The 54,111-nt window shown below is 47.3% G+C and carries 54 protein-coding genes and 6 tRNA genes (1 of these 60 cut by a window edge); 49 read left to right on the forward strand and 11 right to left on the reverse strand.

Annotated elements, in window-relative coordinates:
* A protein-coding gene (locus ACFPTP_RS02420) for a histidine kinase (protein WP_381441833.1) crosses the window boundary here: on the forward strand, positions 1-328 show its 3' end. It extends 347 nt beyond the left edge of the window; the window shows 328 of its 675 coding nt (coding positions 348-675); its start codon lies off the left edge, out of view; its stop codon occupies positions 326-328.
* A 69-nt stretch (positions 329-397) separates the two neighbouring features.
* Here ACFPTP_RS02420 and murB read toward each other — a convergent pair whose 3' ends face one another.
* A complete protein-coding gene (gene murB / locus ACFPTP_RS02425; RefSeq protein WP_381441835.1) occupies positions 398-1,309 on the reverse strand; it encodes a UDP-N-acetylmuramate dehydrogenase in 912 nt (303 codons plus the stop codon).
* Positions 1,310-1,528: 219 nt separating this feature from the next.
* On the opposite strand from murB, the gene ACFPTP_RS02430 reads away from it, so the two are divergent.
* Positions 1,529-3,886, forward strand: coding sequence for a penicillin acylase family protein (locus tag ACFPTP_RS02430; protein WP_381441933.1), 2,358 nt, complete (start codon positions 1,529-1,531; stop codon positions 3,884-3,886).
* Between the two features lie 222 nt (positions 3,887-4,108).
* Complete coding sequence (locus ACFPTP_RS02435; protein WP_381441836.1) at positions 4,109-4,636, forward strand: YceI family protein; 528 nt, start codon at positions 4,109-4,111, stop codon at positions 4,634-4,636.
* A 304-nt stretch (positions 4,637-4,940) separates the two neighbouring features.
* On the opposite strand, the gene ACFPTP_RS02440 is transcribed toward ACFPTP_RS02435, so the two are convergent.
* Positions 4,941-5,984, reverse strand: a complete 1,044-nt coding sequence (locus ACFPTP_RS02440; RefSeq protein WP_381441838.1) for a DmpA family aminopeptidase — start codon at positions 5,982-5,984, stop codon at positions 4,941-4,943.
* A 221-nt stretch (positions 5,985-6,205) separates the two neighbouring features.
* Between ACFPTP_RS02440 and ACFPTP_RS02445 the strand changes: the two genes are divergently transcribed.
* Genes ACFPTP_RS02445 through ACFPTP_RS02455 form a run of 3 tightly spaced genes read left to right on the forward strand, consistent with a single transcriptional unit; the run spans position 6,206 to position 9,801 of the window.
* Positions 6,206-6,577: an ArsR/SmtB family transcription factor gene (locus tag ACFPTP_RS02445; RefSeq protein WP_381441839.1), complete on the forward strand. Its 372-nt coding sequence runs from the start codon at positions 6,206-6,208 to the stop codon at positions 6,575-6,577.
* Positions 6,558-8,666, forward strand: a complete 2,109-nt coding sequence (locus ACFPTP_RS02450; RefSeq protein ID WP_381441840.1) for a heavy metal translocating P-type ATPase — start codon at positions 6,558-6,560, stop codon at positions 8,664-8,666. The genes ACFPTP_RS02445 and ACFPTP_RS02450 overlap by 20 nt, the downstream gene beginning before the upstream one ends.
* A 28-nt stretch (positions 8,667-8,694) precedes the next feature.
* Positions 8,695-9,801 carry a GNAT family N-acetyltransferase gene (locus ACFPTP_RS02455; protein WP_381441841.1) on the forward strand — a complete coding sequence of 369 codons (1,107 nt, stop codon included), beginning with the start codon at positions 8,695-8,697 and terminating at the stop codon, positions 9,799-9,801.
* A 30-nt stretch (positions 9,802-9,831) separates the two neighbouring features.
* Here ACFPTP_RS02455 and ACFPTP_RS02460 read toward each other — a convergent pair whose 3' ends face one another.
* Positions 9,832-9,987: a lmo0937 family membrane protein gene (locus tag ACFPTP_RS02460; RefSeq protein WP_153009923.1), complete on the reverse strand. Its 156-nt coding sequence runs from the start codon at positions 9,985-9,987 to the stop codon at positions 9,832-9,834.
* Between the two features lie 120 nt (positions 9,988-10,107).
* On the opposite strand from ACFPTP_RS02460, the gene mntR reads away from it, so the two are divergent.
* The 5 genes from mntR (at position 10,108) to ACFPTP_RS02485 (ending at position 13,550) form a co-directional block, all read left to right on the forward strand.
* The gene (mntR, locus tag ACFPTP_RS02465) at positions 10,108-10,518 is read left to right on the forward strand and encodes a transcriptional regulator MntR (RefSeq protein WP_381441843.1); all 411 of its coding nucleotides are present in this window, start codon (positions 10,108-10,110) and stop codon (positions 10,516-10,518) included.
* Positions 10,519-10,538: 20 nt separating this feature from the next.
* A complete protein-coding gene (locus tag ACFPTP_RS02470; RefSeq protein WP_381441845.1) occupies positions 10,539-11,402 on the forward strand; it encodes a CvfB family protein in 864 nt (287 codons plus the stop codon).
* Between the two features lie 58 nt (positions 11,403-11,460).
* Positions 11,461-12,348: a DUF1002 domain-containing protein gene (locus ACFPTP_RS02475; protein WP_381441846.1), complete on the forward strand. Its 888-nt coding sequence runs from the start codon at positions 11,461-11,463 to the stop codon at positions 12,346-12,348.
* Between the two features lie 46 nt (positions 12,349-12,394).
* A complete protein-coding gene (locus ACFPTP_RS02480; protein ID WP_381441848.1) occupies positions 12,395-12,676 on the forward strand; it encodes a GNAT family N-acetyltransferase in 282 nt (93 codons plus the stop codon).
* A 400-nt stretch (positions 12,677-13,076) separates the two neighbouring features.
* Complete coding sequence (locus ACFPTP_RS02485) at positions 13,077-13,550, forward strand: DUF4064 domain-containing protein (RefSeq protein ID WP_381441850.1); 474 nt, start codon at positions 13,077-13,079, stop codon at positions 13,548-13,550.
* A gap of 44 nt (positions 13,551-13,594) precedes the next feature.
* On the opposite strand, the gene ACFPTP_RS02490 is transcribed toward ACFPTP_RS02485, so the two are convergent.
* Positions 13,595-14,095: a GNAT family N-acetyltransferase gene (locus ACFPTP_RS02490; RefSeq protein ID WP_381441851.1), complete on the reverse strand. Its 501-nt coding sequence runs from the start codon at positions 14,093-14,095 to the stop codon at positions 13,595-13,597.
* A 287-nt stretch (positions 14,096-14,382) separates the two neighbouring features.
* Here ACFPTP_RS02490 and ACFPTP_RS02495 point away from each other — a divergent pair, with 287 nt between their 5' ends.
* The 3 genes from ACFPTP_RS02495 (at position 14,383) to ACFPTP_RS02505 (ending at position 15,983) form a co-directional block, all read left to right on the forward strand.
* Positions 14,383-14,727, forward strand: a complete 345-nt coding sequence (locus ACFPTP_RS02495) for a hypothetical protein (protein WP_381441853.1) — start codon at positions 14,383-14,385, stop codon at positions 14,725-14,727.
* Between the two features lie 137 nt (positions 14,728-14,864).
* Complete coding sequence (gene yidC / locus ACFPTP_RS02500) at positions 14,865-15,677, forward strand: membrane protein insertase YidC (RefSeq protein ID WP_381441854.1); 813 nt, start codon at positions 14,865-14,867, stop codon at positions 15,675-15,677.
* 57 nt (positions 15,678-15,734) lie between these two features.
* Entirely contained in the window at positions 15,735-15,983 is a 249-nt protein-coding gene (locus ACFPTP_RS02505; protein ID WP_381441856.1) for a hypothetical protein, read from the forward strand.
* A 34-nt stretch (positions 15,984-16,017) separates the two neighbouring features.
* Here ACFPTP_RS02505 and ACFPTP_RS02510 read toward each other — a convergent pair whose 3' ends face one another.
* Positions 16,018-17,172, reverse strand: coding sequence for an MFS transporter (locus ACFPTP_RS02510; RefSeq protein WP_381441857.1), 1,155 nt, complete (start codon positions 17,170-17,172; stop codon positions 16,018-16,020).
* Between the two features lie 140 nt (positions 17,173-17,312).
* Between ACFPTP_RS02510 and ACFPTP_RS02515 the strand changes: the two genes are divergently transcribed.
* On the forward strand, positions 17,313-18,281 hold the full coding sequence (locus ACFPTP_RS02515; protein ID WP_381441858.1) for a M15 family metallopeptidase: 969 nt from the start codon (positions 17,313-17,315) through the stop codon (positions 18,279-18,281).
* Between the two features lie 45 nt (positions 18,282-18,326).
* Here ACFPTP_RS02515 and cls read toward each other — a convergent pair whose 3' ends face one another.
* On the reverse strand, positions 18,327-19,778 hold the full coding sequence (cls, locus tag ACFPTP_RS02520; protein WP_381441860.1) for a cardiolipin synthase: 1,452 nt from the start codon (positions 19,776-19,778) through the stop codon (positions 18,327-18,329).
* 248 nt (positions 19,779-20,026) lie between these two features.
* Here cls and ACFPTP_RS02525 point away from each other — a divergent pair, with 248 nt between their 5' ends.
* The gene (locus ACFPTP_RS02525; RefSeq protein WP_381441934.1) at positions 20,027-21,355 is read left to right on the forward strand and encodes an L-cystine transporter; all 1,329 of its coding nucleotides are present in this window, start codon (positions 20,027-20,029) and stop codon (positions 21,353-21,355) included.
* A gap of 41 nt (positions 21,356-21,396) precedes the next feature.
* On the opposite strand, the gene ACFPTP_RS02530 is transcribed toward ACFPTP_RS02525, so the two are convergent.
* Positions 21,397-22,614: a helix-turn-helix domain-containing protein gene (locus ACFPTP_RS02530; protein WP_381441861.1), complete on the reverse strand. Its 1,218-nt coding sequence runs from the start codon at positions 22,612-22,614 to the stop codon at positions 21,397-21,399.
* 187 nt (positions 22,615-22,801) lie between these two features.
* On the opposite strand from ACFPTP_RS02530, the gene ACFPTP_RS02535 reads away from it, so the two are divergent.
* The 5 genes from ACFPTP_RS02535 to ACFPTP_RS02555 all read left to right on the forward strand — a co-directional run bounded on the left by ACFPTP_RS02535 (position 22,802) and on the right by ACFPTP_RS02555 (position 29,036).
* The gene (locus tag ACFPTP_RS02535) at positions 22,802-24,103 is read left to right on the forward strand and encodes an MFS transporter (RefSeq protein WP_381441863.1); all 1,302 of its coding nucleotides are present in this window, start codon (positions 22,802-22,804) and stop codon (positions 24,101-24,103) included.
* 84 nt (positions 24,104-24,187) lie between these two features.
* Positions 24,188-25,036, forward strand: coding sequence for a DUF2268 domain-containing putative Zn-dependent protease (locus ACFPTP_RS02540; protein ID WP_381441864.1), 849 nt, complete (start codon positions 24,188-24,190; stop codon positions 25,034-25,036).
* 150 nt (positions 25,037-25,186) lie between these two features.
* Complete coding sequence (locus ACFPTP_RS02545) at positions 25,187-26,197, forward strand: serine hydrolase domain-containing protein (protein WP_381441866.1); 1,011 nt, start codon at positions 25,187-25,189, stop codon at positions 26,195-26,197.
* A 91-nt stretch (positions 26,198-26,288) separates the two neighbouring features.
* A complete protein-coding gene (locus ACFPTP_RS02550; RefSeq protein ID WP_381441867.1) occupies positions 26,289-27,680 on the forward strand; it encodes a TldD/PmbA family protein in 1,392 nt (463 codons plus the stop codon).
* Positions 27,681-27,683: 3 nt separating this feature from the next.
* The gene (locus ACFPTP_RS02555) at positions 27,684-29,036 is read left to right on the forward strand and encodes a TldD/PmbA family protein (protein WP_381441868.1); all 1,353 of its coding nucleotides are present in this window, start codon (positions 27,684-27,686) and stop codon (positions 29,034-29,036) included.
* Between the two features lie 59 nt (positions 29,037-29,095).
* On the opposite strand, the gene ACFPTP_RS02560 is transcribed toward ACFPTP_RS02555, so the two are convergent.
* Positions 29,096-30,256 (reverse strand): MFS transporter, encoded by a 1,161-nt coding sequence (locus ACFPTP_RS02560; RefSeq protein ID WP_381441870.1) that lies wholly within the window; start codon positions 30,254-30,256, stop codon positions 29,096-29,098.
* Between the two features lie 275 nt (positions 30,257-30,531).
* Between ACFPTP_RS02560 and ACFPTP_RS02565 the strand changes: the two genes are divergently transcribed.
* The gene (locus tag ACFPTP_RS02565) at positions 30,532-30,672 is read left to right on the forward strand and encodes an Lmo0850 family protein (RefSeq protein WP_201024334.1); all 141 of its coding nucleotides are present in this window, start codon (positions 30,532-30,534) and stop codon (positions 30,670-30,672) included.
* 204 nt (positions 30,673-30,876) lie between these two features.
* Here ACFPTP_RS02565 and ACFPTP_RS02570 read toward each other — a convergent pair whose 3' ends face one another.
* On the reverse strand, positions 30,877-32,058 hold the full coding sequence (locus ACFPTP_RS02570) for an FtsW/RodA/SpoVE family cell cycle protein (RefSeq protein WP_381441871.1): 1,182 nt from the start codon (positions 32,056-32,058) through the stop codon (positions 30,877-30,879).
* A 225-nt stretch (positions 32,059-32,283) separates the two neighbouring features.
* Positions 32,284-33,471, reverse strand: a complete 1,188-nt coding sequence (locus tag ACFPTP_RS02575; protein ID WP_381441873.1) for an FtsW/RodA/SpoVE family cell cycle protein — start codon at positions 33,469-33,471, stop codon at positions 32,284-32,286.
* Positions 33,472-33,681: 210 nt separating this feature from the next.
* Between ACFPTP_RS02575 and ACFPTP_RS02580 the strand changes: the two genes are divergently transcribed.
* The 6 genes from ACFPTP_RS02580 to ACFPTP_RS02605 all read left to right on the forward strand — a co-directional run bounded on the left by ACFPTP_RS02580 (position 33,682) and on the right by ACFPTP_RS02605 (position 40,779).
* Complete coding sequence (locus tag ACFPTP_RS02580) at positions 33,682-34,746, forward strand: D-alanine--D-alanine ligase (RefSeq protein ID WP_381441874.1); 1,065 nt, start codon at positions 33,682-33,684, stop codon at positions 34,744-34,746.
* A gap of 12 nt (positions 34,747-34,758) precedes the next feature.
* Positions 34,759-36,132: a UDP-N-acetylmuramoyl-tripeptide--D-alanyl-D-alanine ligase gene (locus ACFPTP_RS02585; protein WP_381441876.1), complete on the forward strand. Its 1,374-nt coding sequence runs from the start codon at positions 34,759-34,761 to the stop codon at positions 36,130-36,132.
* Positions 36,129-36,833, forward strand: a complete 705-nt coding sequence (locus tag ACFPTP_RS02590; protein ID WP_381441878.1) for an alpha/beta hydrolase — start codon at positions 36,129-36,131, stop codon at positions 36,831-36,833. Before ACFPTP_RS02585 ends, ACFPTP_RS02590 begins: the two co-directional genes overlap by 4 nt.
* A gap of 357 nt (positions 36,834-37,190) precedes the next feature.
* Positions 37,191-38,675: a degradosome RNA helicase CshA gene (locus tag ACFPTP_RS02595; protein ID WP_381441879.1), complete on the forward strand. Its 1,485-nt coding sequence runs from the start codon at positions 37,191-37,193 to the stop codon at positions 38,673-38,675.
* A 117-nt stretch (positions 38,676-38,792) separates the two neighbouring features.
* Entirely contained in the window at positions 38,793-39,272 is a 480-nt protein-coding gene (locus tag ACFPTP_RS02600) for a PH domain-containing protein (RefSeq protein ID WP_381441937.1), read from the forward strand.
* On the forward strand, positions 39,265-40,779 hold the full coding sequence (locus tag ACFPTP_RS02605; RefSeq protein ID WP_381441881.1) for a PH domain-containing protein: 1,515 nt from the start codon (positions 39,265-39,267) through the stop codon (positions 40,777-40,779). The genes ACFPTP_RS02600 and ACFPTP_RS02605 overlap by 8 nt, the downstream gene beginning before the upstream one ends.
* A gap of 161 nt (positions 40,780-40,940) precedes the next feature.
* Here ACFPTP_RS02605 and ACFPTP_RS02610 read toward each other — a convergent pair whose 3' ends face one another.
* Entirely contained in the window at positions 40,941-41,543 is a 603-nt protein-coding gene (locus ACFPTP_RS02610; RefSeq protein WP_381441882.1) for a rhomboid family intramembrane serine protease, read from the reverse strand.
* A gap of 97 nt (positions 41,544-41,640) precedes the next feature.
* Here ACFPTP_RS02610 and acpS point away from each other — a divergent pair, with 97 nt between their 5' ends.
* The 21 genes from acpS to ACFPTP_RS02715 all read left to right on the forward strand — a co-directional run bounded on the left by acpS (position 41,641) and on the right by ACFPTP_RS02715 (position 53,858).
* Positions 41,641-41,991 (forward strand): holo-ACP synthase, encoded by a 351-nt coding sequence (gene acpS / locus ACFPTP_RS02615; RefSeq protein ID WP_381441884.1) that lies wholly within the window; start codon positions 41,641-41,643, stop codon positions 41,989-41,991.
* Positions 41,992-42,089: 98 nt separating this feature from the next.
* A complete protein-coding gene (locus tag ACFPTP_RS02620) occupies positions 42,090-43,085 on the forward strand; it encodes a LolA family protein (RefSeq protein ID WP_381441886.1) in 996 nt (331 codons plus the stop codon).
* Positions 43,086-43,157: 72 nt separating this feature from the next.
* Positions 43,158-44,264, forward strand: a complete 1,107-nt coding sequence (gene alr / locus ACFPTP_RS02625) for an alanine racemase (protein ID WP_381441887.1) — start codon at positions 43,158-43,160, stop codon at positions 44,262-44,264.
* Positions 44,265-44,426: 162 nt separating this feature from the next.
* Complete coding sequence (locus ACFPTP_RS02630) at positions 44,427-44,702, forward strand: transcriptional regulator (RefSeq protein WP_381441889.1); 276 nt, start codon at positions 44,427-44,429, stop codon at positions 44,700-44,702.
* 4 nt (positions 44,703-44,706) lie between these two features.
* Positions 44,707-45,057 carry a type II toxin-antitoxin system PemK/MazF family toxin gene (locus tag ACFPTP_RS02635; RefSeq protein ID WP_060205884.1) on the forward strand — a complete coding sequence of 117 codons (351 nt, stop codon included), beginning with the start codon at positions 44,707-44,709 and terminating at the stop codon, positions 45,055-45,057.
* A 157-nt stretch (positions 45,058-45,214) separates the two neighbouring features.
* Positions 45,215-46,045, forward strand: coding sequence for an RsbT co-antagonist protein RsbRA (locus ACFPTP_RS02640; protein ID WP_381441891.1), 831 nt, complete (start codon positions 45,215-45,217; stop codon positions 46,043-46,045).
* Positions 46,042-46,404: an STAS domain-containing protein gene (locus ACFPTP_RS02645; protein WP_252504524.1), complete on the forward strand. Its 363-nt coding sequence runs from the start codon at positions 46,042-46,044 to the stop codon at positions 46,402-46,404. Before ACFPTP_RS02640 ends, ACFPTP_RS02645 begins: the two co-directional genes overlap by 4 nt.
* Positions 46,405-46,406: 2 nt before the next feature.
* Positions 46,407-46,808: an anti-sigma regulatory factor gene (locus tag ACFPTP_RS02650; RefSeq protein WP_381441893.1), complete on the forward strand. Its 402-nt coding sequence runs from the start codon at positions 46,407-46,409 to the stop codon at positions 46,806-46,808.
* A 14-nt stretch (positions 46,809-46,822) separates the two neighbouring features.
* A complete protein-coding gene (locus ACFPTP_RS02655) occupies positions 46,823-47,833 on the forward strand; it encodes a PP2C family protein-serine/threonine phosphatase (protein ID WP_381441894.1) in 1,011 nt (336 codons plus the stop codon).
* Positions 47,834-47,905: 72 nt separating this feature from the next.
* A complete protein-coding gene (locus ACFPTP_RS02660; protein ID WP_381441896.1) occupies positions 47,906-48,247 on the forward strand; it encodes an anti-sigma factor antagonist in 342 nt (113 codons plus the stop codon).
* On the forward strand, positions 48,234-48,707 hold the full coding sequence (gene rsbW / locus ACFPTP_RS02665) for an anti-sigma B factor RsbW (protein WP_381441897.1): 474 nt from the start codon (positions 48,234-48,236) through the stop codon (positions 48,705-48,707). Before ACFPTP_RS02660 ends, rsbW begins: the two co-directional genes overlap by 14 nt.
* Positions 48,682-49,464 carry an RNA polymerase sigma factor SigB gene (gene sigB / locus ACFPTP_RS02670; protein WP_381441898.1) on the forward strand — a complete coding sequence of 261 codons (783 nt, stop codon included), beginning with the start codon at positions 48,682-48,684 and terminating at the stop codon, positions 49,462-49,464. Before rsbW ends, sigB begins: the two co-directional genes overlap by 26 nt.
* A 2-nt stretch (positions 49,465-49,466) precedes the next feature.
* Positions 49,467-50,063, forward strand: a complete 597-nt coding sequence (locus ACFPTP_RS02675; protein ID WP_381441899.1) for a PP2C family serine/threonine-protein phosphatase — start codon at positions 49,467-49,469, stop codon at positions 50,061-50,063.
* 87 nt (positions 50,064-50,150) lie between these two features.
* Complete coding sequence (locus tag ACFPTP_RS02680; protein WP_381441900.1) at positions 50,151-52,310, forward strand: Tex family protein; 2,160 nt, start codon at positions 50,151-50,153, stop codon at positions 52,308-52,310.
* A 20-nt stretch (positions 52,311-52,330) separates the two neighbouring features.
* Positions 52,331-52,786, forward strand: coding sequence for a SprT family protein (locus tag ACFPTP_RS02685; protein ID WP_381441939.1), 456 nt, complete (start codon positions 52,331-52,333; stop codon positions 52,784-52,786).
* 167 nt (positions 52,787-52,953) lie between these two features.
* A tRNA-Glu gene (locus ACFPTP_RS02690) sits at positions 52,954-53,028 on the forward strand.
* A 97-nt stretch (positions 53,029-53,125) separates the two neighbouring features.
* Positions 53,126-53,200, forward strand: a tRNA-Gln gene (locus ACFPTP_RS02695).
* A gap of 249 nt (positions 53,201-53,449) precedes the next feature.
* Positions 53,450-53,525 (forward strand) — tRNA-Lys (locus ACFPTP_RS02700).
* A gap of 65 nt (positions 53,526-53,590) precedes the next feature.
* Positions 53,591-53,677: transfer RNA gene (locus tag ACFPTP_RS02705), tRNA-Leu, on the forward strand.
* A 20-nt stretch (positions 53,678-53,697) separates the two neighbouring features.
* Positions 53,698-53,774: transfer RNA gene (locus tag ACFPTP_RS02710), tRNA-Arg, on the forward strand.
* A gap of 10 nt (positions 53,775-53,784) precedes the next feature.
* Positions 53,785-53,858 (forward strand) — tRNA-Gly (locus tag ACFPTP_RS02715).
* The last annotated feature ends 253 nt before the right edge of the window (positions 53,859-54,111 follow it).

The following is a 54,111-nucleotide window of genomic DNA, read 5'->3' on the forward strand; positions in this document are numbered from 1 at the left end:
AAAAGGTTCGTTCATGAACGTGTTGTTGCGGGAAATCACTTTTGTTGATTTTCACGTCGTTTCTGTCGACCGTGCCATCAAGGACGAAATCGAAGGCATGTTTGAAAAAGGCGTGCGTGCTTATTTAGTCGAAGAAGGGGACGGCTTCCGGATCAGCTTCACCCTTTCGAAAGAGGCGCGTTTCGAAGGCATCTTCTTTAAGGAGATCGGAACGGATTTCAACAACGGGATCTTTAAATTCATGAACAATAATAAAATGTGTCAAGTGCAGATAACGGATGACAAAGTCACCGAAGCGACTCAATTCGTCTGCAAAATAGACCAGTAAAAACTGAACTTAAATAGAAGCGGATGGCCGGTTGAGGGTCATCCGCTTTTTGTTTGTAATCAAATAAAATTATTCTTCACCAACTATTTTTACTTCCAATTCCAAGTCGACGTCGAATTTCTTTTTCACTTCAGCCTTCACCATATTGATCGTTTCGATATAATCGGACGCAGTCGCTCCGTTTTTATTCACAATGAAACCGGCGTGCTTCGTCGACACTTCCGCGCCGCCATGGCCTTTCCCTTGCAACCCGCAATCTTGGATCAATTTCCCTGCGAAATAGCCCGGCGGCCGTTTGAATACACTTCCCGCAGAAGGGTATTCGAGCGGCTGCTTGGATTCCCGCTGGAACGTCAAATCCGCCACTTTCGCATCAATCGCTTCCTGGTCACCCTCAGCCAACTCGAAATCAGCGGACAAGACGTAATACCCTTCAGACGCAATGATGCTCTTCCGATAGCCAAGCTCCAGTTCGTCCTTCGATAAAACAAGGCGTTCGCCCGATTTCGTCAGTACGGTGCATTGCACGATAATATCTTTGATTTCCCCGCCGTATGCGCCTGCATTCATCGCCATTGCACCTCCGATGGAGCCGGGGATGCCGCACGCAAATTCAAGGCCGGTCAACGATTCTGCAGCTGCCTTCCTTGAAACATCGATGATGAGCGCTCCTGCTTCTGCATGAACCTTTGTACCGTCCACTGTAATCGTATCCAGCTTCGACAGATGGAGGACGATGCCACGCACTCCGCCATCCCTGACAACCATATTCGACCCATTTCCTAATAATAAAAGCGGAATCCCATTTTCATATGCATACCGTACCGTCGCTTCCGTTTCCTCGATTGTTCCCGGAATGACGAGTAGATCTGCAGCTCCGCCAAGTTTTGTCATCGTATATTTGTTTAATGGTTCATCTATCCGTAGTATGCCTTCTGTAATAATTCCACGTAAATCTTCTAACCACTGATGCTTCGACATCAACATCCAGTCCCTTCAATTCTAATGCGATGAAATCCTTCCTTTTTGCTGAATCAAAAAGAAGGCTTCACTTTTATAAGTATGCTGGCTATCCGGGATTTTGACAAGAAAATATAACCGGGTTTTCGGATGTTGAAAAATTCCATTTGAAAATAGAGGGGATGAATGGCCATTCATAGAATTGAATAGCAGGGGGGATGCACTGTGAGAAAAAGGAAAATGGGGAAGTGGACAAAGGTATTGGCATCCGTCTTTGGCGGATTGCTTGCAATACTCGTTGTCGGGCTGATTGCCATCAATGTGTACATAGGTAAATCGAAGCCGCTTATCGAAGGGGAGGTAAGCGTGGACTTCTTGGATGCCGACGTGGAAATCATGTGGGATGTGAACGGCGTGCCGCATATTACCGCCAGTAGCGATGCCGACTTGTATCGTGCCCAAGGCTTTGTGCAGGCACAGGATCGTTTATTTCAAATGGATCTGGCTAGGAGGCAGGCGAGCGGCCGGCTGGCTGAAGTGGTCGGTGCCGCTGCTGTCGATACGGATAAGACATTCCGGACGTTCAGCTTGCGCAATGCGGCGGAAGCTTCCTATGACGGATATGGCGAAGAGGCTAAGAAGGTGCTCGACTGGTTCGCGGAAGGCGTCAATGCTTTCATGGAGCAGGCGAAAAACGACGGGAAACTACCTTATGAATTCAAGCTCCTTGGCTATGAACCTGAGGCGTGGACGCCGATTGATTCGCTCACAATCGGCAAGTATATGGCCTACGACTTAGGGGGCAACTGGGACAGCCTAGCTGTCAGGCATTGGGCGCTGAACAATTTCCCTGAGGAGCAGGCACGGGAATTATTCGTCAGCTATCCGGACAATGCCCCTTCAATCATCGAAGCGAATTTGAAGACGCCGGTTGAAGTGGCGGGCCGATTCAATCCGGATCTAGTGCCGCATGAGTTCAACGGCAGCAATAACTGGGTTGTTTCCGGAGAGAAGACTGCGTCCGGAAAGCCGCTTCTCGCGGATGATCCTCATCTAGGATTGAATACGCCTTCAATTTGGTATCAAATGCATTTGCAATCGCCTGAGCAAAATGTCGGGGGAGTTATTTTTGCAGGCGTTCCAGGCATCATCCTTGGCCATAATGAAAGAATCGCATGGGGTGTCACGAATGTCGGGCCGGATGTGCAGGATTTGTATATCGAAATCCCGAATCCGAACGACCCGACCCAATTCCGCTATGACGGGAAGTGGGAACAGGCTGAAGTGCGTGACGAAACGATTTCGGTAAAAGGGGAGGAAGATGTTCCATTCGAAGTGATTGTTACGAGGCACGGGCCGATCATGTCGGAGATTCTTTATAAATCCCAGGATCCAGGCGCGTTGTTCTCCATGCAATGGACGGCTTTGGAACCGACGAAAGAACTCGAAGCAATCATGAGAATGAACAAAGCGGGGGATTGGGAGACGTTCGAAGCCGCATTGGAGGATTTCCATGCGCCGGCGCAGAACTTCGTGTTTGCTGCAGTGGACGGGACAATCGCCTATAAAGCGAACGGAAGGATTCCGATCCGCAAACAAGGGGACGCCCAGCTGCCGGTGCCAGGTGATACATCCGAATACGGCTGGAGCGGATATGTGCCTTATGACGAACTTCCGAAAGTCGTTAACCCGTCCGAAGGTTTCATCGCAACTGCGAACAATGAAGTCGTCGATGATTCGTACCCTTATCATATTACGAAATTCTGGGCACAGCCCTATCGTTATATGCGAATTGCCGAAGTGCTGCGGGCCGGCGACAGTTTCACAGCGGAAGAAATGATGGACTTGCAGATGGATCAGGCGAATTTATATGCCCGGGAGTTTTTGCCGGACTTGATCGGCTCATTGAAGGCTGCGGATAGCGAAGGAAAGTATTCCGGGATTATCAGTATGCTGGGACAATGGGACCAGGTGGACTCCCCGGAAGCGGGTGCGCCGCTCGTCTTCCATAAGTTAATGAAGCAATTGCCGAAAACGATGTTCAGTAATGAAATGCCTGAAGATGTATATAAGCTCATGCCGGGCAAAGGGCAGATCACCGACCAAATGCTGAGGGATGCTTACAGCGGCAAGCCGGGCGTATGGGTGTCCAACTATGGTGGCGTCGACAAATGGGTCTATGATTCATTCAAAACGTCCATTGCGGAAATTGAAGAGCAGTTCGGGAATAATTTGTCAAAATGGAAGTGGGGAGATTTCCACCAATTGGCCTTCCCGCATTCATTAGCGGCTGCGTCTCCGATTTTCGCCTATTTCCTCAACCCGGAAAAACAGGCGATCGGCGGCTCAAACGTCACTGTGCAGGCGGCTGCATTCAAAGACGATGGAACCGTAAATCACGGTGCATCATGGCGTTTCGTCGCGGATCTGTCCGATTTGTCAGCGGCGCACCACATCGTCGGCCCCGGTCAGAGCGGGCATATGAAATCGAGATGGTTCCACGACCAAGCCGAAGATTGGGCGAAAGGCATCTACCACGAAACCGTCCTCGATGGGGAAGTGAAAGATGGTTATACGTTGAAATTAAAAGCGAAATGATAAAAGGAACGCTCTTGCTAAAGGGCGTTCTTTTTTAGATTGAGGATACGGAACTTTTATTTTTGAACATTATATCTTGACTTCAAGACATATTAGGTATACCATATGAATATATCTTGGAATGAAGATATTTTCGCCAAGCGGGAATGTCTTTCGGGAAACAGGGTATAAGGAAAAGGGTATCAAACAAAAAAATGGTAAAAAACGAAAGGGGATAGAACAATGACAACTTGGAAAGTGGACGCGTCACACACAAGTGTTGGTTTTTCAGTAAAGCATATGATGGTTTCAAAAGTTAAAGGAAGCTTCGCAGGAGTGGAAGGGACGATCGAGGGGAACCCAGAAGACCTGACAAATGCGAAAATCAATTTCACAATCGATGCAAACTCAATTAATACAAATAGCGGGGACCGCGACAATCATCTTCGTTCAGGCGATTTCTTCGATACTGAAAAATTCCCTCAACTGACATTCGTCTCCACAGACATCGTGAAAAAAGGCGATGATGAGTACGACGTGACAGGCGATTTGACAATCAAGGACGTAACGAAAAAAGTTACATTTGAAGCAGAATTCGAAGGCACAGGAACAAACCCATGGGGCGTTCAAGTTGCTGCATTCGAAGTCGAAGGGAAAATCTCCCGTAAAGAGTTCGGTCTTACATGGAACCAGGCACTTGAAGCAGGCGGCGTGCTCGTAGGCGACGACATCAAGATTTCAATCGACCTGCAGGCAAATCCGGCACAATAAATATAGATATAGAACGGCACGCATGAGCAGTGAATTCATGCGTGCCGTTTTTTATATTGCCGGGCTCTTGCTCCGCGCTCATAACCGCCGCTCCTGCGCTCATAAATCGTATTCCGCGCTCATAACCGCCGCTCCTGCGCTCATAAATCGTATTCCGCGCTCATAACCGCCGCTCCTGCGCTCATAAATCGTATTCCGCGCTCATAACTGCCGCTCCTGCGCTCATAAATCGCATTTCGCGCTCATAATCGTCGCACGTGCGCTCATAAATCGCGTTTCGCGCTCATAATCGCCACTCCCGCGCTCACTCCCCAACAAGCGGCCATCTCTCGACCGTACGCCCATGTCTCCCAGTCGTCGTCTCCGCATGCATCAATGATTGATAAACCGCTTCCTCCGTCGCCTCGATGACCGCCTGGAAAAGCCCGTTCATCACCTTGGCATCATCGCGCAGCAACGTATAACTCACCGTATCGCTTCCTTCACCCGAATGCGGAATCGTAAAAGCATTCGAGAAGGCGATGATGATGTCGCCGCTGCCGTTATGGATATGGGAACCGGTACGCCCAAGGCCGATTGCGGCACGCTTAGCAAGTCGCTTCAATTGTCGGCTATCGACCGGCGCATCCGTTGCGACGATGATCATGACGGATCCGTCCGGTTTTTCGCTTTTCATTTCGCTGGATGGCTTTAAGTCGTTCTTCGCCGTCTTCATCTTCAGTCCATTCCGCGCAAGCCATTCATCAATCAAGCATTCTTCCGCATTGCCGAAATTCGTCAATGTCAGAACGCCAATTGTGAATGAATTCTCCCCATGAGGGACAACCCTTGAAGAAGACCCGATCCCGCCTTTCCTTCCAAAGCAGATCATCCCTTTTCCTGCACCGATATCACCTTGTTCAATCGGACCACCATCCGCCTTGCGAATTGCTTCAATGGCATGTTCCGGCCGTACTTTCATCGACCGCATCGCATTCAGGTAACTGTCGTTGCATTCCCCGACGACAATGTTCAATGAACTCGTGGAATCCCCGATTGCTGCATTCTCCCCAAGCATATGTTGCAGCGTCCCTTCGAGCACCGCCCCGACGCTGAATGTATTCGTAAGCATGATCGGAGACTCGATGACACCGAGTTCTTCCACTTGAATGAGTCCTGCCGATTTGCCGAAGCCATTCAAAACGAAGCTCGCTGCCGGCACTTTCTGTTCAAAACAATTTCCGCCGTGTGGCAAGATTGCCGTTACTCCTGTACAGGCTCTTTCCGGGCCTGCTTCCTCCAGCAACGTCACATGGCCGACCTTCACACCCGGCACATCCGAAATGGCGTTCCATTTTCCTTTTTGCATACTTCCACACTCCCGTTTCACTTGATGATCAATACTGGCGACGCGATCCATTTCGCAACGCAACATTATAGGAATCATTATCCCATTCCATACTGATGACAAAAACCCTTTATTTTGAAATGAAATAAACAATCAAATAGTTGTTTGATTGTACTTGCATTGGGAAAAGGCTGAACATATACTGGATTATAATCAAATGAACATTTGAATGAGGTGTCGAAATGAAAGTGAAAGATATATGCGAAGTGACGGTTGTCCATGAGGAAGTAGTCGAGAAAGTTCAGAAGGGGTTGCCGGATGTCGGCGGCATGGTTCGAATCTTCAAGGCGCTTGCAGATGAAACGAGGTTGAAGATCGCCTACTCGCTCACATTGGAGGAGCAGATGTGCGTCTGCGATGTGGCGGCGGTCATCGGCGCTTCTACCGCGACGGCTTCCCATCATTTGCGTTACTTGCGTGAGCAAGCCCTCGCAAAGTCGGAGCGCAAAGGGAAAATGGTTTATTACTCCTTGGCGGATCACCATGTTTCTGACCTTGTAAAAATTGCGCACGATCACGCTGCGGAAAGGGAGGATGAGCCGGATGACAACTAAGACGGAGTATAGACTCGAGAATTTGTCTTGTGCCAATTGCGCGATGAAATTCGAAAACAATGTAAGAAGCATCCCTTCCGTAGCGGAAGCGACCGTCAATTTCGGCGCTTCGAAGCTCTCTTTCATAGGGGACGCGACAATCGAAGAGCTACAGGCAGCAGGTGCGTTTGATGGCATTCAAGTCGTTCCTTTGACGAAAAGGGAACCTGATCCGAAAATCCCGTTTTTCCGTAGGAAGGAAAATATCGTCACCATCCTGTCTCTCCTCTTCGTCATTGCGGGAATGATTTTCACTCACCGGGACATCCCGCACCCGACCGTAGCGACAGGCCTGTTTGCAGCCGCCATCCTAGTCGGCGGAACAGGGATGTTCATTACAGGAATAAAGAACCTCGTACGATTCGATTTCGACATGAAGACATTGATGACAATTGCGATTATCGGAGCGGCGATTATCGGTGAATGGCAGGAAGCGGCTGTCGTCGTCTTTTTATTCGCGGTGAGTGAAGCACTTGAAGCATATTCCATGAACAAAGCGCGGCAATCGATCCGCCAGCTCATGGACATCGCTCCGCCTTCCGCTATCGTACGCCGAAATGGCAAAGACCTAGAGCTCCCGACGGAAGACATACGGGTCGGCGATATCCTTCTCGTAAAGCCGGGGCAGAAAATCGCGATGGACGGCGTCGTGCTCAGCGGGCGGTCGACTGTCAATCAGGCAGCCATCACGGGGGAGTCTGTTCCAGTACTGAAACAAGTCGACGATGAAGTGTTTGCGGGGACGTTGAATGAAGAAGGCGCGCTCGAAGTGACCGTGACGAAGCTCGTGGGGGATACGACAATCGCGAAAATCATCCATTTAGTCGAGGACGCTCAAGCGGAAAAGGCGCCTTCTCAAAAGTTCGTCGATCGATTCGCGAAATATTATACGCCAATCATTATCGGCGTAGCGATTTTAGTCGCTATCGTCCCGCCTCTTTTCGGAGGGGATTGGCATACATGGGTTTACCAAGGGCTCGCGGTGCTTGTCGTCGGCTGTCCATGCGCACTTGTCGTATCCACGCCAGTCGCCATCGTGACGGCAATCGGGAATGCAGCGCGCCAAGGCGTTCTCATTAAAGGAGGCGTCTATTTAGAGGAGATGGGCCGCATTCATGCAGTCGCCTTCGATAAGACGGGCACGTTGACAAAAGGGTATCCGGAAGTGACGGATTTCATATCAATGGACGGAGAGAAGCGAAATATCCTGCAAGCGGTCGCTGCAGTTGAATCGATGTCCCAGCATCCATTGGCACGTGCGATCGTCGACTATGCGGAGGATCAAGGCGCAGGATTGGCAGACATCCGGAACTTCCAGTCGGTCACCGGGAAAGGGGCCTTCGGGGAAGTGGATGGAAATCTCGTCCATGTCGGCAGCATGAAGTGGGCGTCCGAGCTCGCGGAATTGCCTGCGGACATGAGAAAACGTGCGGAGGAATTGCAACAGGTAGGGAAATCTGTCATGGCGGTTCTCTTCGATCATAAATTCCAAGCATTGATTGCAGTGACGGATCCATTGCGGCCGGAAAGTGCGCATGTGTTACGTCAGTTGAAAGGTGCGGGCATCCACCATACGGTCATGCTCACAGGGGATGACGAGCGCACGGCTGAATCAATTGCGAAAGTTGCCGGCGTGACCGATGTGCGAGCAGGGCTCATGCCGGAAGACAAATTGACAGCCGTGAAAGGATTGATCGGTCAATACGGCAGAGTTGCGATGGTCGGCGACGGCATCAATGACGCACCTGCGCTCGCCGCTTCTTCGATCGGAATCGCAATGGGCGGGGCAGGGACGGACGCCGCGCTTGAAACGGCGGATATCGCCTTGATGGCGGATGATCTCCGTCAATTGCCATATACGATGAAATTAAGCCGAAAAACGTTGCAGATTATTAAAGAAAATATTATGTTTGCATTAGGCTTGAAAATTGTAGCGCTGCTTTTGATCATCCCAGGATGGTTGACCTTATGGATTGCAATCTTTGCGGATATGGGTGCGACATTGCTAGTCGTCCTGAATTCATTGAGATTGATGCGGATCCATAAGTGAAGTACGCAGCCCGAACGGGGGAATTGGAATGAAATTGCGGGAATGGACGATGGAAGAACAGGAACAGCTCATCCATTTTTTAACGACGAATACATGGCCGTTTCATGGAAATGCACATCCGGAACGCGAGCTGATCGAGAAGACAATTGAAGATGGCGGGTATGAATCGGATGAAGTGAAAACGTTCTGGGTACAAAACGATGAAGATGTCATCGTCGGAATCGTGAAAATCCATGATTTGCAGGATGAAATACCGCTTTTCGATTTACGGATTGCGGACCGCTACAGAGGATTCGGGTACGGACCGAAAGCGCTCCGCCTCATTACAGAATTCGTGTTCGGCATGCCGGAAGAGAAAATCCGATTGGAAGGACACACCCGCCAAGACAATTTGGCGATGCGGAAGACATTCGAACGCGCCGGGTTTGTGAAGGAAGCCCATTTGCGCAAAGCCTGGTTTTCACCGAAAGAGAATTCCTATTATGATGCCGTCACATACGGAATGACGCGAGAAGACTTTTTGGCGGGAACGACGACGCCTGTCATGTGGGAAGATGCGGGTTTTGGAGAAAAAACGAAAAAACGCATTCCGAATGTTCCGGCTGAATTCGAGTCCGAGCGTCTCATCATCCGGATGCCTGAAGTGGAAGATGCTCTTGACGTATGGAATGCAATGCGGAATTCGCAGCCAGCCTTAAAGGAATGGATGCCATTTGCGCAGAAAGCACCCGAGCTCCATGCGACAGAAGAGAATCTGCGCCAGGCAATCGCAGATTTCATTACACGGAAAGACTTGCGGCTCCATATGTTTTCGAAAGAGACGGGTGAGTTCGTCGGATCGACTGGACTCCACCGCATCGATTGGGCAATCCCGAAATTCGAAATCGGTTATTGGCTCGACACGAAGTTCGAGGGGCAAGGGCTTATGACCGAGGCGGTTGAGCGATTGGCGGGCTTTGCATTCGAAGAGCTGAACGCACGAAGGGTAGAAATCAGATGTGATGAGAAAAATGTGAAAAGCCGTTCCGTCGCTGAACGGGCAGGGTTTGAGCTGGAAGGGACGTTGAAATGCGATTCGCTTTCAGTGGATGGCAAACAGTTACGGAATACGTGCATCTATGCAAAAATAAAATAAGAAAGGGTGCCAACTGATGGCACCCTTTCTTTAAACCGATCGCCTTCCGGTCAATAACTGGATGACGAATATGATTCCTGCGATGACTAATAAAAGGTGGATAAGTCCTCCTCCGACCTTCATGACAAATCCGAGCAGCCAGAAGGCGATTAGTGCTACGATAATGATCCAAAGTATTTTACCCATTTTTTTCACTCCTTCGAAGTGGTATAGTGAATTTACCCGTAAGTTCGAAATTGTAAACTGCCTTTCATGCATGATTTTTCATCAAATGGGCAGGGAATGTACATACTGGAGGTGGAACGGTTGGCAACACCAAGTATGGAAGATTATATTGAACAGATTTATTTGCAGCTGGAGGCGAGGGGAGAGGCCCGCGTCTCTGATGTAGCTGAAGCGCTGTCGGTATTGCCTTCTTCGGTCACGAAAATGGCGCAGCGGCTTGACCGTGAAGGGTATGTCGTCTATGAGCGCTATAGAGGACTGGAACTGACAGAAAAAGGATTGGTGTTTGGAAAGAAACTTGTCAGGAGACATGAACTTCTTGAACAGTTTTTACGGATCATTGGAGTTGAAGAGAAGAACATCTATCAGGATGTTGAGGGGATCGAGCACCACTTGAGCTGGAATGCGATGGACCGGATTACGGACCTCGTGGAAGCGATGAAAGAGGATGAAGGATTCGTGGAAAAATTGAAAGAACGGCAAAGCTTCTAAATGGAAGAGGTAGATTTAAAATGACAGAATACAAACCGGGGTTTATAGCCCAGCTATCCGTAATTGGACAAGAAGGATCCAGATGGATTTTGGACGGCGGCGATCAGGAACAGGGGATTATGATCAATGCATCGGAATTCGATGCTCCGATCGAAGAGGGAGATAAAGTAGAAGTCTTCCTGTATGTGAACAGGCGCGGCGAATTGACGGCGACTGCCCACATCCCGAGAATGACGTGCGAATCGTTCGGCTGGGGGAGGGTCATCCGGCTCGACGATAAGGAAGGTGCTTACGTTGACATCGGTTCGTCCTTCGAAGTGCTCGTGAATAAAGCGGACTTGCCAAGAGTGAAAGCGCTGTGGCCGAAGACGGACGACGAGCTGTTCATGACATTGCGCACCGATCTGGGCGGCAATATCTTCGGGCGACTCGCGACGGAGGAAAGAGTGCTTGAATTGATTGCGGAAGCGCCGGAAACGGTTTTCAATCAAAATTTGAAGGCGCGGGCATATCGCTTGCTGCCGGTAGGATCGTTCTTTTTGAGCATTCCGGAAAACTACCGGATTTTCGTCCACAATACGGAGCGCGAGCATGAGCCGCGTCTTGGCGAGGAAGTGGACATTCGGATTATCGACGTGCGAGATGACGGTACACTGAATGGCTCACTGCTTCCAAGAAAAGAAGAACGCCTCGGCGATGATGCGGAAACTGTGTATCGGTACTTGACGGATGTAGGCGGTAAAATGCCGTTTTCGGATAAGTCGACTCCTGATGAGATTAGCGAAATGTTCGGCATGAGCAAGGCCGCGTTCAAACGCGCGCTTGGCAAACTGATGAAGGAAGGGAAAGTTTCGCAAAGTGAAGGTTGGACGACCTTGAAATGAAGCTGGAACTTTTTTGATTGCACGTCGTACTACTTCATAGTACAGGAGGGGAATACTTATGAAGAGAATATTGATGGTGGCAGGAGCATTGCTGCTAATCGTCGGGGGAATGCTGCCGGCGAATGCGAAAGCCGATACGACTATTGATGAAAAATTAGGTGTGCCTATTGTTGTAATGGGAGCAAACTTGACAGATGCGGAAAAGGAAAGCGTTAAAAAGAGCTTGAAAGTCGAAGAGAATGCCGAAGTCGAAGAGATTACGGTCGACGGAAATGATCTTGTGAAATATATTAAAGGCGGCAACAGCCAAGCGAGAATGTATTCATCCGCTAAAATTACAAGGCAGGATGAAGGGAAAGGACTCGTCATCAACATCGTCACGCCTGACAATATTACACAAGTGACGAACGAGATGTATGCGACAGCGATGATGACTGCTGGAATTGTAGACGCAGTCGTTGAAGTGGCAGCGCCGAAGCCGGTGACGGGCCATTCCGCACTGGTAGGGATTTATAAGGCGTATGAAGTGTCCGGAGAAACGCTCGACACCGAGCGGACGGATGTCGCCAATGACGAGTTGAATCTAGCAACGAAGTTTGCGAAGGATTCGGGCATCGATCAGGACAAGGTTGCGGAGCTTCTGACGGAAATCAAGAAGGAGATCGCCGATAACAAGCCTGCGACAAAGGAAGAAGTCGAGAAAATCGTCAATGACCAATTGAAGAAACTGAATATCGAACTGAGCGAGGATGACCGGCAATTGCTGATCGACCTCATGGACCGGATCCGTAACTTGGACATCGATTTCGGGAAATTGTCCGAGCAATTGTCGGACATGGCAACGACGATCAAAGAGAAGTTCGGCGAAATCGATCCCGGTTTTTGGGATAAAGTGAAACAGTTCTTTGCGGATCTTTTTGACTCGATCAAGTCTTGGTTCAAGTGATAACCCTGCACAATATGATAGAATATTGGAAAAGGAGTGAGACACAATGGAATTTGAATTTGTCGAGCTTGGCGGTGACGCATTCGCGTTTCGTCACGAAAAGGACGGAAAGATGCTAGCCGAAATCACATGGACGCTTCTCGCGGATGTCATGGTCATGGATCACACATATGTGTCACAAGAACTGCGCGGCGGAGGCGTAGCGAAGCAACTGCTTGACCGTGCTGCGGAGTATGCCCGTGAAAAAGGATACAAGATGGAAGCGGTATGCTCCTATGTAGTCACTGCGTTTGAACGCTATAAAGAATACGACGATATTAAAGCGTAAAACAAAAGCGAAAGCCGTCACGGAGAACGGCTTTTGCGAGCACAAGCGTAGCGTTGCGAGCACAAAAAAGGCAATCCTTCAACGAATAAAGGATTGCCTTTTATTTATACATAAAATGAATTAAAGTCCCCATGCCATTGTGACGAAATAGACGATGCTTGTAAGTACAGTTGCGCCTGCGACGGTATAAAACATATCCGTTGAGTTGAACATGACCTTGTTCCTCATATTTCATGCTCTCCTTTCGCTTCATGATGTTTTCTTCATTAGGATGATAGTACCCGTAATTGATGAACCCAAAACTTACCTTGTGAAAAAATGGAGTGAAAACGAAACTTATTGTTTAATCTCTCGTATACTTGTTATGATAGAAAAAATGTAAAAGGAAAGGGTGCTTCACTTGAATCGCACAGCGGAAAAGGTATTATCCATCATTGCGGTCATTATGACTGCAGTTGGGGTTATTTTAGGTTTCATTGGAATGGCTATTTTAAATGTCGCGAAAAATGACCCGGCATTTATGCGGGAAATTGAAATGGAATTGATGGCTGACCCATCGTTGACACCAGCTGACGTAGACGCCGTATTCACGTTTTTTAATCTTCTCGGAGGCTTTGTCTGGTTCATCATTTTCGCAATGATCATAAGCGTCGTATTGAATATTATCGGTATCGTCAACATCTGGAGAAACAAGAATGCCAAACTTGCAGGAATCATGTTCATCATTGCAGGAGTGTTGGGCGGGATCCTTTCGTTGCCTTCCATCCTGCTATACGTCGCAGCGATTCTTTGCTTCACAAAAAAGCCGCCGTTACAGGATGAACTTCAATTTTCGGATCAATCGTATGACAGCGATGGAATGAGACCATTGTAAAATTAAAGAGACGCTTCCCCGTCATTGGGGAAGCGTCTTTTGCCTTAATAGGCTAACACCGGTTTATGAATATAGTAGACATACTGAACTGTTTCAACAGGGTATCCTTCGAAATATTCTTCGAATACCTCCAGTAATTCAAATCCTTGTTTTTCGTAAAATGCCCGTCCGGCTGTATTCCGGCTATCCACGTAAACGTAAAGTTGTTTGGCGTTGCCGAGCATGCCGATCGTAAAGTCGAAAAGTTTTTTGCCATAGCCTGAATGCTGATGGGACGGCAGAATATACATGTCAGTCAATTCCGAGTCGCCATCTTCGTCTTCCCTCGTGAAATTGAGGAAGCCGATCGGGGTTCCTTGTTCACATTCGGCGACAAGCACATGCGTCTTTTCCATCCGTTTCACCATCATTGCATTGGAATAGGAGCGATTGATAAATGCTGTCTGAATGTTTTCAGGAATGATCCCCGCATATGTATCATTCCACGTGATGTGGGCAATGTGTTGAATATAGCCAATATCATCGGCAGTCATCGGTCTAATCATGTCGCAGTCACCTCCGCAATCCTTTTTGTTATCATAACAAAAAAAGGAACAAGAAACTATGCTTGTAATCATAATGAAATATAAAAAAGTAAATTATCTAAAAAGTTTGTCGGATTCATAGGTAATCAACTGAATTATTTGAAATGACTCCAATGATATGAGATGCTGATACTAGGAAAGTTCCCCTGCTTGCCGAAACTGAGAATGACAAGTGGAAGTTTTCAAAATCGGGATAAGGGTATACTACGTATAATACGATTTCTTAAATTAATGGAGGAATGATAGTTATGGCACGTAAACGCGGAAATGGATTGCTTCTTGCCACGTTGGCTGCAGGTGCATACGCATATTTCAGCAAAAAGGAAAACCGTGACAAGGCGATGGTTGCAGTGAATAATATGAAAACAAAGGTCGATTCATTTATACAATCGCAAAAATTGAACCGTTCCGATGATACGAAAGCCGGTCATTCGGATCCATACGATTTGCAGGACAATAAAATGGTGAGTGAAGGCGCGCAAACAAGCGTACATTACTACAACCAAGAAGTTGAAGACAAATCCAAGGAATCAAAAGAGGACGGCCTCTACAGCAAGAAAGTTGACACGAGCCAAGCTCCTCAAAATCAATAATCAATTCGCTTCCAATATGGAGGCGTTTTTTTATGTCCATTTTTCGATAAATACTCGTAAACGACGAACATTAATTGTAATTGCACCGTGAATTGATGTATACTTTTCAGTAGTTTGAAATAGTGAAGGTGAATTTATTGAAAAAGAAAATTGGTTTATTATCGATATTGATAACCACAGCCGTTTTCCTCAGTGGTTGTTCCGGAGTCCAGAACAAAGAAGGGACGTTCTATAATATTTTCGTCAAGCCGATGGAATGGCTTCTTCATTATCTTGGTGAGACATTCAATGGAAGCTATGGATTGGCGATCATCGTCATTACCGTTGCCATCCGTTTGGTCCTCATGCCGCTTATGTTGAAAAACTACAAGTCGCAGCAAGAAATGAAAGTCAAAATGGACGCCCTACGTCCGGAAATGGAAGACATCCAAAAACGCATCAAACAAGCGAAAGAAAAGGAAGACAAGGAAGAGCAGATGAAGCTTCAACAGGAAATGATGGGCTTGTACTCCAAGCATGGCGTCAATCCGCTGAACATGGGCTGCCTGCCGTTGATCATCCAGATGCCGATCATCATGGGCCTCTATTTTGCAATCCTTTACGCTCCGCCGGAAGTGAAAGAGCATCAATTCCTTTGGTTCAACTTAGGCGAGCCGGACAAGATCATGATGCTTGTTGCGGGTGCGGTTTATTTCGTACAAGCACGCGTCTCATTGTGGACAATGCCTGAACAGCAAAAGCAGCAGATGAAGCTGTTCATCTATATGTCGCCAATTATGATCATGTTCATTTCATTCACGGTGATGGCGGCGCTTCCGCTCTATTGGGCAGTCGGTGGTCTATTGCTCATTTTCCAAACATATTTGGGTCGGAAGTTTTACTATAAGGAAGTGCAACAACCGCTTCCGGAGACAAAGAAAGAAACAGGGAAAGAAACAAAGAAAGATTGAACAAAGGCATATGGGAGGCTGGAGAGCAATCTCCGGCCTTTTTTGGAGGGAATTAACGTGACTCAAAAGAAAGCAGGCGTCATCGGGATTGTTTTGTTAGGGGCCGTGACATTGTTTTTCGTCATCAGAGGTCAACTGGACTTTGCAATCCTGACGATGATGGCGCTCTTCACGTTGACGAACGCTTCGAGGGCTAAATCGTTCAAGGAGCAAGGGTATGACAGGGAATCCAGATGGATGCGCTATTTATCGATCCTTTTTGCGGTTTCATTCGTCATTGTATTAGCGCTTATCATTTTTAAATAAAAAATGTTCTCCGGGGACGGAGAACATGGAACAATCAATAAGCTAACCGTTTGCGTGTAGCAAGTACGATGAAGATTGCAGGGATGGAGCAGATCGTCATTCCTAAAAATGCGGTTCCAGGCGAGATTTCATATAGGTATCCTGCTGGAAACGTCAGGATGGCGGTGCTTAAGCTCATTGCGAATGCGGCATAAAACCCTTGGGCCGCGGCAATCTGCGAATCTGGGAGCTTTTTCGAAATGTATTGGATGAACGCGTAATGGGCGATTCCGAACGAAGCGGCATGCAAAACTTGCGTCGTGATAAAAACAACCGCGGTTGGAAATAGGAAGACGAGCACCCATCGTATCGTCGACCCGATTGCAGCAATGAGGAACATCGTCGATATCCGCATGTCGGAAAGTAACCGATCTGCTTTTGTGAAAAAGAGGATTTCGAATAGGACAGCGATGTTTAAAATGATGCCGATATAAAATCCGTTCACATCCAAATCATCGAGGAACAGGAATCCGTAGTTGTAGTATGATGCATGGGCGCCTTGCAAAAGGACGGCAAGCACCATGATGATCGGAAAGCCTTTTGTCGCAAACAACTTCTTCAATCCGGTTTTCCGGTTGCGCGGATCCTTCCTGTCCGGAATGCTTTGCAACACGGCTGGTGCAGGCTGGGAATAAAAAATGACAGCAACCGCGAGGCCGGCAATCATCATATAAAGGATGGCCTGTTCATTCCAGATGGCTGTCGCAGCACCGACAAGCAATAGTGCAATCGTATAACCGATCGAACCGAACGAGCGGCTCTTGCCGTAATGGACATGCTCTTTTTGCATGAGGACGGATGCACCGCTTTCAACAGCGGGCAAAATGATCGGATATACTGAACTGAACAGCACCGTAATGATGAACAATGCGATGAACGGGGACTGGGGAATGTAAAGGACTGCCAGAAGCAGCGACAGCACCGTCATCCATTTCATGACACGGATATACGATGTTCTTGCCGTCAAATATGGGAAGACAAGAAATGTGGAAAACGACCGGGCGATCATTCCAGCGCCCATGACGATACTGGCGTCCTTCACGGACAACCCTTTTTCAATCGTCAGCCAGCCTGTCCAGTAGGGGAGAAAGACGCCCCACGTAAAGAAGAAAGTTAAGAAGCTTATCGAAAGCCAACGTTGATTATTCATAAGTGATCCTCGCAATCATTCATTTAACACATGTGAAATAAATGATAGCATACACGGACTTGAAAGAACATCGTCATATGGGCGATTTATTCATATTTAAAAATGAGAGATACCTAGAGTAGAAGGAAGGCCAACAAAAGATGAACCGTAAACGAAAATATAAAAGCGGCAAGAAATCCAACAAGACATTGACAATTACACTGCTTTTGACGAGTTTACTCATGACAGCGATCGTTGTCTGGATCGGCATGAATGATTGGGATGTAAATAAAACATTAAGGCAAGTAGGCATCGGTGAAACGGCAGCGCCGCCTATGGAAGAGCAGGAAGCGGATGACATGGAAGAGCAGGGAACGGTAGAGGAAGAACCTGAAGCGCCGGAAGAGGAAACGCCGGCTGTCGAAGAGGAACCAGCTGTTGAAGAAGAGCCGCCGGCAGAAGTCAAAAAACCGGAAACGAAGGAGCCTGAGAAAAACGCCACTCCTGCAAAGCCTGCACCAAAAGTAGAAGAGAAGCCGAAAGTGACGCCGAAACCGCCGGCGACTCCGAACAAAAGCGGTTATATCGAAGGTCAGAAGCTGCCGGATAAACCGACAATCATTAACGGCATCCTCATCGCGAATAAGAAACATCCTTTGCCAAGCACTTACGCTCCGGGCGAAAGCAAAGAAGCGAGGGCGGCATTCGATGAGATGGCGGCCGAGGCAATGCTTTCAGGCTTCAATCTGACCCCATTCAGTACGTACCGCTCGTATGAATACCAAGTTTCGTTGTACGACCGGTACGTCAAAAAGGACGGCGTGGAAGCTGCGGACCGCTATAGCGCGCGCCCCGGCTATTCCGAGCACCAAACTGGCCTCGCGTTCGATATTGGGGAAGTGAACTTCGAAAAATATTGGGCTTCTTCCAAATTCGGGGAAACGGAAGCGGGTAAATGGGTAGCGGCAAACGCACACCGTTACGGTTTCATCCTCCGGTACCCGAAAGGCAAGGAACATATTACCGGCTACATGCATGAATCATGGCATTTCCGCTATGTCGGAAAAGAGATTGCCAAAGAAGTCTTTGAGCGTAACACCACGTTAGAAGAATATCTTGGTTTACAATGATAAAACCTCCTGCGTCCGGTAAAAAGGATGCAGGAGGTTTTTCGATTATAGGATCGGCGACAGTAATCTTGAAACCGATTCTTTGATTTTGATCCATCGTGTCCGTTTCAAATACATGTCGTACGTCAGCTCCGTCGACAATTGCATATCCTGTTCGAACAGTTCGGCAAGCTCGTGGGACTTCTCGCGATCATAAATAAATGCATTGATTTCGAAATTCAGCTTGAAGCTCCGCACATCGATGTTCGCCGTACCGACTGTCGACAATTCGTCATCGACGACAATCTGCTTCGAATGGATGAAGCCATTTTCATAAATATACACTTTCGCGCCGGCCCTTAACAGCTTTCCGACATTGGAATACGTCGCCCAGTACACAAACATATGGTCAGGCTTATTCGGAATCATGATGCGAACGTCCACCCCTGATAGACATGCGATACGTAAGGCATCAAGGAAACTGACATCCGGGATGAAGTACGGCGTCTGGATATAAATGTACTCCTTTGCGAGGAAAATCATCTTTAAATAGCCGTCCTTGATCTGTTCCCACTCGGCGTCCGGGCCGCTCGATACGATTTGCAGCCCGACCGACCCTTTCCGCGGAATCGCCGGGAAATAGCGCTCCGCGTATTCGATGTCTTCCATCTCGGTCGCTTGGTTCCAGTCGAGGATGAACCTTGTTTGGAGCGGATGAAGTGCGCTCCCTTCTATACGGAGGTGCGTGTCGCGCCAATAGCCGAACCGTTTGTCCAGCCCTAAATATTCGTCTCCTACGTTGAAGCCTCCGACATACCCGATACGACCGTCGATGACGACGATTTTCCGGTGATTCCGGTAGTTGAGGCGGGGGTTGATCAAAGGAAGGATGGCTGGGAAGAATGCCGCCACTTCACCTCCGCTATCGATCAATTCCTTCAAATGTTTAATGCGGAGTCCCCGAGAACCGATGTCGTCAAACAGGACGCGCACTTTCACGCCTTGCTTCGCTTTTTTGATGAGGACGTCAAGAATGCGGGTGCCCAATGAATCCAACCGTAAAATATAATATTGAAAATGGATATGGTCTTTGGCGTTTTCAAGATCATTCAGCAAGGCATCGAATTTTGCGACGCCGTCATTAAAAACCTGAACATCATTATCTTGCGTCAAAACAGCATGGTTATTGCGAAGATGGAGGTAAATCATGTCTTGGTAATGCGCTGTGTCATCCAGCCTGAAATCGAATGTCCCTTTCTCGATCGATTCAATTTGGTAATCAATCAACGTTTCAATGCCGATCCGATTTTTCCCTTCCCATCTGAACAAGTGCTTCTTCCGTAACTTCCTTCCGAATAATAAATAGATGATAAAGCCGAATAAAGGTACGAAGAATAGGACAAGAAGCCATGCCCATGTTGCGGTGGGGTCTCTTCTTTCGAGGAAAATCAGCGCAATCGCAAGGAAGATGTTCAATATGAAAATGGAAGTTACCGTAATCGTTATCAAACTGGCCATAAATGCCCTCCTTATGTGACTGCTTACTATTAGTATACCGAAAACCTACCGAAAAAGAAGGGAATATCATCCACGTGTACCATTCATGTGGAATAAAAATAAATTAATCCTACTTGACTGATATGGTTTAAGGGTATATAGTCTTTTTATAGTTTTTATTTATTCCTGAAGGGGGAACAGAAGTGGATACATTTTTACTGCTTGTAAATATAGTAGCGTTGTTACTTTTAATAGGACTTCTATATACTATGCATCGGAAAAAGGTTTCGTTTTCTAAAAGGGTTTTCACAGGTCTTGGCCTTGGAATCCTATTGGGTTTCATCCTGAATATCGCTTACGGTGCCGACTCAGAAGTGCTGGCGAAATCGGTCAGCTGGTTTAATATCGTAGGGACTGGCTACGTCAAACTTCTACAGATGATCGTCGTCCCTCTCGTGTTCATCTCGATTCTTGGGGCATTCACGAAAGTGACGATCGGCAAGAACTTTGGAAAAATGGCAGGGATGATTTTAGGGATTCTTGTCGGTACGACTGCCATTGCTGCAGTCATCGGTATTTCGGCGTCGTTGCTGTTCGGCCTGGACGCATCTGAAATTGTTCATGGCGAGGCGGAAACGGCACGTGGCGTCTCCATCGAGGAACGTTCCGCTGAAATGGCTGGCAAGGCATTGCCGGACCAGATTTTGGATCTATTGCCTGCGAACCCGTTTCTGGATTTCACAGGAGCACGTCCGACATCGACGATCGGTGTTGTCATCTTTGCTGCATTCCTCGGTTTTGCTTATCTTGCATTGACGAGACGGGATGAAGAGAACGCGAATTTGGTGAAGAAGGGGATTGATGCCCTTTATTCATTGATCATGGGTGTTGTGCGGATCGTATTGCGCTTGACGCCATATGGAATTTTGGCGATCATCGCAAGGACGGTTGCCACATCGGATTTTGCGGCGATCTATAGCTTAGGGAAATTCGTCCTTGCTTCGTATGTTGCATTGCTCGTCATGTTCCTGATCCATTTGATTATCATTACGATTTCCGGATTGAATCCAATTACGTATGTGAAGAAGACGGCGGAAGCTTTGCTGTTTGCATTCTCTTCAAGATCGAGTGCGGGTACTTTACCACTTAACATCAAAACACAAACCGATCGTCTCGGAGTTCCTGATGGAATTGCGAACTTTGCCGGCTCATTCGGATTGTCGATCGGACAGAATGGCTGTGCAGGTGTGTATCCGGCGATGCTCGCTGTCATGATAGCACCAACTGTCGGTCAAAATCCATTGGAGCCGACATTCTTGATCACATTAATTGCGATTGTAGCGATCAGTTCGTTTGGAGTTGCCGGAGTCGGTGGCGGAGCTACATTCGCGGCGATTCTCGTTTTATCCGCTTTAAATCTACCGGTCGCGTTAGCAGGTCTATTGATTTCGGTTGAACCGCTGATTGATATGGGACGTACAGCGTTGAACGTAAGCGGTTCTATGACTGCGGGCGTGACGACTGCTCGGGTAAGCGGCGAATTAGATAAGGAAATTTACAATGATTCATTGGAGCATCAGTCGATTGAAGGTGCTTGATGAAAAAATGCCGGGGATGCATATCGCTTCCCCGGCATTTTTTATTCTTTGTGAATCAATTCATACGTCTCCATAATAAAATCCTTATACGGCGTTCGTGGCATATCGGAAATATTGCTAACCGCAATGTCGATTGAACGGAGCGCTTCGGTTTTATTCCCTAAAGCCAAGTGGCAAAGCGCCGCATACGCATCTTTTTCGTAGAAGATGGATAAATCGAATGGATGGTGGATGTAATCTGCAATCGTCACTTGTCCGAACCAGGATAATGCCTCTTCGTATTTCCCTAAACCATACGACACCTTGCCTTTCTCCATGAGGATATATGATGTGTCCGAATTGTTGGCATCGTAATCGGATAGATACTCATCGAGAAGATCCGACGCCTCCGAGTACGCATGTTGATAGGTCGTTAAATAATGGATTTTCCCATACTTAGTAAAAAAAACAACTTCTTCGTCATCCGCAAACTCTCCATAGAGCAAAAGCTTGCGCTCATAATATTCCATGGACTCAACGTCTTCATTCATCATGGCGTGAAAAGTCGCCAAACGGTATAAGTGATCGATGTGATAAAATACTTTCTTTTCCTTGGAAAATTCAATTCCTTCATTCATGATACGAATCGCGTCCTCCGCATTTCCGACCGCATAGTGAAGGATCGCTTCATAGTAATCAAAATCAAGACGGGTGAGGGGATCAAAAAATCCGTTTCGCGCTTCGATTTCGGACCGGTTTTCCAATAAAATTGAAAGGGAATTCTTGTAGTCATGCTCATTGAACTCTACCATCGCAAGGAAAATCCCGACAGTTGCAAGGCGACGAGTAATATTCATTTGGTCGTAAATGTCCGCAGCCTTTTCTAAGTATGTCCTCCAACCATCTTTTTTCTCGTAGTAAAGGGAACGACCGTAAATATCATATATCCTGGCAGCTTCATAACTTGCCGTCAATTTCTCAACGTACGGCCCAAGTAATGCTAAGACCTGTTCATGTTCATCTGTCAGTACTTCAAAATCCACAGTTAAAAGTTGCTCTGCAGTTTTCAACACTTCCTGCAATTCCTGCCGGTTCGTCTCTTCCAATAGCTCGGATGTTTCCACACCAAGCCGCTCCGCAATATACGATAAACTCTCCATCGATGGATTCGCTTTATTGTTCTCGATTAAGCTAAGCATTCCTTTTGTCAGCTGGTCTCCCGCCAATGCTTCCAATGTCATCTTCCGCTGTTTTCGCAGCGTCCTGATCCGTTCGCCCAATGTATTCAGCAGGAACACCTCCAATTATGTTCAATAAATCAATTGTCCCCGTTTCAAATCGAGAACAACCGTCATACACTAATTCTGTGCATCTTGTTTAATTATATTAAACTTCTTCTTGCAATGGAAGTGGGAGCGTGATATTATTTGTTTAACCAAATTAAACTTATTGAATGGAGTGACTATTTTGAGTGAAGCGATAAAGTTGAAACGAGCCACTTATCATCTGTGGACGTTCACCATAAGTAAGCTAATCTCGTCGTTCGGTGCGCAAGTATATTCGTTTGCAATTAGTTTTTACATCTTACAATTGACGGGTTCTGCAACAAGCTTTGCGACAAACCTGATTTGCAGCATTTTGCCAAGAACACTTATGGCCCCGTTCGCTGGTTATGTTGCGGATAAATATTCGAGGAAGACGATTGTCATAACAGCGCAGATTGCAACTACGCTTGCGATTGGCGGCCTGTTAACCGTAAGCCTTGTTTCAGGCTTGTCGCTCATTGCGATTTATACGACAACGGTTATTTTATCCATCACATCGACTTTTTCCGGCGTCACATTTACGTCCTCGATTACTGGACTTGTCGATGAAAAACGTATCCAGAAGGCAATGTCGATGAACCAGATGTCGATTTCATTCGCCGCAATCGCGAGCCCTGCAGCGGGTGGATTGCTGTATGGCACTGTGACAATGCCAGTATTCCTAATCATCTACATGATTGCATCCTCTACTGCGGTCTTATTGGAATCAACGATGAACTTTACATTGTTTGCGAAACGTAAGGAAGTTGTGGAAGGGGAACCGAAAGAATCGATGCTTCAAAGTATGAAAGCAGGACTCTCCTATTTACGACTGCAGTCGCTCATCATGACGATCATTTGGATTTCGCTCGTCATTAACTTCCTGTTTGGGGCATTCCAAGTTGGGTATTCCTTCATCCTCATTGAGAAGATGAAAATGGAGTCTACACACTTCGGTATTACGGAAGGTGCCTTCGCCGTAGGAATGTTACTCATGTCGATCTATATGTCTGTGAGAAAGGAATTTAAATATCCTTTATTGATTGGTAAATGGGGGATTGTATCGATGGGGTTCGTGATGGGAGCGGTGGCTTTGCCTTTGCTCGTAACTTTCCAGTATAACGGGATGTTCGCTTTTTACGCTGTCCTAATGTTCAGCTTTGGCATCCTGATGATATTTATCAACACTCCGATCCAAGTGATGATGCAAAAAATGATAGACGACGATTACAAAGGCCGCGTATTCTCCATTTTGGAAACGATGGCAATGGCACTAATGCCGCTCGGTATGGTACTGTTCGGATTCTTGTACGACGTCTTGCCTGCCCAGTGGATCCTCATTGCGTCTAGTGCAGTCCTTATCATCGTCGTATTCATTATGGCAAGGCCATCCGTCGTTCGCAAAGCCCATCCAGAGTTGGATAAAACAAAAGTCGTTAAACCGGAAATTGTGCATGAACAATAGAAAAGCGCATGGGGGAAAGAAGGCCTTTGCTCTCTAAATCACGAAACAGTATCATGATGAACTGATGAAAAGGGGGATGGGGTAATGAATGACATTGAAGTAGTGAACATGGTGCCAAAGTTTTTATCCTTTTATGAGAAGGCGGAGGCATCGGACGGCACGATGGATTCCATTTTTGCATTATGGGAGGAGCACTACAATTTCGCTGCAGTTCCTCCGGGGGATGAAGGACGGCAAATGGCACGCGAGATGGTCGAGGGGTCATGGAAGCAATATGGGGAAGTCATTCCGGTATTAAAGTCATGGAAACTGGATGAACAGCGGATCGAAGAGGTGCTTCAGAAGGTGAAGGCCACTTTAGGCTATGAAGACGCTGTTTCAATTTCTGTCATTTATTTTGTAGGTGCTTTTGATGAAAATCCATTCGTCGCTCCAATTGGTGATGGCAGGTTGGCGCTATGCCTACCTGTGGAAACGGGTACATCGGACATTGTTTTGGCACATGAAATGACGCATATCGTCCATGCGAAGACTGCGAATCTAGCAATGGCGTGGGAACGATCCATCGCCACAACGATCCTACAAGAAGGATTGGCAATGCGGGTCAGTCAGGCACTCGTGCCAGGCCATGCGAATGAGGACTACGCTGAGCATAAGGAAGGTTGGCTGAAAGCGGCGAGCGTAAAGGAGGTTGAAATCTTGCAAGGCATCCTCCCGCACGTCAATGATTCCTCATCAGAGGCAGTGATAAAATTCACTTTTGGCCATGGTGAGGCGGGACTTGAACGGGAAGCGTACTACGTCGGATGGGTACTTGTAGATTCCTTGTTGAAGAATGGGGTTTCATTCAAGGAAATCGCGGCCATTCCGGAAGAGCATATGCCGGAATTTGTGAGGGGGAAAATTGAGGGGATGTTAGTTGCTTCCCAGTAATGAACTCTTATATGGATACCTAGATTGGGGGAGAATACTTTTGTCTTCCCCTTTATATGTTGGTAATGAAGTTTGAAGCCGCTGTTAGCTTTCCTTTCAGAGGCTTTAGCTGAATAACTTAATTCTGATCAATAGGGGAGAGCAAGTAGCATGGTTGAATTCAGCGATAAAACATTGCGGCAAATTAAAAAGACTTGCAGAGGAAAAAAGCATTTAAAATTAACCGTTGGATACGTAACAGACAATCATTCTGTCATAAAAATCTTTAATGAGAACGGAGAACTTGATCCATCAATCAAGTGTTCCTATGAAATCGGGTCTATCACAAAGACGTTCACTGCTTCCTTACTATCAAAATATGTGTATGAAAACAGGCTATCATTAAACGATTCAATACAAAAATATATAGAAGAACTTGAAGAGGATAGGTATTATCCGTCTTTGCTCCGTCTTGCTACTCATAGATCCGGTTATTCGGCTACATTGCCGATAAACAAACGTGAATATGCAAAGCTTATATTAGGCTTGATACGTGGCGGCAGCGACATGAATAAGAACAATCCGTTAAACGCTGACTTTAACAAAATGAAAACGCTAATTGAAACAACAAAATTAAAGGACGCGGATTATTCATGGAAATACTCGAATTTCGGCATGTCGATTATTGGATATGTGCTGGGGATTGTATCAGGAAACGGTTATTGGGACACGATGAATGACTATATTCATGGAGAACTCGGACTCACTGACACATATTTAGGAACCGACAAGAATAATCTACATGGTTATGACAGGAAGAATAATGATTGCGGGAACTGGGAATGGACCAAGGAAAATCTTATATCGCCTGCTGGTGCGTTAAGTTCAACGGCTGAAGATTTACTTGAATATGCGAAGATAAACATGTACGAAGTAAAACCTTACTTCCCGAGTTGTCATGAAAAACATAAAAAAGGAATAAATAAGCATGATATGGGCCTTGGCTGGATGTGCTTAAAGAAAAATAATAATATTATTTTTCATGGAGGAGCCACAGGAAGCTTTAGTAGCTTTTTAGCGATGGACAAAGAGAAAAAGGCCGCTTCCGTCGTTTTAGCTAATTATCGGTTAGGGATGAATAATGAAGAGAAAATCGGATTTTCTTTAGTAGACAGTTTATAGGGGAATCGCAAATTCAAAATGAAACTATTTTCATAGGGAGTCGTATATCTATACATGCAGTTAACAGAAAAATAGGAAGTGGGGGAAAATTATGCTGAGCAAAGCGCTTATTGAAGATGTGTTGCAAGCTGCACTTGAAACAGGCGGCGATTTTTCGGAAGTGTTTGTTGAAGATCGGTACACGAATCGGATGGTTCTCCAAAATTCCCGATTGGAGAAAAACTTATCCGGGCGGGATTTCGGAGTGGGAATCCGTGTGTTCCACGGGTTGCAGAGCGTATACGCTTATACGAATGATTCCTCAAGAGAAGGGCTGCTGAAAGCTGCCCGTACGGCTGCGAAAGCCATTCAAGGGAAAAAGGATGGGAAAACGACAGTGATCCCGCTTCTAAAAGAATCGGTTATGACGCTTCATCCGATAAAAATCATGCCCAATGAAGCAGCAAAATCCCGAAAGCTTGCCGTCATGCGAAATGCGAATGATATCATCAGAAACTATGATCCGGAAATCGTGCAAGCGATCATCAACTTGATTGACGAGGAGCAAAATGTGCTCATTGCCAACTCGGAAGGGAAATTTGTGGAGGACAAACGGGTAAGGAGCCGGATGTCTATGGTATCCATCGCTTCAGATGGCGCGGATATGCAGACGGGCTTTTATGGTCCGGGAGCATACCAAGGTTTTGAGTTCATTGAAAACCTCGATCTCAACCATTATGCGAAGGAATCAGCCCGGATTGCCAAAACGATGCTCCATGCGGATCCGGCGCCGAGCGGGAAGTTCCCTGTCATTATCGACAATGAATTCGGTGGCGTCATTTTCCACGAAGCTTGCGGACACAGCCTGGAAGCGACAGCGGTGGCGAAAAATGCTTCGGTATTTGCGAATAAAGTAGGGGAAAAAGTGGCGTCAGATCTCGTTACATACATCGACGACGGGACGCTTGAAAACGAGTGGGGTTCGCTCAATATCGATGACGAAGGGGAAAAGTCCCGCAAAAATGTGCTTATTGAAGACGGCATTCTGAAAGGCTACATGATCGATAAATTGAACGGCAGACGGATGGGAATGGAGTCCACAGGCTCAAGCCGCAGGCAATCGTACAGATTTGCTCCGACATCCCGGATGACGAATACGTATATCGCTCCTGGAAAATCCACGCCTGAAGAAATCATAGCGGATACGGAATATGGGATTTACGCGAAGTACATGGGCGGCGGTTCCGTTAATCCCGGGACGGGGGATTTCAACTTCGCCGTCAATGAGGCGTACTTGGTCAAGAACGGAAAAATTGAGAGGCCGATCCGTGGGGCGACGTTGATTGGAAACGGTGCGAAAACGATTCTGGATATCGATCGCGTCGCCAATAATTTAGGCCATGGTGCAGGCATGTGCGGCGCATCAAGCGGCAGTTTGCCGGTGAATGTCGGGCAGCCGATGGTGCGTGTCAGTGAAATTACAGTCGGCGGAAAGGAGGCGTAAACGATGAGCATTGAACAATTGAAGGAGCAACTGTTTACTGAAGGGGAAAAGATGGGTTTCACAGATCTTGAACTCTATTATGAGAAAAAAGAGAGCCTCACCATCGGGCTATTCGAAGGGGAAGTGGATGAATACGACTTTTCCGATGTTCAAGGTGCGGCGGTACGAGGGCTGTTTGATGGGAAAACAGGCTATGCTTATACGGAAAGTTTTGATGAGAACTCGGTTTCATTCTTGCTGAAAAACGCGGCAGAGAATGCGGGATTGGTTGAAAATGAACCGGAAGAATTATTCACTGAACAAGCGCAGTATGAAGAAGTTCAGTTCTACAGTCCGGAACTGGATGCAGTCAAACCGGAGGATATGATTCAATTCTTGCAGGAAGTGGAGAAGAAAATCCTGTCGCATGACCAACGGGTAACGAAGATCACCGCATCCCAAATGCGGACACAGAAATCGGAAAAGGGCATTTACCACGATAAAGGGTTGGAACTTAAGGAAGCGAATAACTTTTTACTCTTTTACGTCTCAATTCTTGTCCAAGAAAATGAAGAATTGAAATCCGGCTTTGTTTTTAGGATCACGAAGGATTTTAATGAACTGGACGCAGAGAAAGTTGCAAGAGAGGTCGTAGAACAGGGCTTAAGCAAGTTGGGAGAAAGAAATTATCCGAATAAAAAATACCCTGTCGTATTGAAAAATGATGCAGCGGCTTCCCTTTTGTCTACATTCACATCCTCTTTCTCGGCACAGGCTGTACAGGATAACCAGTCCCGCCTGAAAGGAAAATTAGGCGACAAGATTGCGGCGGATCATGTGAATCTGATTGACAACCCGTTTCTTCCAGCCGGGATTCAAAGTGCAACGTTCGATTCGGAGGGGGTTCCGACGCGAAAGCTTAACATCGTAGAGGATGGGAACTTACAAACCTACTTCCACAACTTGAAAACGGCGAAAAAAGATGGCGTGGAGACAACTGGCCATGGACATCGCAGTTCCTATCAAGGCTCTGTTGAAGTAAGCCCGTCCAATTTCTATATCGAGCCTGCGAACCAAACGTACGAGCAGCTTTATGCGGGAATTGAGAAAGGCATCATCATTACTGATTTAGCTGGATTGCACTCCGGAGCAGATCCGATTTCAGGCGACTTCTCATTGGCGGCAGACGGTTACTTTGTAAAGGACGGGAAGATTGTCGGCGCGACGAAGCAGATGACTGTAGCGGGAAACTTTTTTGAAGTGCTCCGAGATATTGAGGAGATCGGCAGTGACCTGCAATTCTCACCGTTCAGTTTCAGCGGGTATATCGGTTCTCCTTCCCTGAAAGTGAAGGGCTTGGCCATTACGATTGATTAAGTAAGTAATAAAAGGCACAGCATATTTGCGCGATGCATATGCTGTGCCTTTTATTTTATTTATGCGGAACGCAATGTCTTCGAAGACTTGTGATACATGAAAATGAAGACGATCGAAATGACCGCAAGTGCAGCGGAAATATAGTAGATCTCGCCCGTCATCCTCGTGAAGAGCCATGTGAATACAAGGGGTCCGATGATGCGTCCCATATTGTCCATCGAATACGTCATGCCGGCAGCCGTCCCATACTTCCCGCCGGATTCCTTCGATGTCAATGAAACGAGGACCGTCCGCGCAAGCGCGTTGCCTGCCGTAAAGACGCTGAGCGCAACACCCGCCCAGAAAAGGCTGCCCGAGAACGGGATCAAAATGAGTCCGATGGCGGTAACGATTTGGCCGCCTAAAATCCATTTCGTCTCCGACCCGTTCTTCACGCGTCGTACGACACCGCCCTGAATGGCCGCGTCAACGAATCCGCTTGCCATGAATAAATAACCGATTTGCTTCGGGGTGATTTCAATCGCTGAAATCTGGAACAATTGGAATGTGGATTCGATTCCTGCAAGAATCAACGTCACCATGAAGGATATCAGGAATAAGTTCCGGATGCGGTATTGCCAAAGCATCGCGCCGCCTTTCGGGAGAAGTGCGCGTTTATTCGCCTCGCCGAGACGCTCGGGCTCTTTCAGGATCGAGCTTGCGTAGAAGACTAGTAACAACGTCAAAACGCCTGAAGCGATGAACGGCAGCTGCAAGCTGTAGTGGCCAAGTACCCCGCCGATTGCGGGGCCGAAAATGAATCCAAGCCCAATCGACATGCCGAGCAAGCCCATATATTTATTACGATTCTCCTCCGTCGTCATATCCCCGACAAATCCGGTAACCGCCGTATACAATGCCCCGGAGAAAATCCCTCCGACGACCCGCGAAAGGTACAGCAATGTCAGATTGTGAATAAAGAAGGCGAACAGGAAGAAGCTCAGACTGAAGCCAATGAGGCCGATGATGATCAGTTTCTTTCGTCCCGTCCGATCGGATAATGAACCCCAGAGCGGAGCGGTGAAGAAGGATGCAAGTGAATAGACCGTCAGCAATCCGCCTACATGAATTTCGGAAAGATCCTGCTGCACAATCACTTCAGGCAAAACGGGAATGATGATGCCGAATCCGAGATATACGAAAAATTGAACGGACATTAAGAGTAAAATTGATTTTTTCATGTATGTACCTGCTTTCAGTAAACATCAATATGACCATTTTACTCTCCCTGTCGCTTAGTGACAAAGGAAAAGGTGTTTGTACGGAATCTTTTATTTTCCTTCATGTATAAAGCTTTTACAAAAGGCGAACAATTTGTAACAGAATTGAAAGATTTAAAAGTAGACAGGAGTGGTATGATGTGTATAGAAGAAAATTGGCATGATTTTCATTTCAATGATGAAACTTTCCAATGTATGATACGTCAACAACATATAGAAAGGTCGAGGTGGAAAAGATGGCGAAAGAAAAAGTTGATTTGAAAAAAATCATCTCCAACTTGGCGAAGTTGGGTGTTTCGGCAACAGCAACGAAATCCCGTATGGAAATGCTGAAAGCCCTCGCGCCACCTGCAAATGACCCGCAAATACAGTCATAATGAAAAACCTCCCGCAAATTGCTTGCGGGAGATTTTTTTGTCCTTTTTCGTTATTGTCTAGCTCCAACGACCAGGTCCTCGGGTCATAAGCTAAAGTTGCTGTGTTGCAGTAACCATTGCTCCTAACGCTTCGCTTTTACTCGCAAAAGCCGTTCTTCGTTACGGCTTTGCCTGTCGGACCTAACCGGTCGTTTCCGCTTTTCGTTATTCTTCATCCTCCGAACTAAACATGTACGTCCGATGGTGGAATTTCATGCTGAAGACGAGGCCGATGGCGAGCATGTTGCCCATTAATGAACTGCCCCCGTAACTGATGAACGGCAACGGTATACCTGTGATTGGCAGCAGCTGGGTTGTCATGCCGATGTTTTCGAACACATGGAATGTGAGCATGGCGATGATGCCCGCACAAAGGTATGTGCTGAATGGATCCTTCAGTTCTAGCGTGATTTTCGTCATGTGATAGATCAGGAAGAAATAGAGACAGATGACGAGGCTTGCGCCGATGAATCCCCAGTCTTCGCCAATGACGCTGAAAATGAAATCGGTATGGCTTTCGGCGACATACACTTCACGCCCTTTGAACCCCTTCCCAAAAATCTCCCCTGAACCGATGGCGTTCAACGATGTGATGAGATGGCGCCCTTCATTCGACGCATAGGAATACGGATCGAGCCATGAGTAAATCCGTTCGAAGTGATACGGCTTGAAACCGAATTTCGCCAAAAACTCCTGCGCATAAAGCGCCATCCAAAGAAGTGTTCCTCCTAAGGCGGCAGTGCCGATAAAAATCGGAAGGATGATCCGCCAAGTGATGCCTGCCACAATGATCAACGCAACAGTGATGGCGATGAAGACAAGTCCTGTTCCTAAATCGGGCTGTAACATGATGAATAGGAAGGGAAGCGCAAAAACTGCAGCGATTTTGCCAAGCAGCAGAAAATCTGTCTTCAACGTCTTTTCCAAATAGCGTTCATGGTGCTTCGTAATTGTGCGGGCCATTCCGATAATGAAAAATGTTTTCATGAATTCAGCCGGCTGGATGCTGCCTAGTCCTGGCAGGTGGAACCAGCTTTTCGCCCCGTTTCTGCGGGCGACAAGTTCCATGCTTTCGGGCAAAATGAAGAGCATTGCCAAAATGAATATACCGCCGCCGTAGATGATCCAGGCGGCTTTCTTGTATTGCTCCGGCTCCAAGTACATCGTGACGGCGATGATGACTGCCCCGACGGCGTACCATTGGATTTGCGACGGGATGAAGTTGATGCTATATTGCCCTGTCGTCTGAGCGGATGCGATGGCGATGATGCTGATCACGCCGAAAAGAAGCAAGATGAATGCAAGCGGCCAATCAAATCGATCTACAGGTTTTTTATCTATATTCATATATTCACCTTATCAGTTAGTTGGATTGGCGTGGAAACCACCTATTATTATAACGGAAAACGGTGGACTTGTACTTACTTTTATATAAGTCAATTATTAAATTATTCACAGGCTAGCTCCATGTGGCAGCTGTTCGGGTCATAAGCCGGTCCTGCTGTACGGCAAAAAGCGCCGTTTCGCAGTTCCGTCTTATGCCTGTCGCAGCTGGACGCCACATTCCGCTTTCTATTCTTCCTCTGATTCGAACATGTACGTCCGATGATGGAATTTCATGCTAAAAATCAGGCCGATGGCGAGCATGTTGCTGAAGAGCGAGCTGCCTCCGTAGCTGACGAACGGCAATGGAATTCCGGTGATCGGCAGCAGTTGGATGTTCATGCCGATGTTTTCAAAGACGTGAAAAGCGATCATCGCAATAACGCCCGTGCATACATATACACTAAAAGGATCTTTCAGCTCAAGGGCCACTTTCGTCAAATGGAAAATCAGTATGAAATAAAGAAAAATGACGATGCATGAGCCGATGAAACCGTACTCCTCACCGATGACGCTGAAGATGAAGTCGGTATGGTTTTCTGGAATATACACTTCCCGGCCGTGGAACCCTTTGCCGGACAGTTCGCCCGAGCCGATTGCCGTCATCGCCTGAATCAGGTTATATCCCTCGTCGGAAGGGTATGAGTAAGGGTCGAGCCATGAATAGACGCGACGGAATTGATAACGGTCGAAACCGAGTACGTTTTCCATGAAATCTTGGGCATACACCGCCATCCAAAGCAAACTTGCGCCAAGTGCCGCGCCGCCCGCAAAAAGAGGGACGATGATCTTCCAGGAAATGCCTGCCACGAGAATAACCGCAACCGTAACCGCGATGAATACCAACGACGTGCCAAGGTCGGGTTGCTCTGCGATAAAGAACAGCGGGACGATCAATGTGAGGCCGATTTTTCCTAATAAGAGAAAGTCCGTTTTCATCGTTTTATTCAAATGGATCTCTTGGTGCTTGCTGACGAGCCGCGCCATCCCTAAAATGAAAAATGTCTTAATGAATTCGGAAGGCTGGATTCTGCCGATGACGGGAAGGTTCAGCCATCTTTTGGCGCCCATCCGGATTTCAGCGATTTGTCCGGCGCCTCCTGGGGCGACCATGAGGAACAACAACAAAAGGATGCCGAATCCGTAAAGGGGCCAGGCAAGTTTCTTATATTGTTCCGGCTCCAAGTAAATGGTGGCGGCGATGATGAGCGAGCCGACGACATACCACCTGACTTGAAGGAGTGCGAAATTGATCGGCCCGTATTGTTCCGCGGTCTGGGCGGATGCAATCGCAAATATCCCGACGATTGCGAGCAAAGCTAATATGAAGGCAAGCGTCCAGTCGAAACGGTCGGACGGCTTCTTTTGGAGATTCAACAACATTCACCTTTTCTACTGAACTTGTAATTAGTATGTAAAGTATAACGCAATTTGCGTGTGTAATCATGCCTTTCAAAGAGACGTTTGGCTTGCCGGGAAGTTGCCGGATGGAAAAAGGGTCCTTCCGAATCATGCGATTTTACGAACGGGCCGGCTGTTTCGTGGTAAACTAAAGGAACGAAATCTAACGGTAAGTGAGGGAATTTGATGAAAAAGAAACTGGGTTTAGTGTACGGCGGGAAATCCGCGGAGCACGAAGTATCCCTATCAACTGCCACGGCGGTAACAAATGCGATTGACTTTGATAAATATGAAGTGATTCCTGTCTATATAACATATGAAGGCGAATGGAGGAAAGGGGAGCCGCTAGCCGCGCCAGCGGAGTCGATTGAACAATTGCGTCTCGCGCGCGAAGGCGGGAAACCGGACTGCATCCAAGACTTTCTGAATGGAAACGGGACGCCTGACATTATCCTGCCGCTATTGCACGGAACGAACGGGGAAGATGGAACGGTTCAAGGCTTGTTCGAGGTGATGAACATTCCGTATGCAGGAAATGGCGTGCTATCTTCTTCCGCGGGGATGGATAAAGTGATTATGAAGCAGCTTTTCGCCCAAGTCGGGCTGAAGCAAGTCCCTTACGTCCATTTCATCCGCAACCAATGGAATAAGGACCAAAACTATTGGATTGAAAAGATGGAGAAGGAATTGACGTTCCCGATGTTCGTGAAGCCGGCAAATTTAGGCTCAAGTGTCGGCATCAGCAAAGCGACAGATCATGACAGCCTTATCAAAGCTGTCGAATTCGCACTGAAGTTCGACCGGAAAATCATTGTTGAGCAAGGGGTCACTGCGCGTGAAGTCGAAGTCGGCATCCTTGGCAATGACGATCCTAAATGCTCCGTCCTCGGGGAAATCAAACCTGTGGCGGCGTTTTATGATTATGAAGCGAAATACCAGGATGGCAATACAGAATTGCTCATCCCTGCGCCGGTGACGGACAAAGTGGAAGCGACATTGAAAGACATGGCGATCCGCGCATTCAAAGTGCTCGATTGCGCTGGCTTAGTGCGGGCGGACTTCTTTGTGACAGCTCAGGATGAAGTGCTCATCAATGAGATCAATACGATGCCAGGCTTCACGCCGACGAGCATGTATCCGTTGCTTTGGCAAAACACAGGCTTATCTTACCCGGAATTGATCGACAAGCTGATTGAACTGGCACTCGAACGTCATGAAGAAAAGAAAAAGATACAATATACAATGGATTGAGTGTGATAGATTGTGAAACGATTATTGACTGAACTTGCAGGATGGCTGCAGTCGGAAGGGCAATTAATGGACGGTGTGCTTGTAAGCGGAGTGTCTTTCGATACGCGCACATTGAAAGAAGGCGATCTGTTCATCCCGTTCCGCGGTGAACAGGTGAATGGCCACCAATTCGTTCAACAAGCGATTGATAAAGGGGCGGCGGCGTCCCTTTGGATGAAAGATGAACCGGACGCGCCAGCAAATATCCCTCTTATCTTCATCGATGACCCGGAACTCGCGATGCAGCAACTGGCGCGCTCCTATCGGGAAAAGCTTGCATGCAAATTTATCGGCATCACCGGCTCGAACGGCAAGACGTCGACGAAGGATTTGGTTGCAAGCGTTCTTTCTCCGTATTTCAATGTGCGTAAGACGGAAGGCAATTTCAATAATGAATTAGGGTTGCCGTGGACGATTCTTTCATTGGAAGAAGATACAGAAGTCGCCGTCCTTGAAATGGGGATGAGCGGGTTTGGTGAAATCTCCTTCTTATCGGATCTTGCGAAGCCGCATTACACCGTCATTACGAATATCGGCGAAGCGCATATGCAGGATCTCGGTTCCCGGGAAGGGATCGCAATCGCTAAATTTGAAATCATTGATGGACTGCAGGAAGATGGGAAGCTTTTCTATGATGGCGACGAAGTGCTATTGCAGGCGCTCGTATCCGCCCATCCGAAGCTTGACGCGGTTTCGTTTGGACATAGCGAAAATGCGGGTCTTTCTCTTGGCGTAATGGAATCGGGAGATGAAGGAAGCCGTTTTACTGTCAAAGGAAAGATCGATGGCAGTTTTACAATTCCCGTTTTCGGTTCTCATCAAGTGAAAAATTCACTTGCGGCGATTTTGATTGCGCATGAACTCGGACTAAGCAATGAGCAGATCGATTCGGCACTCCGTCAGGTGAAGCTCACGGATATGAGAATGCAGCCGGTCGTTGCCGAGAACGGAGCGCTTTTCATCAATGACGCATACAATGCAGCGCCGACATCTATGGAGGCGGCTCTCACTTTCTTGCAGGAAACGAAGCTTAGAAGTGAAAAATGGGCTGTTTTGGGAGATATGCTGGAACTTGGTGAAAATGAACGGCATTACCATGAATCAATCGCCCGGCAGCTTGGCACTATAAGCTTGCAGGGAATCCTATTATTTGGCCCGCGAATGAAATGGCTTTATGACGAGCTTCAGAAAAATGGGAATGAAACAAATGTCATCTGGTCGGAAAACGACTATGATCCGTTGATTGCGACGCTACTTTCTTCCATTGACGAAAATTCAATCGTCTTGTTGAAAGGATCGAGAGGAATGGAGCTTGAAAAGGTCATGGATGGTGTATTGAAAGCATGAAAACAGGTGTGCTGTTCCTCCATGGATTTACCGGAGGAACCTTTGAGGTCAGTCCTTTCATTCGATATGTGGAGGAAAGGACGGACTGGATCACTTCCGTGCCGATTTTGCCGGGGCATGACTTTCCGGTCGATTTAAGCAAGGTTACTGCGGAAAATTGGATGATGGAAGCGGAGCTCGCCCTCAACCGGTTGAGGAAGGAAACCGACCGCATCATCATCGTCGGTTTTTCGATGGGAGGCATCATTGCGCTTTACTTGGCTTTGCGCTACAACATCGAAAAGCTTGTCTTGCTCAGTGCGGCGGCAAAGTATATCAGTCCGCGCTACCTTCTTGAAGACGCTGCTGTCATGCTGTCTGAATCCGTAACGAAAAATTACCCGCCGAACACGTTCTATCATTTGTACGACTATAAATTACGGCATACGCCGCTTCATGCCGCGAAGGAATTTGTCCGGGTCGTCAAAATGGTGGAACCGTACTACGGAAAGATCACTGCGCCTGTCTGCATCGTGCAGGGGAAGAAGGACGGCATCGTTCCGTTTTCAACAGGGGAGCATCTATTGCGTTCGCTCGGTTCCGCCCAGAAGCAGCTGATCGTATCGGAAAACGGAAAGCATCATATTTGCTACAGTGACGATCGGCTCGAATGGTTCCCGAAGGTGTATGAATTCATGAAGAAAGACTACGGCGAATTCTGATTATTTCTTTTAAAGCGGATTGATTGCGGATGACCGGCAGGCGTGATAAACTACTATGAGTATTGGATACATTTACACAAGACTCTTCCGGTGGCGAAGAGTACTTTTTTTTGAATAAAACGGTTTAGTGTCTCCCGGAGCACCACCCCGGAGCAAAACCCGATCGGCAAAGACCAGCTTTCCTTTTCACTATAGCCTCTGAAATTCATGAAGTTCAGCCCTTTGAACTTTTGCCCACTCCAGAGAATACAAAATATCGGAAACGTTCCCATAGAAGTTTAAGGCTCGAATTTGCCGTGCTTTCATTTGCAAATGTAACCAATTGCTAAATGAAGAAATCAAAGGAGATTGAGAAGTTTGACGAAATTTTCAGAACTAAATATTAGCGAATCCACACAAAACGCACTAATGCGTATGGGATTTGAAGAAGCGACACCGATCCAGGAAGGCACAATCACATTCGGCATGGAAGGCCGCGATGTAATTGGCCAAGCACAGACAGGTACGGGTAAGACTGCTGCTTTCGGTATTCCGATCATTGAAAAAGTCGATGTGAATAATCCTGCAGTACAAGCTTTGGTTATTGCACCTACACGTGAATTGGCGATCCAAGTATCCGAAGAAATCTATAAAATCGGATATGGCAAACGCGCACGTGTGTTGACTGTGTATGGCGGCCAGGAAATCGGGCGACAAATTCGAGCATTGCGCAATAATCCACAAATTATTGTCGGAACTCCGGGACGTATCCTTGACCATATTAACCGTAAAACGTTGAAATTGAGCAATGTAAATACGCTTGTCCTTGACGAAGCGGATGAAATGCTTAACATGGGCTTTATCGAAGACATTAACACGATTTTGGCAAGTGTTCCAGATACTCGCCAAACACTTCTATTCTCGGCGACAATGCCTCCTGCAATCCGTAAAATTGCTGAGACATTCATGAAAGAGCCGGAAGTTGTTAAAATCAAGTCCAAAGAGATGACTGTTGAAAACATCGACCAATACTTCGTCAAAGCACAGGAAAGAGAGAAGTTCGACGTTCTTTCACGTTTGTTGAACGTCCACCAACCTGAGCTTGCCATCGTCTTCGGACGTACGAAGCGCCGTGTCGATGAGTTGGCGCACGCATTGAGCATCCGGGGCTACTTGGCGGAAGGAATTCATGGCGACTTGACGCAAGCGAAGCGGATGTCAGTCCTTCGCCAGTTCAAAGATAATAAAATCGATGTCCTTGTCGCGACAGACGTAGCGGCACGTGGATTGGACATTTCGGGTGTTACACACGTTTACAACTTCGACATTCCACAAGATCCAGAAAGCTATGTTCACCGTATCGGCCGTACAGGTCGTGCAGGTAAAAGCGGTATGGCGGTTACATTTGTAACGCCGCGTGAAATGGGTTACCTCCGCGTTGTTGAAGAAACAACGAAGAAACGGATGACTCCACTTCAGCCGCCGACAGAAGACGAGGCATTGATCGGCCAGCAACGTCTTGCGATGGAGCAGCTAACCGAGATCATTGAGAAAAACGAATTGAACGATTACCGCACATTAGCGGCAGAGCTTCTTGAAAAATATGAAGCGAAGGATATCGTCGCGGCTGCAATCAGATCGTTGACGAAAGAGCCGGATGATACACCTGTCAAAATTACGGAAGAGCGCCCATTGCCTTCACGCAAAACTTCTTCCCGTGATCGTGGCGGTTTCAAAGGAAGCCGTGGCGGCGGACGTTCTTACGGCGGTGGACGCGGTTATGGCGGAGGCGGCGGTTCACGTCGCGGAAACCGTGACGGCGGCGGACGCAGAGACCGTTCAAGAGGCAGATCGGAAAGATAATATTCAACCCCGGAGAGATGAAACTTCATCCCCGGGGTTTTTTATTTTGCGTCCAGCGAAACATTTTCATTATTGCATCGTATACAATGGAAGGATAGAAAGAGGTGTGTTGTGGAAATGAGAACTCAACCGGCAAACAGGATTTCAAAGAAAGGCTTGAAAGTATGGAGATTATACGGCTGGATCCAAACAATCATTCTCACGCTTGCAGCGATTGGCGGCGGAGTGCTCGTATACATATTCGATTGGCCGAAGTGGATCTATTCGCTTGAAGCCGTGGTACTCCTTCTGTTCGCTTACTTCATCATTATTTTATTCCCGAAGGTGAGATGGATGAGGTGGCGCTATGAAGTAAGAGAGTCGGAAATTGAATTGCAGCATGGCCTTTTCATCGTGAAACGGACGCTGATCCCGATGGTGCGTGTCCAGCACGTCGATACTTCCCAAGGGCCGATCCTCCGGAAATACGGGTTGGCTGAAATCTCAATTTCAACAGCCGCTACGGTACATACGATTCCCGCACTGATCATGTCGGAGGCGGATGAGCTGCGGGGCAGGATTTCCGTACTTGCAAGGGTGGCGGAAGATGATGTCTGAGCAGAAACGTTATAAATTGCATTGGGTCACTGCGGTTATTGAAATGCTCAAAACGTTGAAAGAGGCAATCCTTCCGCTTGTGGTCCTGATTTTTGCGAATGGATGGAAAGGCGGAGGAACTGGACTCTGGTACGTCGACTACTTGTCTTTCATCATTTTCGGTGTGCTGATCGTCGGTTTATTCGTCAGCGGAATCATTAAGTGGAAGCGGTTTGAATACTGGTTCGAGGATGACGAACTTCGGATAGAATCGGGTTTATTTGTGAAGAAGAAAAGGTACATCCCTTTCGATCGGATTCAAAGCTTGGATTATACGGAAGGGATTTTCCACCGTCCATTCGGACTTGTGAAAGTGAAAGTGGAGACAGCGGGCAGCTCTTCCGCGAAACAAGCCGAAGGAGAATTGACGGCGATAACGAAGGACGCCGCTAAATGCGTGGAAACTGAGATGGCCGAGGCGAAGAAACGGCAAAGGGAAGTGCAAGCTGTGGAAGGGGAAACGGCAGATTCTCTTGAAGAAATGCCAGTCGTAGAGGAAACGGAGGAAACAAAGTTCCGTAAAATCTTCACGATGACAACAAAAGATCTGTTAGTGCTTGCCACAACTTCCGGCGGAGTAGGGGTCATCCTGTCCGGGGCGGCAATCTTCCTATCACAATTCGGGGAATTGCTTCCATTCGAGTGGATGTTTGAGGAGATTTCTGCATTCATCAAGTTCGGCGTACTCATTGTTGCGATTGCCATATTCCTTGGCTTGCTCGGTGTATGGATCCTTTCCGTCGGCATGACGCTCCTATCCCATTTTAATTTTACAGTCGAAATGAATGAGGAAGACATTGTCATTACAAGAGGATTGCTCGAAAAGAAGAAAGTGACGGTCCCTTTGAAGAGGATCCAAAGTGTCGTAGTCGTCGAGAATCCGTTCCGCAAGCTATTCGGCTATGCTTCAGTAGCGATCCATAGTGCAGGGGGCAGCATCGGCCAAAGCTCGAAGATCAATTTATTCCCGATTGTCAAAAGAGGAAGGGTGGAATCGTATTTAGAGGACATCTTCCCGGATCTGGAATTGGAAGAGCCGACGAAAAAACTTACGGCTAAAGGAAGGCCATTTTACTACCGTATCGACTTTCTGTGGATGGTGCCGGTCATCGGCTTGCTCACGTACTTCTTTTTCCCTTACGGCTTGTTTTCACTCGCCATTATCCCTGTCATCATTGCGTTCGGCATGTGGCAGCATCGCTCCGCTGCGTATGATATTGCCGGGAATCAATTGACGATGCGATTCAGGACATTCAGTTTACAGACGGCGTATATGATGAAAAAGCGGATCCAGTCGATGGAAATGAAACAAAGCTATTTCCATAAACGAAAAGGCGTTGCATCCGTCCTTGCCAATATTAAATCTGGGATGGGCGTCTATCACGCAACGGTGCAGCATATGGACGTCGAAGAGGCGGAAAAGATATTAAATTGGTATGAAAAAGGTAGATCTGTGAGTGACGAATGAAAAAAGCCTGCGAGGGTTCGCAGGCTTTTAAATTTAATCATCGTCTAGACTACGGGTGGCAACTGCTCGGGTCATAAGTCGGCACTGCTGCACGGCAAAGAGCGCCGTTTCGCAGATCCGCCTTATGCCTGTCGCAGCTAACCGCCACCCTCCGCTTTTGGTTATCGCCAACTAATGATTCTCTTCGGGTGGAAGTAGCTCAACCCAATGATGAAGCCGACGATCAGCCCTGCGATATGTCCGATGACATTGACGCCGGGTTGCAGGAACGTCATTATCACGCTAATGACGATGATCGGCAGCATGATTTGGCGAAGTTGCGGGAATGCATTCTTCGTATAGTAGACGAGTGCTCCGAAAGCGCCGAAAATACCGAATATCGCACCGCTCGCGCCGACGTGGGCGAAATCCGGTCCGCCGAGGAAGAAAGAGGCGACGTTCGCGAAAATGCCCGCCAGCAAGTAGATCGTCAGGAAGCGCGCCTTGCCGGCAACCCGTTCAAGTTCGGGACCGAAGATGAACAACGAAAACATATTGAATAGAAGATGCATGAGTCCTGCGTGCAAAAACATCGGCGTGACGAGCCGCCACCATTCCCCTTCGGAAATCATTGAATTGAGTCCGACACCCATATAATATAAATACCGGCTCCCTTGAATTGGCAATCCCGTTACAATGTAAACGAGGATATTAATGGCAAGCAACGCGGTTACAAACGGATACAGACGGATATATTGGGAAAAGCTCTCTCTGCGAATAAACAATTTTTTCACCTGACCTTTGGTTTTATTATACATAGTTTATGAACGAATAAGTAGCGCGAACTCCCTTTACGAATCGCGCATGAAAGGGACGAAGATAATGATAACAGGCATTGGATTGGATATCGTGGAATTGGACCGTATTGCAAGGCTGGATGAACGTTCGGATAAATTCCGGCTGCGCATCTTGTCAAACAGGGAACTTGCGCTGTACGAAAAATTGCCGGCGCATCGGAGGATTGAATTCCTTGCCGGGCGGTTTGCTGCGAAAGAGGCATTTTCGAAAGCGAGGGGAACGGGGATCGGCGAGGGCTGCCGGTTCGAGCAGATCGAAATTCTTCCGGAGCTGTCGGGAAAGCCGGTATTGCATTTTGACGGCGGGAAGGTGACGGGCTTCGTATCCATCACACATACGCGCACAGTTGCGGCTGCGCAAGTCATCTTGACGTAATCCATGAAATTAAATAATCAATGTAAACAAGCTAGCATAAATGACTGTCCACTCTCATAAGATGACCTACCCGATTGAAATGAGAAAGGATGAACTGAATGCGCAGCCGAATTTTTGTTTTATTGCTAGTTGCGATCATGACACTGCTAGCAGCTTGTGGATCACCGTCTAAAGAGGATGTCATGAAGAAGCTCAGTGGGAAGTGGAACGAGACGAAAGGGTATGAACTGCAGGCGACGATGGAAATTAAGACAGGTTCTGAACCGAGAGTGTACGACGTGACTGTGTGGCATACGAAGCCTGATTTTTACAAAGTGAATGTTTCCCAAGCGGGCAGCCAAGATTCGCAAATGATCGTCAGAAATGAAGAAGGTGTTTTTGTCATCACCCCGTCACTCGGAAAAACGTATAAGTTCCAAAGCGATTGGCCGACGCAAAACAGCATGCCGTATTTGATCGGCACGTTATCTGATGACATCAAGGCGGATAAGAATTCCACGATGAAGGAAAAGGATAAGACGTATATATTCGAAACGGCTTCAAGGAATAACCATAAGAAAGTGCTTCCGACGCAGCAAATCCATATCGATAAGAAAACATTACTTCCGAAGTACGTTTCCGTCATGGATGAAAACAAGGAAGAGAAAATCCGTGTGACGTTCAATAAGATCACACTTGGTGTAGAGCATAAGGCATCCGATTATGCAGTGGATATGGAAAAGCAGCCTGGGAAGAAATCTCAATCGACTGATCATACAGGTTTGATGAAGTTCTATCCGAACTTGGATTGGGAAGGAACTGTACTTGAAGAAGAAACAGTCATTACGGAAAACGGAGTTAGATCATTCATGACTTTCGGGGGCGGAGATAAGGAGTTTGTTGTCGTGCAAGAGCCGGCAGAAGCTCCGGTTGATCAAGTGGCAGTGTCCATCGAAGGGGATCCTGTCGATCTAGGCTTCACTGTAGCGGCATTGACGGCTAACTCGATTCGTTGGGAGCAGGACGGAGTGGCGTTCTTCGTTGCATCTTCCACATTAACACCTGACGAGCTGATTGAAGTTGCATCTTCCATGCATCCGGAAGATAGCAAATAAGATAGAATTGTTTGACGTGAAAAGCTTGTAGGATTGATAATAGGAGCATCCAGAGAAAAACGAGGGATCCATATGGAACATTATCGTCCTACAAAAGCATTCGTCAATTTACATGCGATACAAGAGAATCTCAAAAGTTTGAAGCAATACTTGCCTCGCCATACATCCGTCATAGCCGTCGTGAAAGCGGACGGCTATGGGCATGGAGAGGTCAGAGTGGCACAAGCCGCAATCGAAGCAGGGGCCCGGATGGTGTCGGTAGCGACGCCTGACGAGGCCTTACATTTGCGCGAAAGGGGCATTGCCGCCGATATTCTTGTGATGGGGCCCTCCCCGGTGCAATTTGCCCAAGTGGCAGCAACACAAGGAATCCACATCACTGTCTCGGATGCCGAATGGCTTCGTCAAGCGGCACGGATTCTGGAAAGTGCTAGTCAACCATTGAACGTGCATGTGAAAATCGACAGCGGCATGGGCCGGATCGGTCTTCGGGATGAAAATGCCCTTCAGGAAATCGTTGAAGTGATCGAGGGAACGCCTGAAATCCAGCTCGCAGGTACCTTCACGCATTTCGCCTGCGCGGATGAAGAGGACACCAGCAAAACGGAGATGCAATTCAAGCGGTTCATGGAGCTGGTGGACAAATTCCCGAAAAGGCCGCCGCTCGTCCATGCATCGAACAGTGCAGCCGCTTTGCTTTATCCGGAATATGCACTCGATGCCGTCCGTTTTGGCATCAGTCTCTACGGCATCGCCCCTTCCCCTTATGTGGAGAGGAAGTTGCCATTTGGATTGAAGAAAGCTTTCACGCTCGAAACGGAATTGGCTTACGTGAAAAAACTCGAAATGGGCAGCACGATCAGCTACGGGGGAACATACGAAACAGAGCAGGATGAATGGATCGGCACATTGCCGATCGGCTATGCAGACGGCTTGAAACGTGGGCTTCGCGGCCAGGAAGTGCTGATTGCAGGTGAACGGATGCCGATTGTCGGCACGATTTGCATGGATCAATGCATGGTGAAACTGCCCCGTGAATTTGCGGTCGGTGAAAAAGTGACGTTGATCGGCAGGCAAGGAGATCAGGAAATCACGATGGAGGAATGGGCGGACCGGATCGGGACAATCCCGTACGAAATCGCGGTTACAATTGGAAAACGCATACCGAGAATATATTGAACCTCACATGGATAAGATGTATACTGTTCCAACTTTCGACAAATGACCGCTTAATTTGAAGATTCTTGTCAATAAAAACCCTTCTTTGTCTTCTCATTGTCGAAGTTCAATGGTAAGATAGACGTTGAATAGAATCGATCGAGGGAACGGGGTCTGTCGGAGGTGCTAGAATTGCGAGAGAAAAAAATAAAAATCGTAAAAGTATCTAAAGGGAATGAAATTGAACATACGGCCGTCCATCAGGAGCCGGAGCGCGGAGAATTCGTTTATGTTTCAACGAAGCGGTATATGACTGATCATGAAGCGGATACGATCCGCGAAGCGATGATGATCGGCTACGTTGAAATGTCGCAAATCAACTTACGAATCGCAAAGGAATGCTTGCATGCGGAACTCGAAGCCCAGCATACGGTGGAACGTCTCGTAAGCGGAGGATGAAAAGTTGGCAATAAAACGTGGGGACGTCTTTTTTGCAGACCTGTCACCCGTCGTTGGTTCCGAACAGGGAGGGACAAGACCGGTACTGGTCATCCAGAACGACATAGGCAACCGGTTCAGTCCGACAGTGATCGTGGCAGCAATCACTGCACAAATCCAAAAAGCTAAATTGCCGACTCATGTCGAAATCGATGCGGAACGTTATGGATTCGAGCGGGATTCCGTGATCCTGCTCGAACAGGTCCGCACGATCGACAAGTCGAGGCTGACGGATAAAATCACCCATTTGGATGAACCATTGATGGAGAAGGTTGACGAAGCGCTCGAAATAAGCTTCGGGCTAGTTAAATTTTGAATACATATGTAAAAGCACTGCGGACCTCGTCTTCCGGAGTGTTTTTTTATTTTCCGGTAGATTTGAGGAGCGAAGCTGTAAATAGATGTCCAATCCAACTTTTTTCTGTACAATGGACATATGGGATTTTCAATTTGGCGAGGAGGCGTTTGAACGCATGAATAAAATCATGGTAGAAGGCATCAATCAGAACATGGATGAAATCATCGATCGTTGGATAAAAAGGATGAAGGAAGAAAAAGGAGAGCGTTTTTTCCACTTCATGCCTGACCATCTTGTCGAAAAAACGAGCAGGGAATTCGCAGAGCTTATGACTTCCAACATTAACGAACCAACTGCTACAAATGCCGAAAAGATCAACGATTTCACCGAGAAGGTCGTTCGGTTCGGGTGGGCGATCAAATTTGTCAATAAGGCGATCGACAATTTTTCGGATGTCGTGTATGAGTTTCTTGAAGAAGAGGGGATCATCAACGACAGCAACCTAAGGGCTTTCAATGCTCTGTTCAGGCATTGGATTAACCCATTGCGGGAAAGCATCATTGACGCTTATTCAACGGAATGGGAACGCACAGTCAGCTTGCAGAAAATCGCATTGCAAGAATTGTCGGCTTCCTTAATTCCAGTATTCGACAAAATTTCGGTCATGCCTCTCGTTGGAACAATCGACACGGAACGCGCGAAGTTGATCATGGAGAATTTGCTTGAGGGCGTTGTGAGCCAGCGGGCTGAAGTTGTACTGCTCGATATTACAGGCGTCCCGGTCGTGGATACAATGGTTGCGCATCATATCATCCAGGCAGCTGAAGCTGTGCGTCTAGTCGGTGCGAAATGCATGCTCGTAGGCATCCGACCTGAAATCGCGCAGACGATTGTCACGCTTGGCATCAACCTGAATGAATTCACGACGAAAAGCACATTGCAAAGGGGAATGCAGGCAGCTTTGGGAATGACGAACCGGGCAATCGTGGAGGTGGAAGCAAATTGAATGCACGCATACCGATTTTGAAATTGAATGAAGTCCTCATCGTATCGATCCAGTGGGAACTCGATGACCAGACGGCCATTCAATTTCAGGAAGATCTATTGAATAAAATGCATGAAACTGCGGCTCTCGGAGTTGTAATCGACTTGACACCGATTGATTTCATTGATTCCTTCATCGCAAAAGTACTGGGGGATGTGATCAATATGACAGGATTGATGGGCGCAAAAGTCGTCATTACGGGTATTCAGCCTGCAGTCGCCATTACATTGATCGAGCTGGGAATCCGCCTGAGCAATGTAATGACTGCGCTAGACTTGGAAAACGGTTTGGATAAACTTTATAAAGAATTGGAGGCCTGACAATGAACTTTAGGTCTTCTGTAGAGATAATTACGGAATGGGATATCGTTGCTGCAAGGCAATTAGGGCGTAACGAAGCAAAGAAGGCCGGTTTCGGAACTGTCGACCAGGCGCGCATCACGACCGCAATCAGTGAATTGGCGAGGAATATTTATCTGTACGCTGGAAAAGGGAAAATAGAAATTGAACGAGTTTCGGAGGGCGGGTTGTTCGGTATCAAAATCATTGCATCTGATGAAGGTCCCGGAATCCCTGATCTACGCAAAGTGATGGAAGACGGTTTTTCGACATCGGGTGGCCTCGGAGCGGGAATGCCAGGGGTGAAAAGACTTATGGATGAATTCAAAGTCACTTCGGAGCCGGGCGCAGGAACAATCATTACGTCTACAAAATGGCTTCATTGAGGAGGTGATAGTGGATGCCGCAAGAAGTTGCCAGGCAGTATAAGGAAATCATGAAAAAATACTTGGAGAGCCATAGCGAAGAGGATCTCTACGTCGGACAGCAATTCAGCAGGCGTTTCATTGAAAAAGAGATTGCGCCTGAAGATGTCATTAGCGTGCACAAAACCGCATTATCAGAGCTTCATCCTGATCTGCGGAACGAAGTATGGGATTCTCTGGATTTCCTGATCGAAATGATGATCCACTATGGCCTCACGATGCGCGAGCACCAAAGCCTCATTCGTAAACAGGAAGCGATCCAAATGGAAATGGATGTTGCGACGAAAGTGCAGGATACGCTTCTGAAGACGAAAATGCCGTGCGTCGGCGGCTTGGATGTCGGATTCATATCCAAGCCTGCCAAAGAGATGAACGGAGACTATGTCTATTTCCTTAATAAGGAACATGAATCGGGTGTAGCGGTGGCTGACGTGATCGGCAAAGGGATTCCCGCCGCTCTATGCATGTCCATGATCAAATTCGGCATGGACGGATTGCCGGATGAAAATACGAGCCCTCGGAACGTGCTTGGCATCATTAACCGGATTGTCGAGAAGAGCGTCGACGATTCGATGTTCATTTCCATGTTTTACGGCAAGTACAATGCCGAGGATACGACTTTCTCCTACGCTTCTGCAGGCCATGAACCGGCTTTGCATTTCGATAGCGGAAAAGACGTCTTCTCGGAATTGGATGCCAAAGGTCTGCTCCTCGGCGTCAAATCGGATGCGGAATACGAGGAACGTTCGGTCGTACTGAACGACGGGGACTTCATCGCGATGATGACGGACGGTGTCACAGAAACGAGGACAGAAGACGGGTTCGTTGACATGAAGACGATTCAGAACTTGCTTCATGAAGTGAAAGATATGACCGCCCAGCAAATTGCGGAACATGTCTATCAACATCTTTCCGACCTGCAAAACTATCGATTGAGCGACGACTTCACGATTGTCATTTTCAAAAAGGAGCCTGAACAGGTTTAAAACTTTGAGTGGCGGGTATGTAAGGATGTAGTGTATTATCCAATACAAATATCGAGAGTCGGGGTGCAAGAAATGAATTTACAAGTCGAATTACTAGAACAAAATAGTGTTCAATATTTCAAGGTTGTCGGTGAAATAGATGCATTCACGGCACCTGTCCTACGGGAGCGCTTGGCTGCCGTTGAAAATGTCCAAGGGTTGAAGGCGGAACTGGACTTATCCGAAGTGGACTACATGGACAGTACAGGCCTCGGCGTTTTTGTCGGCTTCTATAAGGCCGTTTCCGCAAACGGCGGGCATGTGAAGATAACTGGCTTGAACAAACGGTTGGCGCGTTTGTTTGAAATAACTGGTCTTAATGAAATTATCGATATTGAGCAGAAGGAAAGTGAGGACAATAATGCAACATTATGATTATATCGAAATTAAGATACCCGCAAGAGCCCAATATGTCGGTGTTGCAAGATTGATGATTTCAGGGATCGCCAGCCGGCTAGGGTTTACATACGATGACATCGAAGACTTGAAAATCGCTTCAAGTGAAGCCATCACGAACGCTGTCCAACATGCCTACGGCGATAATGAGGATGGGGAAATCGTTGTCGGGTGTGCACTGTATGAAGAACGATTGGAAATCATGATTGCGGATCATGGAACGAGCTTCGACTTTGAAGAGACAAAAAAACATATTGGACCATATAGCGACACATCAGATGCTCGTTTCCTCCGCGAAGGCGGACTTGGGCTTTATTTGATGGAGACGCTCATGGATGAAGTGAAATTTCATCATGAGGAGGGCGTGACGGTCTTTATGACTAAATATCTCGGCAGAGAGCGGGGCGAAGAAGATGTCAAACGAACAGCCAACTCATAAGCCGGATACGAAAGAGCAAGTGCTGGAATGGATCAGGCAATACCAGGAGACGAATGATGATGAAGCGCAAACGAATCTTGTCCTTCATTACGAGCGTCTAGTCCATTCCATCGCCCGCAAATATTCCAACGGGAAACCGTACCATGAAGATATCGTCCAAGTCGGTATGCTCGGGCTTCTCGGCGCAATCCGCCGATACGACCCTGAACTGGGGCGCAGTTTCGAAGCTTTCGCCGTACCGACGATCGTCGGGGAAATCAAACGGTTCTTGCGCGATAAAACATGGGCCGTACACGTGCCAAGGCGCATTAAGGAGCTCGGACCGAAAATCAAGGCCGCAGTCGAGACGTTGACGATTGAAATGCAACGATCGCCGCTGGTTAGTGAAATAGCGGAATACCTGAATACCGATGAAGAATTGGTCCTTGAAGCGATGGAGATGGGGAGGAGCTATCAAGCCCTTTCGATGGACCATACGCTGGAAGCCGATTCAGAAGGTGGTACAGTGACCTTGTTCGATATTATTGGAGAATCGGATGACGGATATGAGAGGACGGACCATCGACTTGTCGTGGCAAATGCGCTCAATGTGTTGTCGGAACGTGAAAAGCAGATCATCCAATATACATATATCGAGCAGCTGAGCCAAAAAGAGGCGGGAGAACGTCTCGGTATTTCGCAAATGCACGTCTCCAGACTGCAACGGAAAGCGATCAAAAAACTTCAAGAGGCCATTATGGCGGCTGGTGGTGCATAGTAGTGGAAGTGTTCAGAAATGATCATGTAGAGGCGTATGTCTATAACTCGGCAAAGCATGGCAATATCGAATCGGGGGATACGTATTATATCCATTCCGAAAAGGATTACTTCATTTGCGCCATAGCCGATGGATTGGGAAACGGAGTAGTCGCTAGACAATCCGCAGAAGTCATCCCGTTTGTCTTGAAGCGTTATCATCATGAATCGCTCGATGAATTGCTGAGTCGCTGCAATGAATATATGGTTCAGAAGCGTGGAGCGGCAGTAGCGATCGTGCGTGTCAACTATAAAGAAGGCACGATTGAATACAGCTGTATTGGAAACGTCAGGCTGTATATCCTGCACGGCGGCGAAAAAATGATCTATCCATTGCCTGTCATGGGGTATTTATCGGGAAGGCCGCAAAAAATGAACACCCAAACATACAAATACGAAGTAGGCGATCTTTTTTTCCTTCATTCTGACGGGATTACGCTGAACAGCCCGAAAGCAAGCTTGAAGCAAAGCTCCAACGCCTTTGATTTGTATAATATCGTAAAAGAATCTGCGCAATCCGGCGATGACGCTACATTTATCGCCGGCAGCCTGCTTCAGTAAAATGAAGCAGGTTTTTTCATTTGCAGGAATGGAGTAAGTCGAGCGAGAAGTGTTAAACTGGAAATAGGAAAGAAAGGGTGGGAATGAATGGCGAACAAGTTAGTAGAAGCAACTGCGAAAAGAGCATCGATCAGTACGAAGCAGACTGCCAATGTCATTGCTCTTCTCGACGAAGGCAATACGGTCCCTTTCATCGCACGATACCGGAAGGAAGCGACCGGATCCCTCGATGAGGTGGAAATCAAGGCAGTCGAGGATGCGTACAATTATGAAAAAGGGCTGGAACAACGAAAAGAGGAAGTCATCCGGTTAATTGAAGAGCAAGGGAAATTGACGGACGAGCTGAAAAAGGAAATCGAATCGGCCACAGTTTTACAACGGGTTGAAGACCTGTACAGACCGTACAAGCAGAAAAGACGCACACGTGCGATGATTGCGATTGAGAGTGGCCTTGAACCGTTGGCGGACAAGTTGATGGCGTTCGGACCGGAAAATCCGGAAAAACTTGCCGCATCTTTTGTAAATGAAGAGAAGAACGTCGCATCCGTCGAAGAAGCGCTTGCAGGAGCGTGCGATATAATCGCGGAACGCATTGCAGATGACGCGGCGCTGCGGGAAAGCGTGCGGAAACTAGCATGGTCTGACGGCCAGATGGCTTCGGTGCTACGTAAAGGTGCTGAGGATGAACGCGGCGTGTATGAAATGTACTACGAGTATGAGGAACCTTTGAAAAAGATCGTTCCGCATCGAGTGCTTGCCTTGAATCGCGGAGAAAAGGAAGAAGTTCTGCGAGTAGGCGTAACGTTCCCGGCAGAGCGGATCGTTGGGATGCTTGAACGCGAATTGATTAAAAAGCAGCAATCTCCATCTGCCCTTCAAGTGAAAGAGGCGACGGAGGATGCCTTCAAACGGCTGATCGCCCCATCTGTCGAACGGGAAATCAGAACTGCGCTGACGGAAAAGGCGGAAGCACAGGCGATCCATGTATTCTCGGAGAACTTGAAGAGCCTTCTCTTGCAACCTCCGCTAAAAGGCAGGATGGTGCTAGGCGTCGACCCTGCATTCCGGACGGGCTGTAAATTGGCGGTCATTGACGAAACAGGGAAAATGCTTGAAGTATCGGTCATTTATCCACATCCTCCGAAAGCGAATCAGGAAGCTTCGAAAAAAACGATTCTTTCAATGCTTGCAAAATACAAGATTCCGATCATCGCGATCGGCAACGGAACGGCATCGCGGGAAACGGAGAAATTCATCGCGGACTGCATCAAGGAATCGAAGGATCCGGTTTCATACGTCATCGTCAATGAAGCGGGGGCGAGCGTCTACTCAGCATCAGCTCAGGCACGTGAAGAATTTCCTGATCTCCAAGTTGAACAGCGGAGCGCCGTTTCCATCGCACGAAGATTGCAGGATCCTTTATCCGAGCTCGTGAAAATCGATCCTGAATCGATCGGCGTCGGTCAATACCAGCATGATGTCGCGCGGAAGAAACTGTCCGAGTCCCTATCGTTCGTCGTGGAAACTGCGGTGAACCGGGTAGGCGTGAACGTGAACACAGCATCTTCTTCATTGCTGCAATACGTGGCGGGCCTTTCGAAGACGGTTGCGGAAAACATCGTCAAGGCACGGGAAGAGGAAGGGCTGTTCCAAAAACGGACCCAATTGAAGAAAGTTCCGCGTCTCGGCGCGAAAACATATGAACAAGCAATCGGCTTCCTCCGAATACCTGAAGCAAAAGACAGATTCGACTCAACCGGACTTCACCCAGAAAGCTATACAATCGCGGAACAAGTGCTATCGGAAGCCGGAGTGGATAAGAGTCTATTAGGAAAAGAGGAAGCCGTCGAAGCTTTATCCGCCTTGGATATTCCGGCATTGGCTGGGAAACTGGATATCGGCGAAGTGACATTGCGCGATATTATCGACACGTTGAAACGCCCGAACCGCGATCCGCGTGATGACTATCCGCAGCCAATTTTGAAGGCAGACGTACTCGATATGAAAGATTTGTATGAAGGACTCGAAATGCAAGGAACCGTCCGGAACGTTGTCGACTTCGGCGCATTCGTCGATATCGGCGTTCACGAAGACGGACTCGTCCATATTTCGAAATTAAAAAAAGGGTTCGTCAAGCACCCGCTCGACGTCGTCGCTTCCGGCGACATCGTAACCGTCTGGGTGGAAGGCGTCGATAAAAACAAAGGCAGAATCTCGTTGACGATGATCCCGCCAAAAGGGAAATGAGCTGCAACGTGAAAAACGGAATGGAACAACGTGAGCTGCAGCAACTCGTTCAACAACTATCTATAGAAGGTTTCGGAAAACCATTCAGACACGAAGCACGCTTCAACGCCCGCCTCCGAACGACTGGCGGGCGCTATAAACTGCTCGATGGCTCCATCGAAATCAACCCGACTGTTTTAGAGCTTTATGATTTGGATGAACTCATCGGCATCATCAAGCACGAACTTTGCCACTATCATCTCCATCAAGAGGGGAAAGGCTATCGGCATGGAGATGCGGATTTCAAAAAGCTATTGCGGGAAACTGGCTCGCCGAGATATTGCAAGCCGTTAGGGAAAGAAAACAATAGAGCAGTGAAGATTCATCTATATAGATGCAAATCATGTCGATTGGAATATAGGCGGAAAAGAAGAATGGACGTGCGGAAATACAGATGCGGCAAATGCGCTGGTGAAATCGCCTTGATCCAAAAATAAGCTCTTGCCAAGCCGCGCAGCAATAGGCTTGGCGAGAGTTTTCTTTTGTTTATAAAAAAGAATTCAATAAAACTGTTGACGAATGGATGATGAGTGTCTATAATAGGAAAAGTCGATTAGGGAATGACATTAAAACAAATTGAACTTCCTACTCGAATTAATAAAACGGCCCCTTGGTCAAGCGGTTAAGACACCGCCCTTTCACGGCGGTAACACGGGTTCGAATCCCGTAGGGGTCACCATTTTAATTATGTATAACTTCCATGTTTATGTTCACAGTAAAGAGGGGAAACAAAACTTGTGACCTCAATTTACAGAACGGCTGCTTGATTCCATCACTGGGGTATAGCCAAGCGGTAAGGCAACGGACTTTGACTCCGTCATTCGTTGGTTCGAATCCAGCTACCCCAGCCAATTAATTTTTTCGCTCCACGAAAAAATTAATTTGCGAGTAATCCCGAAGGGATTAGGAGCAAACAAGGTTTTAATAACCAGAGCACTCTTCCTTAAATGGGTTAGGAGCAAAAAGGTTTTAATACCAAAGCAATCAAAGTATTAAAGCAATGGAGCAAAAGGTTTTAATACCCAAAGCACTCTTCCTTAAAGGAAATGAAAGCAAAAGGTTTAACCGATCAAGTACATTCTAAATAAACAACCAAGCACGAGCCATTAGCTCAGTCGGTAGAGCATCTGACTTTTAATCAGAGGGTCGCAGGTTCGAATCCTGCATGGCTCACCATCTTTTCTAAAAAAACTATTGACATCTCCACTGAGAGTTGTATAATAAAGTGTGTCGCAAATAATGCGGTAGTGGCGGAATGGCAGACGCGCTAGGTTGAGGGCCTAGTGGGGGTTAACCCCGTGGAGGTTCAAGTCCTCTTTACCGCACCATATTCCATATATAAAACCGAGCGCCCGTAGCTCAATTGGATAGAGCGTCTGACTACGGATCAGAAGGTTATGGGTTCGACTCCTGTCGGGCGCGCCAAATTTCATACGCGGGTGTAGTTTAGTGGTAAAACCTCAGCCTTCCAAGCTGATGATGAGGGTTCGATTCCCTTCACCCGCTCCAATTATTCTTTTAAAAAAGTGCTTGACGCTTTCGAGAGAGAATGTTATACTAGAAAAGTTGCTGCAAGAAACGCAACGAAATGAACCTTGAAAACTGAACAGCAAAACGTCAACAAATAAAGTTCTGGAGCCGACCCCGTCGGTGAAAGGAACAAACGAATCTTCGGATTCAAAATTGACATCTTAAATGATGCCAGCAAGAAACTCGAGCTATTCGAATTTCTCTATTATGGAGAGTTTGATCCTGGCTCAGG

Origin of the sequence: Sporosarcina koreensis (assembly GCF_042655825.1) — a bacterium.
GTDB lineage: Bacteria > Bacillota > Bacilli > Bacillales_A > Planococcaceae > Sporosarcina > Sporosarcina koreensis.

What these genes read in the sequence shown, in the direction of transcription:
- murB (WP_381441835.1), bottom strand. Translation starts at nt 1,309, where the DNA reads ATGTCGAAGCATCAGTGGTTAGAAGATTTACGTGGAATTATTACAGAA.
- ACFPTP_RS02430 (WP_381441933.1), top strand. Translation starts at nt 1,529, where the DNA reads ATGGGGAAGTGGACAAAGGTATTGGCATCCGTCTTTGGCGGATTGCTT.
- ACFPTP_RS02435 (WP_381441836.1), top strand. Translation starts at nt 4,109, where the DNA reads ATGACAACTTGGAAAGTGGACGCGTCACACACAAGTGTTGGTTTTTCA.
- ACFPTP_RS02440 (WP_381441838.1), bottom strand. Translation starts at nt 5,984, where the DNA reads ATGCAAAAAGGAAAATGGAACGCCATTTCGGATGTGCCGGGTGTGAAG.
- ACFPTP_RS02445 (WP_381441839.1), top strand. Translation starts at nt 6,206, where the DNA reads ATGAAAGTGAAAGATATATGCGAAGTGACGGTTGTCCATGAGGAAGTA.
- ACFPTP_RS02450 (WP_381441840.1), top strand. Translation starts at nt 6,558, where the DNA reads ATGAGCCGGATGACAACTAAGACGGAGTATAGACTCGAGAATTTGTCT.
- ACFPTP_RS02455 (WP_381441841.1), top strand. Translation starts at nt 8,695, where the DNA reads ATGAAATTGCGGGAATGGACGATGGAAGAACAGGAACAGCTCATCCAT.
- ACFPTP_RS02460 (WP_153009923.1), bottom strand. Translation starts at nt 9,987, where the DNA reads ATGGGTAAAATACTTTGGATCATTATCGTAGCACTAATCGCCTTCTGG.
- ACFPTP_RS02470 (WP_381441845.1), top strand. Translation starts at nt 10,539, where the DNA reads ATGACAGAATACAAACCGGGGTTTATAGCCCAGCTATCCGTAATTGGA.
- ACFPTP_RS02475 (WP_381441846.1), top strand. Translation starts at nt 11,461, where the DNA reads ATGAAGAGAATATTGATGGTGGCAGGAGCATTGCTGCTAATCGTCGGG.
- ACFPTP_RS02480 (WP_381441848.1), top strand. Translation starts at nt 12,395, where the DNA reads ATGGAATTTGAATTTGTCGAGCTTGGCGGTGACGCATTCGCGTTTCGT.
- ACFPTP_RS02490 (WP_381441851.1), bottom strand. Translation starts at nt 14,095, where the DNA reads ATGATTAGACCGATGACTGCCGATGATATTGGCTATATTCAACACATT.
- ACFPTP_RS02495 (WP_381441853.1), top strand. Translation starts at nt 14,383, where the DNA reads ATGGCACGTAAACGCGGAAATGGATTGCTTCTTGCCACGTTGGCTGCA.
- ACFPTP_RS02510 (WP_381441857.1), bottom strand. Translation starts at nt 17,172, where the DNA reads ATGAATAATCAACGTTGGCTTTCGATAAGCTTCTTAACTTTCTTCTTT.
- ACFPTP_RS02515 (WP_381441858.1), top strand. Translation starts at nt 17,313, where the DNA reads ATGAACCGTAAACGAAAATATAAAAGCGGCAAGAAATCCAACAAGACA.
- cls (WP_381441860.1), bottom strand. Translation starts at nt 19,778, where the DNA reads ATGGCCAGTTTGATAACGATTACGGTAACTTCCATTTTCATATTGAAC.
- ACFPTP_RS02525 (WP_381441934.1), top strand. Translation starts at nt 20,027, where the DNA reads ATGCATCGGAAAAAGGTTTCGTTTTCTAAAAGGGTTTTCACAGGTCTT.
- ACFPTP_RS02540 (WP_381441864.1), top strand. Translation starts at nt 24,188, where the DNA reads ATGAATGACATTGAAGTAGTGAACATGGTGCCAAAGTTTTTATCCTTT.
- ACFPTP_RS02545 (WP_381441866.1), top strand. Translation starts at nt 25,187, where the DNA reads ATGGTTGAATTCAGCGATAAAACATTGCGGCAAATTAAAAAGACTTGC.
- ACFPTP_RS02550 (WP_381441867.1), top strand. Translation starts at nt 26,289, where the DNA reads ATGCTGAGCAAAGCGCTTATTGAAGATGTGTTGCAAGCTGCACTTGAA.
- ACFPTP_RS02555 (WP_381441868.1), top strand. Translation starts at nt 27,684, where the DNA reads ATGAGCATTGAACAATTGAAGGAGCAACTGTTTACTGAAGGGGAAAAG.
- ACFPTP_RS02560 (WP_381441870.1), bottom strand. Translation starts at nt 30,256, where the DNA reads ATGAAAAAATCAATTTTACTCTTAATGTCCGTTCAATTTTTCGTATAT.
- ACFPTP_RS02565 (WP_201024334.1), top strand. Translation starts at nt 30,532, where the DNA reads ATGGCGAAAGAAAAAGTTGATTTGAAAAAAATCATCTCCAACTTGGCG.
- ACFPTP_RS02570 (WP_381441871.1), bottom strand. Translation starts at nt 32,058, where the DNA reads ATGAATATAGATAAAAAACCTGTAGATCGATTTGATTGGCCGCTTGCA.
- ACFPTP_RS02580 (WP_381441874.1), top strand. Translation starts at nt 33,682, where the DNA reads ATGAAAAAGAAACTGGGTTTAGTGTACGGCGGGAAATCCGCGGAGCAC.
- ACFPTP_RS02590 (WP_381441878.1), top strand. Translation starts at nt 36,129, where the DNA reads ATGAAAACAGGTGTGCTGTTCCTCCATGGATTTACCGGAGGAACCTTT.
- ACFPTP_RS02600 (WP_381441937.1), top strand. Translation starts at nt 38,793, where the DNA reads ATGAGAACTCAACCGGCAAACAGGATTTCAAAGAAAGGCTTGAAAGTA.
- ACFPTP_RS02605 (WP_381441881.1), top strand. Translation starts at nt 39,265, where the DNA reads ATGTCTGAGCAGAAACGTTATAAATTGCATTGGGTCACTGCGGTTATT.
- acpS (WP_381441884.1), top strand. Translation starts at nt 41,641, where the DNA reads ATGATAACAGGCATTGGATTGGATATCGTGGAATTGGACCGTATTGCA.
- ACFPTP_RS02620 (WP_381441886.1), top strand. Translation starts at nt 42,090, where the DNA reads ATGCGCAGCCGAATTTTTGTTTTATTGCTAGTTGCGATCATGACACTG.
- alr (WP_381441887.1), top strand. Translation starts at nt 43,158, where the DNA reads ATGGAACATTATCGTCCTACAAAAGCATTCGTCAATTTACATGCGATA.
- ACFPTP_RS02640 (WP_381441891.1), top strand. Translation starts at nt 45,215, where the DNA reads ATGAATAAAATCATGGTAGAAGGCATCAATCAGAACATGGATGAAATC.
- ACFPTP_RS02650 (WP_381441893.1), top strand. Translation starts at nt 46,407, where the DNA reads ATGAACTTTAGGTCTTCTGTAGAGATAATTACGGAATGGGATATCGTT.
- ACFPTP_RS02655 (WP_381441894.1), top strand. Translation starts at nt 46,823, where the DNA reads ATGCCGCAAGAAGTTGCCAGGCAGTATAAGGAAATCATGAAAAAATAC.
- ACFPTP_RS02660 (WP_381441896.1), top strand. Translation starts at nt 47,906, where the DNA reads ATGAATTTACAAGTCGAATTACTAGAACAAAATAGTGTTCAATATTTC.
- rsbW (WP_381441897.1), top strand. Translation starts at nt 48,234, where the DNA reads ATGCAACATTATGATTATATCGAAATTAAGATACCCGCAAGAGCCCAA.
- sigB (WP_381441898.1), top strand. Translation starts at nt 48,682, where the DNA reads ATGTCAAACGAACAGCCAACTCATAAGCCGGATACGAAAGAGCAAGTG.
- ACFPTP_RS02680 (WP_381441900.1), top strand. Translation starts at nt 50,151, where the DNA reads ATGGCGAACAAGTTAGTAGAAGCAACTGCGAAAAGAGCATCGATCAGT.
- ACFPTP_RS02685 (WP_381441939.1), top strand. Translation starts at nt 52,331, where the DNA reads ATGGAACAACGTGAGCTGCAGCAACTCGTTCAACAACTATCTATAGAA.